Raw genomic sequence first — 44,284 nt, forward strand, 5'->3', positions numbered from 1 at the left:
CTTCTTCACGGGTGAGCCTTCGGACGTATCGGCCAGCGCCGCCCCCTCGCTCGGGCACATGAGCCGCCCGGCTCATGTGCCCGAGCGAGGGGGCGATGCTGGCAGATACGTCCGAAGGCTCACCCGTGACGAAGGTCAACCAGCCGGTTGTGCATGGCCACGTCCAGGAATATGTTGAACCAAGTAGTTTAGCAAAGGCCTCTCCGGCCCTTGGAGGGAAGAAAGCCCATGTCCGCTGCGCAGAGCGTCCAGGTTCGCGTTACCCGGCAGTTCAATGCGTCGCCCGAGCGGGTGTTCGACGCCTGGCTCAATCCGGAGATGGTGGGCCAGTGGATGATAGGCGCGTCGGTCCGCGACGAAGAGGTGCTGCGGCTCGCCATCGACGCGCGCGTGGGCGGCAAGTTCTCGTTCTTCGTGCGGCGGGCCGGAGAGGAGCTCGACCACGTGGGCACGTACCTGGAAATCGACCGGCCTCGGCGGCTCGTCTTCACCTGGCACATCGACAAGGAGGAGGACGCGCTCAGCCGAGTGACGGTGGAAATCTCCCCGCGCGCCACCGGCTGCGAGCTGACGCTGACGCATGAAATGGACGCGAAGTGGGCGGAGTACACGCGTCAGACGGAGCAGGGCTGGGCCACCATGCTTGACGTCCTCATCCGCGTGATGGCGCCAGGGCAGGTGCCGGCCGCGCCTTGACCGTTCAGTCGGATACCTCTGGAGGCAGCATCTCCTGGCAGCGCCGGATGCCCCGCTGGGCCTCCACGAGGTGCGGATGGTCGCGCCTCAGGGCGCGGTAGAGCGCGATGGCCGGCTCGCAGTTGCCGTCGTTCTCCAGGGCGCGGGCGCGGGCCATGCGCTTCGAGGCGTCCTCCACCTTGCTCGCGAGCGTCGCCAGCTCGGGCTCCACGGCTTCCAGCCCCAGGCTCCGTGCCTGTGCCAGCCGCTTCATCGCGCTGTCCAGCCGGCCCTCGTTGAAGTCATTGTTGATGTCGATGGCCTGTCCCGCCGCGAGCACCTTGAGCTGCCGGGTCGCGACGTCGTCTGGGGGCGCCTCCGCCGCTCCCGTCGCGCCGTGAGGTGACGCGCCCGTGTCCGCGGCGGGCGGGGCCTCGGGAGGCGTGGGCCGCGCGGGGACGTTGACGGGGACCAGGGTTCCAGCCTTCACGTCGTCACCGCTTCCGCCCCGGAAGGCTACGACGCCCACGCCGCCCAGGAGCAGGACGCCCGCGATGCCCAGCCCCAGCACCGCGCCGGACTTCGAGCGCTTCGGCTCCGCGTAGGGAGAGGCCGCGTGCGCTGTCTTGTTGAAGCCCTCCGGCCCCACCCGGAGCCCGGTGCCCGAGACGGGCTGGGTCAGGGGAATGGGCGAGGTGCCCGTCACGGGCGCGGCCTCCGCCGGGGCGGCGCGCACCAGCGTGGCCTCGGAGCCCTCCGCGCCGAAGAGGAGCGTCGCCGGGCGCGCTGGCTCCGGGCCGCCCGTGACGGCGGGGTTGACTCCACTGACGGCGCGGCGGCTGGTGAGCGTGGGCAGCGCGTTGACCAGGTCCGACGCGAAGGCCTCCATGGTGGCGTGGCGCTCCTCGCGGCGCTTCGCGGTGGCCTTCTGGATGACGGCGTCGACGGCCGGGTGCTGGAGGTCCGCCACCGCCTGCGCCAGTCGCGGCATGGGCTGGTGGACCTGCTTCTGCATGATTTCGGAGATGCTGGTGCCGTCGAAGGGCTGCCGGCCGGTGAGCAGCTCGAAGAGGACGATGCCCACCGCGTACACGTCCGCGCGGGCGTCCACGTCCAGGCCCATGGCCTGCTCGGGGGACATGTAGCGCGGCGTGCCGGCCACCGAGCCCTGGAGGGTGAGCCGCGTCGCGCCGTCGGTGATTCGCGCGATGCCGAAGTCCAGCACCTTCACATGCCAGCCGCGCATGCCCTGCCGGACCATGATGTTCTCCGGCTTGAGGTCGCGGTGGATGACCTGCCGGGCGTGGGCATGGGCGAGCACGTCCGCCACCTGGAGGACGATGTCCACGGCCTCGTCGAGCGCGAGCCGGCCACCCGTGGCGAGCAGGCTCTTGAGGTCATTCCCCTCCACGTACTCCATGGAGATGTAGAGGCTGCCTTCCTCGTCCTGCCCGAAGTCGTGCAGCGTCACCGCGTTGGGGTGGGCCACCCGCGCGTAGCTCTTGGCCTCGTTGAGGAAGCGGCGGGCCACGTCCGGGTCCATGGACAGGCCGCTGTTGAGGAACTTCATCGCCACCTGCTGGCCAATGCCCACCTGCTCGGCCAGGTACACCGAACCCATGCCGCCCTGGCCCAGCCGCCGGAGGATGCGGAAGCGGCCCGCCACGACGCGGCCGAGCATCCGGTCCACGGCCGGCGCCACCGTCAGCAGGTCGGTGCCACCACAGGCCGGACAGGCGCCGTCCCACTTCTCATGTTGGACCTCGCACCGCTGGCAGATGAAGAGCGACATGGTGTCCTCGCAGGGCCGGAGGGGAGGGGGCCGCCGTCAGCGCGTGGCCGGGGCGTAGCGCTGGAAGAGGAGGCGCTCCAGCTCGCGAGCCCCCGCCTCGGGGGACTTCCGCCAGGCGGAGGCCGCGCGGAGGACGTCCGTGCGCGCATCTTGCGGCAGGTCCGACGTCATCACCGTCAGCGCGCCGTCCAGGTCTCCCGCGCGCTGGAGCGCGGCGGCGCGCCACACGCGGTACTCGGTGCGCTTGGGCTCCGCGGCGGCGGCCTGGGCGAACAGGCGCTGCGCTCCGGCGAAGTCTCCCTCCTGGAGCGCCGCGAGCCCTTCCAGGAAAGGCGCCTGGGCCGCGGCCGTGGCGGACGGCTCCCCCGTGTCGCGCGCCAGGTCGAAGAGCGCGCCGGACTCCCGCAGGCGCGCCGTGGGGAGCGCCTCTCCGGCCAGGGCCCGCTGGTGCACGTCATCGGTGGTGGCCTGGGAGGCCACGCTCAGCCTCGCGGCCATGTCTCCCAGGTCCGTGCCCAGGTAGCCCTCGGAAACCAGCGTGCGCAGCGTCTCGCCCGCGGCGCCGGGGCCCACCAGCCGGCCTTCCTCCAGCGCGGCGAAGAAGCCGGCCTTCAGCTCCACGTGCCGGGCCGTCATGTCGGGCGGCACCTTGTTGCGCTTCTTGCGGCGCGCGGCCTTCAGCTTGCGCTCGCACAGGGCCAGCTCGCGCTGGGCCTTGGCTCGGTCCCGGATGTCCGGCGCGCTGCGGACGTAGGCGCGGTAGGCGGCGCAGGCACCGGGGACGTCCTTCGCCCCCATGCGCGCGCGGGCCAGGCCCAGGTAGGCGGGCAGCAGGGACGGGTTGGCGCGCGTGGCCTGGAGCAACACCTCCGCCGCGTCCTTGTGCTTGCGCTTGTTGTAGAGGCGGGTGCCTTCGGCCAGCAGCGCGTCACCCCGGCCGACGGAGGGCCCCACCAGGGGCTCTGCCAGGCAGAGGCCACACGTCAGCAGCACACAGGCCCACGTCAGGCGCCGCAGGTCAGAACGCATAGCCCAGCCCTCCGCGAATGTTGCTCGTTCCGGCAATCTTCTTCAGCAGCGTGAAGCTGTGCTGGTACGCGACGGAGGCGTACAGGCCTTCGTACACGTAGATGCGCGCGGTGGCCTGTCCGGACGCGTGCAGGTCCAGCGCATAGAGGCCGTCCTTGAAGACGGCCGCGTCACCCGCGCGTTCCTTCACCAGGAGCCCTCTGCCCTCCAGGCCCGCTTGGAGGGCGAAGGACACGGGCCCGAGCACGTAGCGCAGCTGCGGCTGGAGCGCGCGCAGCGACACCGCCTGCACCTGCGTGTCCAGCGACGAGATGCCGTCCGGCCCCACGCCGCCCACGCCAGGCGGCACGTCGATGCCCAGCGTCCACGTGTCGCCGGTGGAGGCGTAGGTGGCGCCCACCAACATGACGCCGAAGAACTGGCCATAGCGGCCGTATTCGATGCCCACGCCGCGCAGGTTGCGTGAGCCCGGCGCGCGCACGTCCTGGGTGCGCAGCCCCTCCAGCTCCTCCGAGGTGCTCAGCGGCTGGGACGAAAGCGACGTGCCGGTGAGGCGCTGCAGCTCGAACGAGGCCTCCAGGTAGCTCTGCCGCGCCATGGTGGCTTCCTCGCGGCGGCGCATGGCCAGCTTGAAGGACTGCATGGACGTGGGCGTCAGCGCGTGCTCCAGCGTGTACGTCCCGCCGGGGGCAATCTCCGCCGTCACCTCGTGGGGCTCGTAGCCGTCCAGCGTCAGCGACACCACGCGGGTGCCGGGCTGGATGCCCTGGTCCACCGCGGTGGTCCCCACCGGCTGGCCGTCCACGCGAATCTCCGCGCCCTCCGGCTGCGCCTTCACCACCAGCCGCGCGGGCACCTTCTCCAGCGCGGCGTCCAGCTTCACCTGCTGGCGCGAGCGCATCACCCGCGTCTCTTCCTTCGGGAGGTGCGAGGCCAGCTCGAAGCGGAAGGTGTGCTCTCCGGGCAGCACCTCCGTGGTGAAGGGCGTGGTGCCCACCTTCACGCCGTCCAGGAAGACGGTGGCCCCCGCGGGCGTCGTCTCCGCCACCACCGTGGCGTTGAGCGACAGGAACTTCACCAGCACGCCGGCCAGGGCCTTCTCGAACGCCGGGTTCGCCGTCTCCGCCTGGCCGCGGGCGCCGGTGCCGGGCCGGACGCTGACGGCGCGGAAGCGGTAGCCCGCGTCGTCCTGGCCCACCTGCACCAGCACCACGCGCTCCAGGCCCAGTGACTCCAGGTACGCCTCCAGCGGCTCCCGGCAGCGCGCCTCGCCGGACACGCAGCGCAGGTCTCCGCCCTGGCCCTTCAGGTGCGTGGCCAGGGCGTCCCGGCCGATGAGCTGCCGCGCCTGCACGTCCTGCGGTATCAGCGCGGCAATCCCTGCCTCGGTGCGTTGCAGCAGCGCGTCCTGTCCTGGGTACAGGGCCTGGACGAGCCACAGCGTGTGCGAAGGAGTGGGTGCCTGGGGGCCCGGGGGCATTCCGGGTGCGGCGCCGGCGCTCAGCGCCAGGCTGACACTCAGGAGACAGGAGACAAACATGGCGTCCTCGGGGGAGGGGGCCGCGGCGGAACCGACCGGCGGCCCCCTCCCATGGTGTACGCCAATGAACGCTCTCCTGCCTAGGGGGGTGGCCTGAGAACGGGGGGATTTCTGGGAAAGCCTCTCCCAGGTCGTTTCTGCTCGCCTGCCCTGCGGGCGCATGCAGGGAAGCTGGGGGCTGGAGGTCGCCTGGGGTGTGGGGAATGCGCATCGTTCCCCCGGTCGCAACACCTCCGAGGAGGCGGAATGGTTCTCCCTGGCAAGGGAATGAGCTGGAAGAAGTTCTTTCTGGCGCTGAAGGACGAGTGGACCCGCGATGAGGTGGGGGACGTCGCCGGCGCGCTCACCTTCCGGGTGATCCTGGCGCTGTTCCCGTTCCTGCTGTTCCTGGTGTCGCTGGCGGGCCTCCTCATCGAGCCCGCCCAGGCCCAGGTGCTCATCCAGGAGCTGGCGCGGGTGGCGCCCCAGGAAGTGACGTCCATCCTGAGCGAGCGCATCGAGGCGCTCGCGGACAGCCGGCCGGTGGGGCTGCTGACGGTGGGCGGCGTCGGTGCCGTCTGGGCGGCCTCCGCGGGCGTGGTGGCGCTGATGACGGCGCTCAACAAGGTCTACGGCGTGACGGAGTCGCGTCCCATCTGGAAGCTGCGCGGCGTCGCGCTGCTGGTGACCTTGGGCGGCGCGGCAGTGGCCATCCTCGCGGCGTTCGCGGTCGTCGTCACCCCCGTCATCGCCGGCAAGCTCCCCGGCGGGCTGGGCACCGCGCTCATGTGGCTGCGGCTCCCGGTGGCGGGCCTGATGATGATGTTCCTGTGGGCGGTGCTGTACTTCGTGCTGCCGGACGTGAAGCAGCGGTTCCGCTTCATCACCCCGGGCTCGGTGGTGGGCGTGCTCATCTGGGTGCTGGCGTCGTGGGGCTTCTCCCAGTACGTGGCCAACTTCGGCAGCTATGACGTCAACTACGGCGCCATCGGTGGTGTCATCGTCATGCTGCTGTGGATGTGGATCTCCGCGCAGGTCGTCCTGCTGGGCGCGGAAATCAACGCCATCCTCGAGCACCGCTCCCCGGACGGAAAGGCGCCGGGCCAGAAGGATGCCGCGCAGGGCAAGGCGTTGTCCGCCACCAAGACGGAGCTGGAGGCGGGGGGCGCATCGCTTCCGGGCGCTCCGGGCTTCCAGCCCGCGGTGGATCCGGTGACGGGCCGGCCGCTGGCGAGTCCGCCGTCCCCGCCGCCCAGGCTGCGAGACACGCCGCTCGCGGCGGCCATCAAGTGGACCGTGGGCCTGGGCCTGGGGTTGTTCCTGCTGCGTAAGTCGGCCCCCCGGTAGGCCGACTTTCTCTTCCCAGCGAAGAATGGGCAGTCACGCCCCGCTTCCCTCCGCGCCACCTGCCGCGGAGGGGAGCGGGGCGTTCGCGCGTGACGACGGGTGGCGTTTGACTCGCGGCGCCCTGTCGGTGGGACGGGCTGCTGGGGCAGGGGGCTTGCGGAGCGCCCGCCCCCAGTGCGAGCGTGCGCGCCCCGTTGACTGGACGACAGTGCCTGACGTCGTCCACTGGCAGTCCCCCTCGGACATTCTCCCTCGCACCCTGCTTGCCCCGGCGCACAGATGACGTGCGCCCTGGAGTTCCGATGTCTCAGATTCCCTCCTGGCCCCTGCGTCGCGTCGTGGTGCTCCTCACGGCACAACTCGTCGTCGCGTGTGGCGGCGGCGAGCCGAAGCCTCCCCCTGCCACCGACCTCACGCCGCCCACGACGCGCGCCACGCCCGCGGGAGGGGACTTCACCACCTCCGTGGTGGTGACGCTGGCCTGTGACGACGGCGGCGGCAGTGGCTGCGCGGCCACGTACTACACGGTGGATGGCACCACGCCGGGCACCGGCTCCACGCAGTACCGCGAGCCCTTCACGCTGGGGAGCACCACCACGGTGCGCTTCTACTCGCTGGACGCGGCGGGCAACGCGGAGGCGCCAGGGGCGGCGACATACACGCTGGTGGGCGGGGCGGACACGGAGCCGCCCAGCACGGTGGCCAGCCCGGCGGGCGGCGCGTTCAACAGTCCCCGGAGCGTGACGCTGACGTGTGACGACGGCGAGGGCAGCGGCTGCGAGGCCACGCACTACACGCTGGATGGCAGCGTGCCCACGCAGGCCGCGCCGCGCTACACGGCGCCCCTGGCCATCACCACGTCCGTCACGCTGCGTTTCCTCTCCGTGGACCGGGTGGGCAACCTGGAGGCGGCGCAGCAGGCCCGCTACGTCGTGGACACGCAGGCGCCCCAGGTCGCCGCGACGCCCACGGGCGGCAGCTTCACCACGTCGCGGGCCGTCACGCTGACGTGCGACGACGGCGAGGGCAGCGGCTGCGCCGCGATTCACTACACCACCAACGGCAGCCTCCCCTCGCTGGAGTCCCCCGTCTACGCGGAGCCGCTGCTGCTGACGGCCACCACCCGCGTGCGGTTCCTCGCGGTGGACTGGGTGGGCAACACCTCCGACGTGGCGTCGGAGCAGTACACGCGAGACACCTCCGTGGAGGACCGCACCGCGCCCACGACGACGGCCTCTCCCGCGGGCGGTGACTTCTGGAGCCCGCTGTCCGTCGTCCTGTCCTGCACGGACGACGCCGAGGGAAGTGGCTGCGCGGGCACGTACTACACAGTCGACGGCAGCGCGCCGACGACGTCCAGCACCCGCTACGCGGGCCCCATCTCCGTGGCGGCCACCACCACGCTGCGCTTCTTCTCCCTGGACCTCGTGGGCAATGTCGAGCTGGCGAAGACCGAGCAGTACACGATGGACACGACGCCTCCAACGACGACCGCCACGCCCGTGGGCGGCGTCTACCAGGACGCCGTCACCGTGACGCTGGCGTGCAGTGACAGCGGCTCGGGCTGCGCCCAGACGCGCTACACGCTGGATGGCTCCGCGCCGGGCGCGGGCTCGCCGCTGTACACGGGGCCCCTCACGCTCACGCGCAGCCTGATGGTGCGCTTCGCCTCCACGGATGTGGCGGGCAACGTGGAGCAGGCCAAGCAGGAGTCCTACGTCCTGCCCGACCTGGACCGGCAGGCGTCCGACCAGATTCAAGCGGTGCGCGACGCGCCGAGCGGCCCGGTGAACCTCGTCATCAGCGGCGCCTCGATTACCTATCTCAAGCCTGGCGTGGGCAACCTGACGAACGACCCGGCGGGCTTCTTCCTCCAGGCGGAGCGGGCCGGTCCGGCCCTCTTCGTGCCGGTGGACCCGTCGACGTTGTCTCCGGTGCCGCAAGTGGGGGACCGTGTGCGCGTCACGGTGAACGGGAAGAGCGTCGTCAATGGCCAGACGCGCGCGACCCTCTCCAGCTTCAGCGTGCTCGGCAGTGGCACGCCGGTGACGGAGCTCGTCCAGGACGTGAGCGAGGTGGACGTCACCATCGGCGGGACGCTGCCCGCCTACGAGTCCGAGTACATCTCCATCACCGGCACCATCGGCTCGCCTGGGTTCTCCGCCGCTGGGCCGGGGCATCTCCAGGCGCCCTTCACGACGGTGGGGGTGCCCGCGGGTTCGTCGTCCGCGTCCGTGCTGCGGCTGCGGCTGGTGGAGCCCCTCCGTGACAGCCTGTTCCTCACGTCGGGCTGCACGCTGACGGTGACGTCGCCGCTGTGGGTGTTCATGAACGGGGTGCAGACGCGGCCCACCATCCAGCCGTCCGTGTGGACGGCGAGCGATGTCTCGGGGCTCGTGTGCCCCGCGCCCCGCGTCATCAACGCGTGGGCCACGGGCCGCGACACGGTGATGGTGCGGTTCGGCCGGCCGCTCGACCCGACATCGCTGCTGGCCAACGGCAGTCAGTTCTCCGTCCCGGGGCTGAATGTCACGCAGGCCCGGATGGAGGACGACACCGTGGTCGCGCTGACCACCGGCGACCAGACGCCCCGCCAGCCGTACACAATCACCGTGGCGACCACGATTCGGGACATGCGCGGCCTCTTCCTCGATCCGGCGGCCACCCAGACGAGCTTCCCTGGCTACATGCTGGCGGCCCGGCTGCGCCTGAGCGAGGTGGCGCCCAACGTCCCCAATGGCAGGGACCTGGTGGAGCTCATCGTCCGGGAGGGTGGCTCCACCGCTGGCGCCACGCTGATGGATGGCAACTCGACGCTGGCGACGTTGCCGGACGTACAGGTCGCGGCGGGGGACATCATCGTGGTCCACCTCAACCCGGACCGGGTGACGCCGGGGACGGACGCGCCGGCCGCCGAGACGCTCAGCAAGACGCAGTATCCCGCGTCGAGCTACAGCTCGAACTTCGACAACGCCTGGGACTTCCAGGGCGGAACGTTTGGCGTGGGGACCGGCAACCGGACCCTGCGCATCCGGGATGCCTTCGACGTCACCCAGGACGGCGTGGCGGTCGTCGTGACGGGCAACACCTTCGCGGGCTACCCGGCGCTGCTCCAGGCGCTTCAGGGCGAAGGGCAGTGGTCTCCGGCAAACTGCGGCGGCGTGCCGTGTACGTATGAATCCATCCCTTCGGCCATGGATGTCTCGTTCGCCTGGGAGGATGCGTTCATCTACCCGGGCCGCGATTACACGCTTCAGCGCAATGGCAACATGGACAACGGCACACGGGGCGACTGGCGGATCGACTTCGCCACGCTGGGCGCGCCCAACCCCAATTAAGCGCCGCGAAGCGGACTGAAACGCCAATCGCCGCCTCGTCCCGGGAGCGCATCCCCGGGCCGGGCGGCGATTCGTGGTTCCGCCTGTGTCTGACGGCCTACCGGCGGCGCGCGGCGACGTCGGAGTGCTTCTCCACGAACTCCGAGTAGGGCCCGTTGAAGTCGAGCACCTCCTGGCCCGCCTGGAGCGACCAGATGCGGGTGGCCACCTCGGAGATGAGCTCCTGGTCGTGCGTGACGACGATGACGGTGCCCTCGTACTTCTGGAGCCCTTCGGCCAGCGCGGCGATGGACTCCAGGTCCAGGTGGTTGGTGGGCTCGTCGAGCACCAGCACGTTGTCCTGCATGATCATCAGCTTGGACAGGAGCAGCCGCACCGTCTCACCACCGGAGAGGGTGTCGGTGTTCTTCATCCGCTCCTCACCGGAGAAGAGCATCCGGCCCAGCACGCCGGAGATCTCCTCGTTGGTGAGCTTGTCGTGCAAATCTCGCAGCCAGCCGAAGCAGGTGGTGCCCTTGCGCACGACGCCGTGGTGGTCCTGCGGCAGGTAGCCCACGGTGGCCTGGTGGCCCCAGCCAATCTTCCCGCCATCCGGCTCCAACTGGCCGGCGATCATCTTCACCAGCGTGGACTTGCCCACGCCGTTGCGGCCGATGACGCAGACCTTCTCACCCTTGCAGACCAGGCCGTTGAAGGGCTTGATGACCTCCTGGCCGTCGAAGGACTTGTGGATGCCTTCAACCATCAGCGTCTGCTTGCCGCTGACCACCTTCTGGTCGAAGCGGATGAACGGGCGCGCGATGTTGGAGCGCTTGAGGTCGTCCGACTTCAGCTTGTCGATCTGCTTGATGCGGCTCTGCACCTGCGAGGCGCGGGTACCGGCGTGGAAGCGCGCGACGAAGTCCTGGAGCTGGGCAATCTTCTTCTTCTTCTCCGCCGTCTCGGACTCGACGCGGGTGCGCACCTGCGCCTTCTGCCGGACCATGTCGTCATACCCGCCCGGGTAGTTGATGATGGCCTCGTAGTCGATGTCCGCGATGTGCGTGCAGATGGCGTTGAGGAAGTGCCGGTCGTGGCTGATGGTGATGAGCACGCCCTCGTAGTCGTGGAGGAAGCTCTCCAGCCAACGGATGGAGTCGATGTCGAGGTTGTTCGTGGGCTCGTCGAGCAGCAGGCCCTCCGGCTTGCCGAACAGCGCCTGCGCGAGCAGCACGCGGAGCTTGAGGCCGCCGGTGAGCTGCTTCATGGGCTCTTCGTGGAAGGCCTGGTCGATGCCAAGGCCCGCCAGCAGGGTGGCCGCGTCGCTCTCCGCCGAGTAGCCGTCCTCCTCGGCGATGACGCCCTCCAGGTCCCCCAGCCGGTTGCCGTCCTCCTCGGTGATGTCGGACTTGGCCAGCAGCTCGTTCTTCTCGGTCATGGCCGCCCACAGGGCATGGTTGCCCATGAGCACCACGTCGAGGACGCGGTTGTCCTCGTAGCGGAAGTGGTCCTGACGGAGGATGCCCAGCTTGCGAGGCCGGACGATGTTGCCCATGTCCGCTTCCTCGTCCCCGGCGAGGATCTTCATGAACGTGGACTTCCCGGCGCCGTTCGGGCCGGTCAGGCCGTAGCGACGGCCCGGCGAGAACGTGACGTTGACGTCCTCGAAAAGCTTCTTGGGCCCGTAGGCCTTGGAGACGTTGATGACGTTGAACATGGCGGCGGCGTTGTAGCGGAAATGGTGCGGTGGGCCAAAGCGGTGAGGTGTTTCGCGTTCTGCAGGTGACCGCGAGGACTCCCTGTAACCGCTGGGGAGGCGGGAGAATGCCGGGCGGCCGGCGGCGTTCCGCCTCGGACGGAATGCCAGGAGGCCTGTACGGTTGTCCAGGAGGGGAGCGGGCGGGGCAGATGGATGCGGTGCCTGCCGGGCGTGACGGGTATAAGGGCCGGCCCATGGCCGTTCGCTTCGAGCTCCTCACCACCGACCCCACGGGCGCCCGTGCAGGCCTCCTGCACACCCGCCGGGGTTCCTTCAAGACCCCCATGTTCATGCCGGTGGCCACCCACGCGGGCTTCCGGCACCTGGCCATGGAGGAGGTGAAGGAGGCGGGCGCCAGCATCCTGCTGGCCAACACCTACCACCTGATGCTCCGGCCCGGCGCCGAGGTCTTCCAGCGCTTCGGTGGCATCCACCCCTTCATGCAGTGGGACGGGGGCGTGCTCACCGATTCGGGCGGCTTCCAAATCTTCTCCCTGCCGGAGGACCGGCTCATCACGGAGAAGGGCGCCCACTTCCGCAGCTTCTACGACAACAGCCGGCAGCTCCTCAGCCCCGAGTCGAGCATCGCCATGCAGCAGGCCATCAACTCGGAAATCATGATGGTGCTGGACGTGTGCATCGACTCGCGGACCGACGAGGCGGGCACGCGCGAGGCCATGGAGCGCACCCACCGCTGGGCGGTGCGCAGCCTGGAGGCGAAGGCGGCGCGGGACACCGGGCAGGCGATGTTCGGCATCGTCCAGGGCGGCGTCTTCCCGCACCTGCGTGACGAGAGCGCGGCCTTCCTGACGAAGCTCCCCTTCGACGGCTTCGCCATTGGCGGCCTGGCCGTGGGCGAGACGAAGGTGGAGCGCGAGTCCATGACGTTGCGCGCCGCCGCGTCCCTGCCCGCCGACAAGCCGCGCTACCTGATGGGCGTGGGCACGCCCACGGACCTGGTGGAGGCCGTGCTGCGCGGCGTGGACATGTTCGACTGCATCATCCCCACGAAGATGGCGCAGCAGGGGTATGCGTACACGTTCAGCGGGCTCGTCCGTGTCTCCCGCAGCGTGTTCCGCCTCTCCGACGAGCCGCTGGACGCGGAGTGCGACTGCTACGTGTGCAAGCGCTACACGCGCGGCTACCTGCAGCACCTGATGCGGGGCAAGCACCACCTGGGCTCGCGCTTCCTGTCCGTGCACAACGTCCGGCACTACCAGAAGCTGATGGGCCGCATCCGCGAGGGCATCCTGGGAGGCACGTACGCGCAGGTGTACCGCGAGCTGAAGGCGGCCATCGCCACGCCCAAGGACTTGAAGGACGAGGCCAACGCGCGCGAGGTGACGTTGAAGGAGGTCGGGTGAGCACCGCGCCCGACGCCAACCCGCGCGACGGCGACTTCGAGCTCATCACCCTGCGCAATGGCGCTCGCGCCGTGCGGCACCTGGGCCATGGCGAGGTGATGCACCCCGCCGTGGGGCCGTGGCAGGAGGCGCTGCGCCTCTATGTGGAGCAGGCGCGGCTGGCGGACCGGCTGCGCCAGCCCGGCCCTCCGCTGGTGATTCATGACGTGGGGCTGGGCGCCGCCACCAACGCGGTGGCCGCGCTCACCTGTGCCAGGAGCCTGGGCGTGGAGCAGCGCCGGCTGTTGGAGGTGGTCAGCTTCGAGGTGGACCTGGCGCCGCTGCGGTTGGCGCTGGCGGACGCGGCGGGCTTTCCCTTCCTCCAGCCGTTTCGCGAGGCTGCGGAGACGCTGATGCGCGACGGGGTGTGGGAGGCGGAGGGCCTCCGCTGGCGGCTGCTGCTGGGGGACGCGGTGCCGCACCTGGACGGCGCGCTGCCCGTGGCCGACCTCGTCTACTTCGACCCGTTCTCCCCGGCGTCCAATCCGGACATGTGGACCGAGGCGGTGCTGGCCCGCGTGCGCCGGCACTGCCGCGAGGACGGGGAGGGGACGTTGCTGCTCACGTACAGCGCGGCCACGCCCACGCGGGTGACGCTGCTGCTGGCCGGGTTCTTCGTGGGCGCGGGCGTGTCGACGGGGACGAAGGGCGAGACGACGGTGGGCGCCACGCGGCGTGAGTCGCTGGCGGCGCCGCTGGGTGAGCGGTGGCTGGCGCGATGGAAGCGCTCGTCCTCCCGGGCGCCTCATGGCGGGCAGCTCACGCCCGACCTCGAGGCGCGCGTGCTGGCGCACCCGCAGTGGCGGTCCGCCTCCGAGTGACGGAAGACATCCGCCGCGGTCCGGGGTAATCGGCAGGTCATGCGCGAAGCACTTCAGATGGAGGACTGGGGCGGCACCGGTCCCGTGCTGCACCTGGCCCACGCCAATGGCTTTCCTCCGGGCTGCTACCGGAAGCTCATCGAGCACCTGAAGCCGCGTTACCACGTCTTCACGCTTCGCACGCGGTGCCTCGTGCCGGGCTCCGACCCGCTGGAGCTGCGGACCTGGGATGACATGGCCGATGACCTGATTCACGCCCTGCGTGCTCAGGGCGTGCAGGGCATCGTGGGAGTGGGGCACAGCATGGGCGGCGTGGCGACGCTGCTCGCCTCCGCGAAGGCGCCCGCGCTCTTCCGGGCCGTGGTGGCGTTGGACCCGGTGTTGTTCACGGGGGCGCGGGAATGGGCGCTCCGTGCCTTGACGCTGCTCGGGCTGCGAAGCCGGGTGCCTCCCGCGAGTCTGGCGAGGCGGCGGCGGGAGGCCTGGGGCGCTCGCGAGGACGCTGCCCGGAGCTACGCCAAGAAGGCGTTGTTCGCGCGCTTCGACCCGGAGTGCTTCCAGGACTACATTACCCACGGCCTCACCGAGGCCCCGGGCGGTGGCTTCCGGCTGACCATCCCCAAGGCCTGGGAGGCGCGTGTCTTCGAGACGTCTCCCAAGGATGTCTGGCGGGAGCTGGGCACCGTGAGCGTCCCGTCCCTGGTGATTCGCGGCGGCGAGTCCGACACGCTGACAGGCGATGCGCTGGAGCGGGCCCGCCTCACACTGAATGACACCCAGACGGAGGCGCTCTCCGGCACGGGACATCTCTTGCCGCTGGAGCAGCCGGAGCGCTGCGCGCAGCGCATCCTCGCGTTCCTCGATGGCCTGGAGTCAGTCCGCGCGGTGGCCAGGGCCGCGCGTTGAACCGCCGGAGCGGGTGCTGACGCCTTGCCTTGGGGACACCTCCGGCAGTGACTCGCACGACGTGCGCTGGCCGCACCCCTCCGGAGCAACCTTGAGAGGTCGCTGTTCGGAAATGTCGGGGGTTTTGGCGCCACAAAAGTCCCGACATTTCCGAACAGCGAGCTCCGAGTGCGCGACCGGCCCCCGTCGGGTCGTGGGGACACTTCGGGCGAGGCGGCCCTGCTCGCGAATGCCCATGCGTCGGCTTCGGCGCTTCCGGGAAGCCGGTTAAAGGCCTTCAATCTCCGGATGGCCGGCGACCTGGTGGAGAAAAGGCGCTTCCTGGCGCCGCGCCCGTGCCTCCTCGCGTGCGAGGAAGGCCTGTCTCGCGCGTTGGATGTCGTGGCCTCGCCGTGCTTCAAGGACGTCGAGATAGGGGCCGACACTCTTCGTGACGCGGCAGATTTCCGAGAAGCGCCGGACCTCGTCCGAGGTGGTGAGCCCTGAGAGGAGGGCGTCGCGAAGTGCTCGCACGGCGATGGGGAATCCCAGCTTGTTGCGATACTTGAAGAGGTCCGCGACGGTCTTCGCGACGCCGTAGACGGTGACGGGCAGTCCCCAGAACAGCCGGTGCTCGACGCCTTCGGTCTGCGCGCGCCCCGAGAAGCGGACCACCTGGAGCGTTGGCTGGTCCCAGCGGGGTTTACGTGCGTGCTCGCCGATGGCCATCCAGACCTCGGCGGAGGACTCAGGCAACAGTCCGTGGACCCACAGCGCGGACTTGAGGCAGAGCACGCCCCGGGGGACGCGCTTCGTGGCAATGGCCTCCGCCGTCACCATGGCGCCCGAGCGCGCCCAGATGCCGGGCGCGACTTCTCGCAAGGCTCTGACGTTGCACAGCAGGTTGAGCTGGCTGCGTGGGGCACCGTGTGCCTCCAGGTCTCGCGACCGCAGCAGCCCCAGTGACTCCGCCAACGTGGCCACGGAAGGCCGGGTCTTGTAACCAGGCCTCCGACGCATTCTGCTCCCCATTCCCCGTCCCTCCCCAGCGCCCGGCGTTCCCGGGACGCATTCCGGGAGCAGCGTACCGGGGTGGCCCGACAGCCTCCCGGTGGCTCAGCGCGTGGCTCGCTCCGCCGAGGAGAAGGAGAACTCCGCGCGGCGGTTCTTGCGGAACGCCTCTTCTGTGTGGGCCTCGGACAGCGGCCGCTCCTCGCCGTAGGAGACGATGGAGAGCTGCTTGGGCTCCACGCCCAGGTCGCGCAGGTAGTCGCGCACCACGGCCGCGCGCCGGTGGCCCAGCGCGACGTTGTACTCCGTGGTCCCCAACTCGCACGTGTGGCCCGACACCGTCACCCGCGTCAGGGGCCGCTCCCGCAGGCCGGTGGCGAGCTGCGCGAGCATGTCGCGGGACTCGGGCCGCAGCGTGGCGGAGTCGAGCTCGAAGTACACCGGCCCGGCGGACAGCGGGCCCGTGGCCCGGCGGGCCGCGTCCGCGTCTTCATCAACGGTCCGGTTGGACGTCGCCGCCGTGGCGGTGGGGCCGCGCTGCCGGTCCGGCAGGTGGTCCGCGACGGAGGTCGTCTTGGGCTTGGAGGCGCAACCCACCAGGCTGAGCGCGGCGAGGAGAGACAAGAGGGTTCGGTTCATGCCCCGTGTCATCTACAAGGCCCATGCCGCGCTCCCGTCCCTCTGAGATACCTCCACAATGGACCGCGCACCGTTGCAGCGTGCCCAGGTCAGCGTTGCGGATTGCCCTCCGCGCGCTCGCGCCGGTGGATGGTGGAGACGTCGATGCCGAGCAGCTCCGCCGCCTTCGTCTTGTTTCCCCCGCAGCGGGCCACGGCCCAGGCGATGTACTCCGTCTCCAGCTGCCGCAGGGGGACGATGGTGCGCTGCGCCGCGGCCAGCGGGTGGTTCTCCTGTCGGGTGTCGGAGGGCAGGTGGGGACGCAGCTGCGGCAGGTCCACCACCTCCGTCGAGCCGAGCACGACCAGCCGCTGCACCAGGTTCTCCAGCTCGCGCACGTTGCCCTCCCATGGCAGGGCCCCCAGCGCGGCCAGGGTCTCCGGGGAGAAGCGCTGCACCACGGAGCGCGGGTTGCGTGCCCTGGCCTGCTGGAGGAAGTGCTCGATGAGCGCGGGGATGTCCTCGCGGCGCTCGCGCAGGGGCGGCAGCCGCAGGGTGACGACGTTGAGTCGGTAGAAGACGTCCGCGCGGAAGCGGCCTTCCCTGACGCGTGCCTCCAGGTCCTGGTGCGTCGCGGCCACGACCCGCACGTCCACCGTGCGCGAGCCATCCGCGCCCACGGCTCGCACCTCTCCGTCTTCGAGTACGCGGAGCAGCCGGGCCTGGAGCTCCGGGGCCATGTCGCCAATCTCGTCCAGGAACAGCGTGCCGCCGTCCGCCTCCACGAAGAGGCCACGCCGGGCCGTGGTGGCGCCGGTGAAGGCGCCCTTGACGTGGCCGAACAGCTCGCTCTCCAGCAGGGCGTGGGGCAGCGCGGTGCAGTTGACGGCCACGAAGGGCCCCGCGCGCCGGGTGCCCTCGAAGTGCAGCGCCCGGGCGACCAGCTCCTTGCCGCTGCCGCTCTCGCCACGCACCAGCACCGGGGCGCTGGACCAGGCCACCCGCTCAATCAACGTGTAGAGGTCCCGCATCGCGGTGCTGCTGCCCACCAGGGCGCCCAGGCCCGCGCGGTCGGCGGCCTGCTGCTTGAGGGCGCGGTGCTCGGTGCGCAGGCGGCGCTGCTCCAGCGCGCGCTCCAGGGACAGGCGCACCTCGTCCAGCCGGAAGGGCTTGGTGAAGTAGTGGAACGCGCCGCGCTTCATCGCCTCCACGGCGCTCTCCACGCCGCCGAAGGCCGTCATCATCACCACGGGCAGGTCCGGGTCGAGCTTGCGCGCGGCGTCCAGCACGTCGAAGCCGTCCACGTCCTGCATGCGCAAGTCACACAGCACCGCGTCGTAGACGCGCGCGCGCAGCTGGGCGATGGCATCCGCGCCGCCGGTGGCGATGTCGACCGTGTAGCCGTCGTCCGTCAGCGGCTCCTTCAACATCTGCCCCATCTCGACGTGGTCGTCGACGACGAGGACCCTGGCTCTAGATGACATGTCGCTCCTCTCCGGCGGGCGCCGCGGCGGGCCAGCGCACGGTGACGCGAGTGCCTCGCTCCGACGCGCTGTCCAGTTCGATACGGCCTCCATGGTTGCGCACGATGTGCGCCACCATCGTCAGGCCCAGGCCGGTGCCCTGGCCGCGCTTCTTGGTGGTGAAGAAAGGGTCGAAGACCTGGTGGACGTGGCGGGGGGCGATGCCGCAGCCGTTGTCCTCGACGTCCACGCGCACCATGCCCCAGGCGCCCGGTGCGTCTCCGGTGTCCATGCTCGCGCTCAGCCGGACGCGCCCGCCGGCCTCGCACGCGTCACACGCGTTGAGCACCAGGTTGATGAGCACCTGCTGGAACTGGTCTGGGTCGGCCGCGACCGCGGGCATGGCTGAGGCGACCGTCACCTCCAGCTTCAGGCGCCGCCGCTCGGCCTCCATCCACAGCAGCTCCCGCACGCTGTGCACCAGCGGCTCCAGCGGCACCGCCTGCGCGTCCGCGGGCTGGAGCCGGGAGAAGTCGAGCAGCTGCCGCAGCGTCCGGCTCACCCTGTCAATCTGCTCGACGATGGTGCCCAGGCCCGCCGCCTGCGGGTGCTCGCGCCCCAGCTTCTCCTGCACGTACTCGGCCCGGCCGCGGACGATGCCCAGCGGCGTGCCAATCTCATGGGCGATGCCCGCCGCCAGCACGCCCACCGTGGCCAGCTTCTCCGCGCGCAGCAGCTGTCCTTCCAGCGCCCGCAGGCTGCTCAGGTCCTCGATGACGACCAGCGTGTGGACCTCCGGCGTGTTCGGCTCCAGCGGCACCGCGTGGACGTTGTACTGGCCCGGCTCCTCGAAGAGGCAGAGGGGTTCGCCGTGGAGGCTGCGCACGCGGCCGTCGCTCGTGGCCGCGTGGACCAGGTCCTCCAGGCGCTGGATGACGGGGGCCTGGGCCTGGGGAAAGGCCGCCATCAGGGGCTGGCCCACGGCGTCCGCCGGCATGCGGAGGCTCAGCGCGCGGTTGGCGGCGGAGATGTGCCGGGTGGAGGAGAGCGCGAGGACGCCAGTGGGGATGTTGTCGAGAATCTTCTGCGTCTTGTCGTGCAGGTGCGCCAGCCGCTGCGCATGGCGCAGGCTCTCCCGCAGGGCCTCCGCCCGGCTGCGCGCGAGCACCACGTACACGCCAAAGGCGATGAGGAACGCGGAGACGAGCACCGCGGCCAGCGACAGGCGCAGCACCAGGCCGCGCTCATGGGTCCGGAGCACGCGCGTCGAAGCGAGCGTCGCCACCGGCCACGCCGCGCCATTCTTGAACCGAACCGGGCTGAAGGTGACCACCACCTCCGAGTCGCCCAGGCCGAGCCGGGCGGCTTCCTCGCGCTCGATGATGCGCGTGCCCGACTCACCGTCGCGAAAGGCCTGCGCCAGCGCCGCGAGGCCGGGCGTCTGATGGCCGTCGGTGTCCAGCCGCCGGTACCCGTCCGCCAGGCTCGGGTGCGTCAACGCCGTCGGCGTGCCATGGGCCCCCAGCACCAGCAGCCGCGTCTCCGAGTCCGACGCGAGCAGCTTCAGCGGAGCGAAGAGCGGCTCGGCGTCCACCAGCACGACGACGACGGCGCCGCTGTCCTGCGCGTCCTCCGGCAGCGCGGTGGCGAAGGCGCGCAGCCAGCCCGACTGGGCCCGGGGGAGGGGCGGGGATGAGACGACATGGCCCGGCGGATGACCGCGGGCCTGCGCCACGGTGAGGGCCAGGTCCTCCGCGGTGAACTGGTGCGTCATCGCCGCCGCGCTGCGCCGGTCCACCAGCCGGAGCCGCTCCTGTCCATCCGTCCCGAAGACGAGGATGGCCTTGTACTGACCCACCGCCTCCAGCAGGGCGCGCATCTCCCGCCGGTGCTCCTCGGCGGTGCCCGGCTGGGCCAGCAGCTCGCCCGCGAAGCGCAGGTCCTCCTCCGCGCTCTCCAGCGCGGCGGACACGCCGCGAACGGCCTCCAGCAACTGCGCCTGCCGCTCGCGGGCCATCTGGTCCACCAGCGCCTGCCGGTCGCGCTGCATGAAGTGCAGGACACCCGCGATGATGCCGGAGAGCATCAGACACAGCAGCAGCACGGGGAGGACAGGCAGGCGCATGAACACCGGACCCAGGGGCGACACCGGTGCGGGGGCTCCGGCGCTTGCCGGGTCTCCACGCCGCCAGGCGGCGCTTCGTCCCGAGAGGAAAGACTCCTCCCGTAGCAACGCCCATGCCCCCGGCCTGTCCCTCTGCGCGGCGACGGCGCACCCTGGCGAAGCGCCGCAATCTGCGTGGCCCCCGTTGCATCCTGCCAGAGCCAGCGCGGGTGACGCGCGCTGGCGAAGGCAGGCGGGGCTTGTTTCAGCGGCGGGACGCCTGCCGGGTGAGCTGCTGGGACGCCTCGCGCACCTTGTCCTGGATGCGGCGGAGGTTCCGCGGCCCCATCCGCAGCAGGTGCTTCTGCGCGGCCGTCAGCCCTTCGAGCTGCGGGTCGGCGTAGACGAACACCGCCCCCTTGGGGACGACCTCCACGTCACCGTCGATGACGGGGACGGCGAGCACCTGCTCGAAGGCGAGGTGGAGCGTGGCGTCGAAGGTGCTTCCGGGGCGGGCCGTCTCCTTGTGGAGGCGCTCGGCCAGGTGACGCACCTCGCGGTAGGTGGACACCAGCACGCCCATCTCGAGCGAGCCCACCACCTGGCCGATGACGTCGTAGCGCGCGTGGCTCTGCTTTCCGATGACGAGCTTGCCGGCCTTGCGGCGTGCTTCGAAGGTTCCGGCCGGAGCGAGGAAGCGCACCGCCTCGCGGGGGCTGTCACCGTTGGCCACGTTGCCCACGACGGTGACGAAGCGGCGCAGCAGGTCCCGCTCCTTCAACCCCGCGGCGAACTCCGGCATGAGCGAGGCCCGCGCGAGCCGCGTGCGCAGCAGCGCGTCCAGCTCCGCGGCGGAGGGCAGCGGCGGCTCCGCGCGCGGCGGCGCCACTCCGGGGTGGGACGGCTTGGGGATGACCGCCAGGGACGGCCGCGGCAGCGCCGGCGCCGACTGGCGCAGCACCCGCCATGCGCCCACGCCCGCGGACAACATCACCAGCGCCGCCACGCCCACGCCCCAGTGCATCCGGCGCTGGGACTTCGTCACCACTTCAGGGTTGCTCATGCGTCCATCCTCCAAGGGATGCCGCATGGGATTGCAGCCGCGATGCCAGCAGGTCCGCGCCGCCGTGAAGCCGCGCGTTTCCCTCTGAGACGCGGGCCGCCGTGTGGCCCCGCGGCCACGCTCGCCTGCCTCGCGAGCGTGGCGGGCTGCGCGGCATCCCGTGGCGAAGCGCCACGAGGCGCGCGGGGGGAACGCTACGCGCGAGGCCGGGACGCGCCCGAGTCGCCGTCCGTGGCGGCGAGGGCGGCCTCGGCCGGGGCCTCGGCCCAGCGGATGTGGAAGGTGGCCGCGGTGCCGTCGAACTCCTCGGGGATGCTCACCACCCGCCACCCACCGCACAGCTCCACCGCGCGCGCCAGCAGGCCCGCGGAGAAGGTAGGCAGGTCCGCCAGCACGTCATTCATCCGCAGCTCCACCGAAGTGGGGCTCCGCTCGACGATTTCAACCACACTGAAGTTGTTGCCGGCGCGAAAGCCCATGCCCGCGCGCAGCAGCATCCGCCGGGGCCCTGCCAGCCGGACGACGCCCAGCAGGGCCCGGCCGAAGAAGGTGCCGAAGTACGCGTCCATGAAGCGCTCGCCCAGCGAGTAGTAGGCCGCCTCGGCCGGGACGCCACCGTAGACATGACCGGCGGCGATTCGGAGGAACTCCTTCCACTGCTCCAGGGTGTAGGTCCGCTCCAGCTTCTGGTCGAGCGCCAGCCCCGCCCGGCGCAGGTGCTCTCGGCACGCCGGGGTGAGGCGGTTCTCGAGGGCGCGCACGAAGAGCGCCTCGACGGTCTGGGTGAAAACAAGCTTCTCGGAAGGAGTCATAGAGGCGCTCCGTATACACCGAGCGGGCCGTGGGATGCTTGCCTACTGGTGAATGTTCGTTCAGTGAAACTGTCCGCGAGTGTCAGAACGGCCCGCGTCACGTACTGGCTGTCAGAGCGACATGTGGGTGACGTGCGCAGGGTGCGCCTCGGGTTTTCCGTGCAGGGAGTGCAGTTATTCCTGTTCTAGCCCATTCACGCGAGGACCTGGGAGGGGGGGGCGCTCACGGGCAGGCACGAGAAGGCGATTGCGCCCTGGCGAGCCCGGCCGCAATGACGGAGGCCATGGACCCGCGCGCCCCTGGCTCCTCGAAGACGGACCCGTCCTACAACGTGCTCCACCAGCAGCGGACGCGGCTGCCGCTGGACGTCCTCTTCGCGCCGCGCAGCGTGGCCGTCGTCGGCGCCACCGAGCGGCCCGGCAGCGTGGGGCGCACGGTGCTGTGGAACCTCATCAGCAACCCCTTTGGCGGCACCGTCTACCCCATCAACCCGAAGCGGCCCAACGTGCTGGGCATCAGGGCGTGGCCGTCCCTGGGGGCCTTGCCGGAGCGGGTGGACCTGGCCATCGTCGTCACGCCCGCGCAGGCGGTGCCCGGCGTCATCGAGGAGTGCGCGGCGCTGGGCATCCGGGGCGCCATCATCCTCTCCGCGGGCTTCAAGGAGATTGGGGCGGAGGGGGAGCGGCTGGAGCGGGAGATCCTCCGCATCGCTCAGGCGGCCCAGGTGCGCATCATCGGCCCCAACTGCCTGGGGGTGATGCGCCCGCCCGGCGGCTTCAACGCGACGTTCGCTGGCGCCATGGCCCGGCCGGGCAACGTGGCCTTCATCAGCCAGAGCGGCGCGCTGCTGACGTCCATCCTCGACTGGAGCCTGCGCGAGGCGGTGGGCTTCAGCGCCTTCGTGTCGGTGGGCTCGATGCTGGACGTGGGCTGGGGCGACCTCATCGACTTCCTGGCCGATGACGCGATGACGCGCTCCATCCTGCTGTACATGGAGTCCATCGGCGACGCGCGGGCCTTCCTCTCCGCGGCGCGCGAGGTGGCGCTCACCAAGCCCATCATCGTCATCAAGGCGGGGCGCACGGCGCAGGCCGCGCAGGCCGCGGCGTCCCACACGGGCGCGCTGACGGGCAGCGATGAGGTGCTCAGCGCCGCCTTCCGCCGCACCGGCGTGCTGCGCGTGGACTCCATCGCGGACCTCTTCTACATGGCGGAGACGCTGGCCCGGCAGCCGCGCCCGGCGGGGCGGCGCCTCACGGTGCTCACCAACGCGGGCGGCCCCGGGGTGCTGGCCACGGACGCGCTGGTGTCGGGGGGCGGCGAGCTGGCCACGCTCAGCCCGTCCACGCTCGAGGCCCTGGACGGCTTCCTGCCGCCGCCGTGGAGCCACGGCAATCCGGTGGACATCCTGGGAGACGCGGACCCGGAGCGCTTCGCGAAGGCGCTGGAAGTCACCGGAAAGGACGAAGGCAGCGACGGGCTGCTCGTCATCCTCACGCCGCAGGACATGACAGCGCCCACGCAGACGGCGGACCGCCTCAAGCCCTACGCGAAGCTGCACGGCAAGCCGGTGCTGGCCAGTTGGATGGGCGGCTCGGAGGTGGCGGCGGGGGAGCGCATCCTCAACGACGCGGGCATCCCCACCTTCGGCTATCCGGACACGGCCGCGCGCATCTTCAATTACATGTGGCGCTACGCGTACAACCTGGAGGGCTTGTATGAGACGCCCGCGCTGGCGCAGGCGGCGGGCAGCGCCCGGGACGAGGTGCGCCGGTGGGTGGAGGCGGCGCGCGTGGAGGGGCGGACGCTGCTGTCGGAGTACGAGTCCAAGAAGCTGCTGGCCGCCTATGGCATCCCCACGGTGGAGACGCGGCTGGCGGTGACGGAGGACGCCGCGGTGGCGGAGGCGGCGGCCCTGGGCTACCCGGTGGTGGTGAAGCTCCACTCGCTCACGGTGACGCACAAGTCGGACGTGGGCGGTGTGCGGCTGAACCTCCCGGACGCGGAGGCCGTGCGCGGCGCCTTCCGGGACATCCGGACGCGGCTGGAGGCGACGGGGCAGGGGAGCGCGTTCGACGGCGTCACCGTGCAGCCCATGGTGCGGCTGGACGGCTATGAACTCATCGTGGGCAGCAGCGTGGACGCGCAGTTCGGGCCGGTGCTGCTCTTCGGCGCGGGCGGGACGCTGGTGGAGGTGTTCAAGGACAGGGCGCTGGGGCTGCCGCCGCTGACCACCACGCTGGCGCGGCGGCTGATGGAGCAGACGCGCATCTACGAGGCGCTCAAGGGCGTCCGGGGCCGCCCGCCGGTGGACCTGAAGGCGCTGGAGCAGCTCATGGTGCGCTTCAGCCAGTTGGTGGCGGAGCAGCGCTTCGTGAAGGAGGTGGACATCAACCCGCTGCTGGCCTCGCCCGAGCGGCTGCTGGCCCTGGACGCGCGCGTGGTGCTGCACCCGGCCTCGGTGACGGAGGCGGAGCTGCCGAGGCTGGCCATTGAGCCGTACCCGAACCAGTACGTGGCGCCCTTCCGGCTGCGAAGCGGCGAGGAGGTCCTGCTGCGGCCCATCCGCCCGGAGGACGAGCCGAAGATGGCGGAGTTCCACCGCACGCTGTCGGAGCAGACGGTGTTCCTGCGCTACGCGGGGCTGATGCAGTTGAGCACGCGCGTGGCGCACGCGCGGCTGTCCCGCATCTGCTTCAACGACTACTCGCGGGAGCTGGCGCTGGTGGCGGAGCGAAAGGACGGAGCGCTGCTCGGCGTGGGCCGGCTCACGCGGCTTCGAGGCACGCGCGACGCGGAGTTCGCCATCCTCATCAGTGATTCGGTGCAGCGGCAGGGGCTGGGCGCGGAGATGCTGAAGCGGCTGGTGGACATCGGCCGGGACTGGGGCATGGAGCGCATCGTCGCGGACATCCTCGCGGGCAACCGCGCCATGCAGACCATCAGCCGGAAGCTGGGCTTCGCCATCCTCCAGCACGAGGAGCTGTCGCCGGACATGGTGAAGGCCGTGAAGGTGCTCTGAGGGGGGCCTTGGCCGCTGCGAATCAGGGCCTCCGTCCGGGAGGGGGTGCCCACCCCGGACGGAGGCCTCGCCGCGGCTACGGCTGCCAGGCGTTGTAGAGAGTGGTCTGGATGTTCGAGGCCTCCTGGAGGTGGGCCTGGACCGTCTTCCGAATCGCCATCAGCTCTTCCTTGAGCGCCGGGTTCTGCACTTGCGGCGCGAGCAGCGAATCCCCCAACAGGGCGGTGCCGGCGTGGGCGGAGACCTGCGCATCCATCACCGACACGTCGAAGTAAGGGGCCTGCGTGGCGCTCAGGAGGTCCACGGTCTTCTGCACCGTCTGCTGGAGGTGCTGCGTCACCGGGCTCTCCGCGGGCGCGATGCCCTGGGCCGTGGCCACCTGCTCCAGGCGCTGGATGACCTCTGTGTGCATGGTGACCATGCGCGCGTTGTAGTCACGCGCCGTCGGGTCGGTGGCCTGCGCCTGGCCCACCTGGCTCAGCATCACCTCACCCGCGTTGGCCACCAGGAGCACGCCCAGTATCTGACTGTCCGTGAGCGTCACCGCCTGGCCCGCGGCCGCCTGTTGGGGGCCCAGCGTGTTCTCACTGGCGCTGCTCTCTCCGCAGCCGGCGAACATCACGGCCGCCCCCATCATCGCCACCCCCACCATCGCTCGTGTGATTCGCATGACTGTCGTCCCCCTCATCTGCTGTTCAGCTGAAGGTTGAGCAGTTGAAAAGCACACCGCCATGGCCGGGAAGCACGAGCCAGATGTGCGCGCGACAACGCTTCGGTGGACAGGAGGGAGGCGACGGCCGCTACTTGAAGTCGGCGGGGGACAGCCCGTGGCGGCGCAGGAGTTCGTAGAAGTCCGTGCGGTTGCGGCTGGCCATGCGCGCGGCGGCGGCCACGTTGCCCTTGGAGCGCCGCAGCACCTCGCACAGGTAGCGCCGCTCGAAGCGGTCTCTCGCCTCGCGCAGCGTCGGCAGCTCACCGGAGGCGCGCAGCAGCTCCGGCTCCTCTTCGCGCGCGGCGTCGGGCGGCGTTCGCGCGGAGGTGGGTGGGTCGAACATGCGGGCCAGGTGCTCGGAGCGCACGTCGTCCTCGGGCGCCAGCAGCACCACCGCTTCCATGGTGTTCACCAGCTCGCGCACGTTGCCCGGCCATGAGTGGGCCTGCAGCAGCGCCAGGGCATCCGGCGCCAGCCGCGGCAGCCGCAGGCCATTGCGCGCGGCGGCCTGCTCCAGGAACCGCGTGGCCAGAATCGGGATGTCCTCGATGCGCTCGCGCAGCGGCGGCATCACGATGGGCAGCACGGCCAACCGGTAGTAGAGGTCCTCGCGGAAGCGCCGCTCCTCGACCTCTTCGCGCAGGTCTCGGTTGGTGGCCGCCACCACGCGCACATCGGCCTCTTCCTCCGTGGCGCTGCCCACCCGCGCGAAGCGCCGCTCCTGGAGCACGCGCAGCAGCTTCACCTGCACCCGCGGCGAGGCCTCGCCCACCTCGTCCAGGAAGAGGGTGCCGCCGCGCGCCGCGCCGAACAGGCCTTCGCGCGTCTGCGTGGCGCCGGTGAAGGCGCCCCGGACATGGCCGAACAGCTCGCTCTCCAGCAGCTCCGGTGGCAGCGCGCCGCAGTTGACGGCGATGAAGGGACCGCTGGCCCTGCGGGACAGCGCATGCACCTGCCGCGCCGCCAGCTCCTTGCCCGTGCCGGACTCGCCCAGGACCAGCACGGTGGCCTCCGACGGGGCCACCCGGGCGATGCGGTCTCTCACCTCGGCGATGGCGGGGCTGGCGCCCAGCAGCCGCTCCGGCGTGGTGCCCGCGACGATGCGGCGCAGGTCGGCGAGCTCGCGGTGCAGGTCGCTGCGCTCCGTCGCGTGCAGCAGCTTCTGGAAGAGCTCGTGGTCCTGGAAGGGCTTGGTGAGGAAGCCATACGCGCCGCGCTGCATGGCCTCCACGGCCGTCTCAATGGTGCCATGGGCGGTGAGGATGACCACCGGCAGGTCCGGCGAGCGCGCGCGCATCTGGGCCAGCACCTCCAGCCCGTCCACGCCCTCCAGCCGCAGGTCGAGCACCACCGCGTCTATCTTCTCGGACTCCAGCAGCGCCAGGCCGCGCGCCGCCGTGAGGGCGGTGGTGACCTGCATGCCCTTCGCCTCCAGGCGCAGGGAGATGAGCTCGCAGAGCTCCGCGTCGTCGTCCACCACCAACACATGTCCGCCGCGGGCCTTCATCCGTCGCTCCTCTTCGTCCCCGCTTCGGGGGCGGTGCTGGCCGGAACACCCCGGCCCAGCGGCAACACCAGCGCGAAGCGCGCGCCGGGGTTCGCGTTCTCCAGCAACAACACATCCCCGCCCAGCGCCCGCATCATCCGCTGCGCCAGGGGCAGGCCCAGGCCCAGCCCGTCCGCGTTCGCCGCGCCCACCGCCCGGGTGAAGAAGGGCTCGAAGACGCGCGGGCGCGCGTCCTCCGGGACACCGGGGCCTTCGTCCCGCACCTCCACCCGGGCCCACGTCCCGGGCTGGCCGTCCGGACCCTGGGGCGCGAGCGTGCGGGTGACATAGATGCGCTGCCCAGGGGCGGAGACGCGCACGGCGTTCGTCATCAAGCTCACCAGCGAGCGCTCCACCAGCGCGGCATCCAGGGACGCGGGCGGCGTCGTGCCCTGGGCGATGACCACCAGCTCCGTGCCACGCTCCTCCGCCAGCTCGGACACCTCCTCGACGGCCCGTTCAATGAGGTCGTCCAGGCGGCAGCCCTCGTCCCGTCGCACGGCCTTGCCGGCCTGTACGCGCGTCAAATCCAACAGCGCGGTGACCAGCCGGATTTCCCGCTCGCAGGCCACGCGCGCCAGCTCCACCACGCGGTGCTGCTGCGTCGTCAAGGGGCCGGCGGTGCCATCCGCGAGCAGGCCAATGGCTGTCCGGAGCCGGGCCAGCGGCGTGCGCAGGTCGTGGGATGCCGACGCCACGAAGGCGTCCTTGAGCTGGTCCAGCTCGGACAGGCGGCCTCGCATGCGGTCCAGGTCCGCCCATAGATTCCGAATTTCCCGGGGGCCTGACACTTCCGGGAGCGGCGCGAAGTTGCCGTCGCCCACCCGGTGCGCCAGCGCGGACAGCTGGCCCAGCGGCCGCGTCACGCCCCGCGCGACCCAGAGGGCAACGGCCCAGGCGGCGACGACTGCCAGCGCGCCCAGGGTGAGGCCCACCGCGATGGCGGACGAGCCGATGTCGTGCGCGCGCATCTCCCGTTGGCGGATGGCCGAGTGGAGCGCGAGCGTGGTGCTGATCCACGCGTCGGTGAGCTGCTCGGCCAGGAAGAGGCGCTCGCTGCGCAGGGCCGTGTTCTGCAGCCGTTCGCAGGTGTCACCCGCGAGGATGTGTCTTGCGTATGTTTGATAGCCCTGGGCGGCGCGCAGCAGCAGCGGCTGGGTGGAAGCGCCGTGGAGGGCGAGGCGGGCGTCCAGGCGGGTCAGCCGTTCCCTGAGCGTGTCGGCCGCGGCCGGCACCTCGCGGGCGCTGTGCTCACAGGCGAACAGTCCATGCCTCGCGGCGACCTCGACGCCCCAGGCCGCCTGGTGGACCGCTTCCTCCTTGATGACGCCGCCAAGCTGCTCCTCGCGGACCTCGGTGAGCAGGGACGTCATCCGCACGATGGCGACCACCGAGAAGGCGGCGGCCCCCAGCAGTGCGGCGGTGAGGAGGGCATGAGAGATGAGCAGTCGGTGTGCGAGTCGCATGGGCCGGATGCACGTTGCGCGTGGGGGCGCACTCGTTCCGGGGTACACCTCTACTGAGCTTGCGAACCGCGCGCAGCATTTTCGAGCGAATGTTCGTGTTTGAAATTCCGCGTGTCGGCTTGGGCAGACAGGTGTCGGTCCGGGCGCGGCGAAGGGGCGTCGGGAGAGGCCGACAGGTGAATCAGGCTTCAGAGTGGGAAGCCGTTCGGCACGTTCCATGAAAACAGCCCGGGCATGGTCGAGACACCTACGCTCAAGACTCCCCGGGGATGGACAGACCGTCCGAGGCAGCTGTGGACGGAGTGGAAGCAGATGGTGTCCCCCCGGACGCTACCGGGTGATGCGGGCGCCGCGCTGACGGTGGCCTGTGTCGCGCTTCCGCTCAACCTCGCGCTGGCGGTGGCCTCCGGGCTTCCGCCGGAAGTGGGACTGGTGACTGGCGCGCTGGCCGGTGTGGTGGCCGCGTTGCTTGGAGGCGGCCGGCTCCAGGTGACGGGGCCGGAGGCCGCGCTCGTTCCCACCGTCCTGCTCATCGCCACCAGGCACGGCGCCGCGGGCGTTGTCGCCGCGACGCTGATGTGCGGCGCGCTGCAGCTCGTCCTGGGGTTCGCGCGCGCGGGCCGGCTGGCGCAGTGGATGCCCGCCGAGGTGACACGAGGCTTCACCGCGGGCATCGGACTGTTGCTGCTCGACAGTCAGCTTCCCCGGCTGCTCGGTGCCTCCGGTGGCGCGTCCTCGGCGCGCTCCATGGTGCTCCCGGAGCTCTGGCCAGGCTGGTCCGTGCACGGGGCCTCCGTGGTGGTCGGCGCCCTGGTGGTGGCCTGCATGCTCGCCATCCCCAAGCTCCACCGCTCCATCCCCGCGGTGCTGGTGGGCCTGGTGCTGGCCACGGCGGCGTCGTTCGTCGGCGGTCTCTCTGATGGACTGACGCGTGTCGGCGCGCTGCCCACGGGGCTGCCCATGCCCGTGCTGCCCTCGTTCGCGGAGCTGGACTTCGCGGCCCTGTTGCCGGACGTGCTGGCCCTCACGGTGCTGGCGTCGTTGGGCTCGCTGCTCGCGTCCCGGGCGCTCGACCAAATGCCCGGGTTGACGGACCACCGCACGGATGGGGACCAGGAGCTGGTGGCCCAGGGCTTCGCCAACACGGCGTCCGCGCTGTTCGGCGGCATGCCGGTGATGGGCGCCATCGTCCGCTCGTCCGTGTCGGTGCAGGCGGGCGCGCGCACGCGGGCCGCGTCGGTGCTGCACGCAGTGATGTTGCTGGCCGCCTGCATCCTCGCCGGTGCGCTGGTGGCCCGGATTCCCATGGCCGCGCTCGCCGCCATCCTGGTGGTCGTGGGCACCCGGCTGCTGGACTTCCGCGGGCTGCACGCGCTGTGGACGGACAACGCCGGCAAGGCCATGGTGGCGGTCGCCACCGCGCTGCTCATCGCCTCGCTGGGCTTCCTGCCGGGGCTGGCCGCGGGCGTGCTGCTCTCCCTGGCGCGCAGCTTCTTCTCTCCGCCCAAGGCCCACGTGCGCAGCCACCTGCTCCGCACCGACGGGCGCCCGCTCTTCCGTCCCCTTGGCACCAATGGCGAGGGCCTGGACGTACGCCCCCCCATGCAGTTGCTGCGCGTTCGCGGCGACCTGGATGTCCGCTCCGCCGCCAACCTGAGCGCGGCGCTTCAGGGCCCGCCGTGGCCGCGGCACCTGGTGCTGGATTTGTCGGACGTGAAGTACATGGACGCCGCCGGCCTGCGCACCGTGCGCGAGCTGTCGGAGGTCCTGGCGGTCCGAGGCGGCCGGGTCATCGTGGTGGGCGCGCGCGGCGGCGTCGAGGCCATGCTCCAGGAAGCCGGGACATGGACGGGCACCGGGCCGCATGCGCTGATGTCGTCGATGAACGACGTGCTGGAGGACATCAAGCAGCAGGGTGGGCAGGCCCCCATCATCCAGACGACGCAGCCGACGACGTAGTCCGCGTCACCTGGGGTTGAGCGCGGGGGATGGGCGGCACGGGTCCGCTCATCCCGCGCGATGGCAACGCGCGTCGCGGTGCGGCGGCGTCACAGCCCCAGCATCCCACCGGACCGCGAGCCTCCCGAGTCGCTGCCATCGCCGGACGCGCTGTCGCCGCCACTGGCGCTGTCCAGCCCGCCACTTCCCGTGGCCGAGCCGCCCGCGCTGGCTCCTCCGCCGCGCGAGCCCGTGGTTCCACCCGAGCCACCGCCGCTGGAGCTGACGCCGCCGCCGTGACGGGTGCTGCTGCCGCCCCCTGTCATGCTGGTTCCGCCCGTCACGCTGTTGCCGCTCGACAGGCTGCCGCCACCGGTGGCGCTGTGGCCACCCGTGAGGCTGCCTCCGCCTCCGAAGCCACCTCGGCCAGCGCCGCTGCCACCACCGGTCCGGCTGTCGCTAGCCCTCAGGCTGCTGCTACCGCTACCAGTCCGACTGCCGCTGTCCCTCAGGCCCCTGCCGAGTGTGTCTCCGCGCGCGCCGGGAGGCGCGCTCTGGCTGGCTGTCTCGCCGGGGGAGTCCGCGCCATCCGTGCCGGTGCCGGCATGGCCTGGTGACTGGAGCGACGCGGCGCCGTCAGGTCCGCCCTCGGCCGCGGGAATCGTGTCGGTGGGTGGACCGCCTTCCAGCCCCGCGACACTTGGGGCCTCGGCGCCGCCGGCCGCGTCCACCGTGGGGCCCCGCTGCTGCTCACAGCCACTCCAGAGACAGGGCGCGGAAGCCAGGCCCCCCAGCAGCGCCGCGCGCTTGAGGCGCGTCATCTTCTTTTTGACGGTTCCCCGCATCCCCACCCCCTGACCTTCAGTCCAGGGGCAACGGTAGGGAGGGGGCCGGGGCCCGGGTATCGCGCTCCCGGCCCTTGCGCCCTGGGACTCGCGGACACCCTCCACGGGGCCTTCTTTCACGCCCCGTGCCTCCGATTGCGATTTTCCCGGTGGGGGACGGGCGCGCCGCCTATTGTCGGCGGGTGATGGCCACCCCTGAAACCCAAGCTCCGCTCGCCGCGCTGCTCCCCAAGAAGGGCGAACCGCCCCTGGACGCGGACGAAATCCTCAACCGCTTCGTCGGCTACGTTGAGGCCAATGGCTTGAGCCTCTATTCGGCGCAGGAGGAGGCCATCCTGGAGCTGCTGGCGGGCAAGCACCTGTTCCTCAAGACGCCCACCGGCTCCGGCAAGTCGCTGGTGGCCACGGCGCTCCACTTCAAGGCCATGGCGGAGGGGAAGGTCTCCTTCTACACCTGCCCCATCAAGGCCCTGGTGAACGAGAAGTTCTTCGCCCTCTGCGACGCCTTCGGCGCAGAGAACGTGGGCATGCTCACCGGCGACGCGAGCATCAACCGCGACGCGCCCATCATCTGCTGCACCGCCGAAATCCTCGCCAACCTGGCCCTGCGCGACGCGAGCGCCCGCGTGGACTACGTCGTCATGGACGAGTTCCACTACTACTCGGACCGCGAGCGCGGCGTGGCCTGGCAGCTTCCGCTCATCGCGCTGCCGGACACCACCTTCCTGTTGATGTCCGCCACGCTGGGCCCCACGCACGTCATCGAGGAGAGCCTGGCGAAGCTCACCGGCCGGGAGGTGGCCACCGTGCGCAGCGCCGAGCGCCCCGTGCCGCTGGACTTCGACTACCGCGAGTCGCCGCTGCACGAGACGATTGAAGACCTCATCGCGCGCGGGAAGTACCCCATCTACCTGGTCAACTTCACCCAGCGCACCGCCGCCGAGCAGGCGCAAAACCTGATGAGCGTGGACTTCTCCACCAAGGAGGAGAAGGAGGCCATCCGGCTGGCGCTCCAGGACGCGCCCTTCGACACGCCCTACGGCAAGGAATTCCAGCGCTTCCTGCGCCACGGCATCGGCATGCACCACGCCGGCCTGCTGCCCAAGTACCGCCTGCTGGTGGAGAAGCTGGCCCAGCACGGGCACCTCAAGGTCATCAGCGGCACGGACACGCTGGGCGTGGGCGTCAACATCCCCATCCGCACGGTGCTCTTCACGCAGCTCTTCAAGTTCAACGGCGAGAAGCTGACCACGCTGAGCGTGCGTGACTTCCAGCAGATCGCCGGCCGCGCGGGCCGCAAGGGCTTCGACACGCAGGGCAGCGTGGTGGCCCAGGCGCCCGAGTACGTCATCGAGAACATCAAGCTGGCCGCCAAGGAGGCCGCGGGCAAGAAGAAGACGCCCAAGGCCAAGCCGCCGCAGAAGAACTTCGTGCAGTACGACCGGAGCACCTTCGAGCGGCTCCAGAGCGGCATGCCGGAGCCGCTGGAGTCCCGCTTCGCGGTGTCGCACGGCATGATCCTCAACCTGCTCCAGAGCGACCACCAGACGGAAGGCAACGGCGGGTACAAGCGGCTGGTGACGCTGGTGCAGCGCAGCCACGACTCGGACTACCTCAAGCGCCGGCACCTCAAGGAGGCCGCGCGCGACTTCCGCACGCTGCGCGAGGCGGAAATCCTGGAGGTGGAGAAGGGGCACGGCGGCTCGGGCGCCACGGTGAAGGTGGCGGGGGAGATGCAGCACGACTTCAGCCTCAACCACACGCTGTCGCTGTACCTGCTCGACACGTTGGAGCTGTTGGATCCAACCACGGACACGTATGCGCTCGACGTGGTGTCGCTGGTGGAGGCCATCCTGGAGAACCCGGACGTGGTGCTCTACGCGCAGCTCCACCAGCTCAAGGGCGAGAAGATCAACGAGCTGAAGGCGCAGGGCGTGGAGTACGACGACCGCATGGCGGAGCTCGAGAAGCTCGAGTGGCCCAAGCCCAACCGCGACTTCATCTACGGCACCTTCAACAAGTTCGCGCAGAAGCACCCGTGGGTGGGCGAGGAGAACATCCGGCCCAAGTCCATTGTCCGCGACATGTTCGAGCGGTTCATGTCCTTCCCGGACTACATCCGCGAGTACGGCCTCCAGCGCAGCGAGGGCGTGCTGCTGCGGTATGTGAATGACACATACAAGACGCTGGTGCAGACGGTGCCGGAGCGCTTCCGCACGGAGGAGGTGGAGGACTTCATCGACCACCTGCGCGCCACGCTCCGGCAGGTGGACTCCAGCCTGCTGGATGAGTGGGAGCGCATGCGCAACCCGGAGGCCGCCGTCGAGGCGAAGCCGGTGGTGGAGCTCAAGCCGAAGGAGCTCACCGACGACCCGAAGGCCTTCGCCGCGCGTGTGCGCGAGGAGCTGCACCGGCTGCTCAAGGCGCTGGGCCAGAAGCGCTATCTGGACGCGCTGTCCATGCTGGACAACGCGCTGGGCGAATGGACGGCCCCCAAGCTGGAGCAGGCCATGGCGCCGTACTTTGAGGAGCACAAGGTCGTGGTGCTCACGCCTCAGGCGCGCAAGCCCGCCAACACCTTCCTGAAGGAGGCGGGCACGCGGCTGTGGGAGACCCAGCAGCGCATCATCGACCCGGAAGGGCACGGCGACTGGATGATCGACTGCGAGATAGACTTGCGGGACAGGCGCCTGGATGAGGGCCCCATCCTGATGCTCCGCCGCATCAGCGTGTAGCCCGGGCTCAGCCCTCGGAGGCCGGCGCTTCCAAGGGACGCGCCGCCGACAGCGACTCGGGCTCCGGCGGCGTCAGCTCACGCACCTCCAGCTCGCCGCCCGCGTCGGGCGTGAGCACCATCCGCCAGTCGCCCGCGGCCAGCACCACGCGGTCCGTCTCGCAGCGCACCTCCAGGCCCGCGTCCTCGACGGTCCACGCGCCCGCCCACACGGTCGTGAGCGGCGCGCAGCCAGCGTCGTCGCACGTCTGCGTCTGGGCCACCCAAACCCGGCCCTCCGGCGCGGCGGGGCAGGACACCGGCTCCGCGTAGCGGAGCACGGGGCCGTCCAGCTCGTCTGGGCCCGCGTCGGGGAACAGCGGCTCGGAGGGGAGCAGCTCCACGCCACGCGCGGCCCTCGCCTCTCGTGGCACCCCGTCGAGCATCGCCGTCTCGGCCAAGGCCACCGGCGCGGCCAGCCAGCCACACAGCAACGTCACCTTCCATCCCCGCATCGTCCACATGGCGACAAGCTCCTTGGCCGCGGTGTCGTTCGCGGCCCACGGGAGTCGGGTTGTGCAAGGCCTGGACCGGGCGGGTGTGTGGCTCTGGAGCCACGGGGTGGGCCGTGGCGCGTGCAGGCGTGTTTCGGGGCCATGCCTGTCGGGAATGGCAGACACCTTGCCGTGCTTCGCGGGCGCTCGTCGCTTTCTCGCGCGGAAATGCGGGCCAGCCCGCCGCGCAGCGGCTACCGTCGGACCATATGGCCCGACTGCGTGCCGTGGATCAGCCGCTTCGCCGGGATGTCCGCCTGCTTGGTCGGCTCCTGGGAGAAGTCCTCGTCGAACAGGAAGGGCAGGCGCTCTTCGACCTGGAAGAAGAAGTGCGCCGCCTCGCCATCCAGCGTCGCCGGGGCCCCGTGGCCGGGCGGCGCGCGGTGGCGGCCGAGCTGGCGGAGGTGCTCCAACGTCTGCCGCTTGAGCAGGCCGAGCCGGTGCTGCGCGCCTTCTCCGTGTACTTCCAGTTGGTGAACCTGGCGGAGCAGCACCACCGCATCCGCCGCGCCCGCACCCACGCGGAGGCCGCGTCCGCCAGGCCCCAGCGCGGCTCGTTGGAGGCCACGCTGCTCCTGCTCAAGGACGCGGGCATCCCCGCGGAGCGCGTGCGCGAGGCCGTGCGCACCCTGCGCGTGACGCTGACGCTCACCGCGCACCCCACGCAGGCCGTGCGCCGCACGCTGCTGGAGAAGCTCTATCGCATGGCGGGCCTGCTGGAGGAGCGGGACCGCTGCGAGCTGACGCCGCGCGAGTCCTCGGTGAACCTGGCGCTGCTGCGCGAGGAAATCACCCTGCTGTGGCAGACGGACGAGCTGCGCCGCGAGCGCCCCACCGTGGGCGACGAGGTGAAGAACGTCCTCTGGTACGTGGAGGAGGTGCTCGCCGACGAGCTGTCCCTGCTGCCGGAGCTGCTGGACTGGGCCTTCGAGCGCGCCTACGGCGAGCCGCTGGGGCCGGTGGACACGCCCGTGCGCATCCATTCGTGGGTGGGCGGGGACATGGATGGCAACCCGCTGGTGACGCCCGACGTGTTCGCGGACACGCTGCGCGCGCACCGGGCCCGAGGACTGCGGCGGCTGCTCCAAGACCTGGAGCGGCTGGGCGGGCGGCTGTCCCAGTCGGAGCGTCACGCGAAGCCGTCCGAGGAGCTGCTGCGCTCGGTGGCGAAGGACGCGGAGGAGCTGCCCGACGCCGAGCGCCGCTACGGCCCCCGCACCCCGGGCGAGCCGCTGCGGCACAAGCTGCGCTTCATGGAGGAGCGGCTGCACCGCGCGCTCCACTACGTGACGCAGCAGCGCGCCGGGGCGAGCGTCCCCATGCCGCCGGGCGCCTACCGCACGCCGGAGGCCATGCTGGCGGACCTGGACGTGCTGGGCCGCGCGCTGGAGGCGTCGAAGGGCACGCACGCGGGACTTCGGGACGTGCGGCAGGTCCGGGAGCGGCTGCTCGCGCTGGGACTGTCGCTGGCGGAGCTGGAGGTGCGCGCGCCCGCGGAGGACGCGGTGAGCGCGGCGGGCTCGTTCAACGGGGGCCCGGCGCCGACGGAAGGTGGGGCGCGGCTCCTGGAGGTGCTGGCGCGGCTGAAGGAGGCCCAGTCGGAGTCGGGTGAGCCCGCGTGCCGCACGCTCATCCTGAGCATGGCCAGCACCGCCGAGGACGTGCTCGCGGCCTTCCGCTGCTTGAAGCACGCGGGCCTGTGGGACGCGCGGCGGGGCTGCGCCACGGTGGACGTGGTGCCGCTGTTCGAGCAGCTGGGCGCGCTGGACTCGGGCCCGGACGTGCTGCGCACGCTCTTCGCGGACGCGGAGTACCGCAAGCACCTGGACGTGCGCGGTGGCCAGGAGGTGATGGTGGGCTACAGCGACTCCGGCAAGGAGGTGGGACTCCTGGCGGCCAGCGCGGCGCTGTACCGCGCGCAGGTGGCGCTCACGGAGGTGTCGCGCGAAGCGGGCGTCCCGCTGCGGCTGTTCCACGGCCGCGGAGAGTCCGTGGCGCGTGGCGGTGGCCCCGCGCAGGAGGCGATTCTCGCGCTGCCGCCCGGCGCGGTGGCGGGTGGCTACAAGGCGACAGAGCAGGGCGAGGCGCTGGACCACAAGTACGCGCGCCCGGAGCTGGCGCGGCGCACGCTGGAGCTCATCCTGGGCGGCGTGTTGCTGCACACGCTGGACGCGCAGCCGCGTCCGGAGCCCGAGGCCGAGCGCACCTTCCGCGCCGCGTTCGACACGCTGGCGGAGACGGGGCGCAAGGCGTACCGCGCCCTGGTGTGGGAGGACCCTCAGTTCCTGGCGTTCTTCACCGCCGCGACGCCGGTGGAGGAGATTGCGTCGCTGCCCATCGGGTCGCGCCCCAGCAAGCGCAAGGCGGGAGGGCTGGACACGCTGCGCGCGATTCCGTGGGTGTTCGGCTGGACGCAGAACCGGGCCATCCTCCCGGGCTGGTACGGCGTGGGCTCGGCGCTGGAGGCCTTCTCGAAGGAGGACGGTGGGGCGGCGCAGCTCAAGCGCATGTACCGGGAGTGGCCCTTCTTCCGCGCCGTCATCGACAACGTCACCATGGTGCTGGCGAAGTCGGACATGGCCATCGCGGGGCGCTACGCGTCGCTGGCGCCTCCCGCCACCCGGTCGCTGTGGCGGCGCATCCAACAGGAGCACCGGCGCACGCGCAGGCAGGTGAAGCGGCTGACGGGCGAGTCGAAGCTGCTCGACAACAACCCGCAGCTCCAGCGCAGCATCTCCCTGCGCAACCCCTACGTGGACCCCATGTCCTTCCTCCAGGTGGAGCTGCTCAAGCGCAAGCGCGAGGGCCAGGCGGAGGTCAATCGTCCACTGTTGCTCACGCTCAACGGCATCGCCGCAGGCATGCGCAACACCGGGTAGGCTCCGCGACGTCGGACACCCGAGGAGGCGGCGATGGCCAGGGAGACGTTCAGCGTGGTGGAGGTCAACCCGGCGCACCGCTTCGCGCGGCTGCGGCCCGAAGCGGGCGGGCCCCTTCTGCACGCGGGGCTGTACCCGGAAGAGGAGGCCCCGGAGCCCCCGCTCCAGCTGCGTGAAGGGGACCGGGTGGAAGGCCAGCGGCGCGGGCAGTCGGTGGCGGACTGGGGCTGGGTGTCCCGGGCCGAGCCGCCCGCGGACCTGGTGGAGCGGATGGGCGAGCTGCTCACGAAGCTGGAGAAGTACGAACTGCGCGTGCCCGCCACGGCCTATGACCTGGCTGAGCACCACTGGCGGCACAGCCGCGCCAACCCGCTTCACCAGGAGCTGCTCGCGCAGCTGCCCACCTTCTTCGACTGGGAGCTGTCCCACCCCTACGAGGACGGCGCGCTGCTGGAGCGGCTCCAGGCCGCCATGCAGCCGTACCTGCCCGGCTTCGAGGTGACGCCCCAGCCAGGCCGCGCCGCCTTCCGGCTGGAGCCCGGCGGCCACGACGTGTCGGCACCGGAGGGGAGCCGCGAGGCCCCCGCCTCCACCTTCGAGCCGCTGCTCCTCCAGGTGAACAGCCTGCTGGAGGGCGCCGGGGCCCCGGTGCGCTGGGTGCCCACGGAGGACGACTGGATGCTGGCGCCGCCGGGGCTCGCGGAGCTGCTGGTGCTCCACGGCGTGCTCGGCGCGCGCCAGGGCTGAGCGCGGCGGCGCGGCTAGAGGCCGCCCTCGTCGCGCAGCACGCGCGCGACCTCGTCCGCCATCACCCGGTGGCCTTCGACGCTGGGGTGGATGCCGTCCACCTCCAGCCCGTCGAGGAACAGGTGCACGTCCGCCGGCTGGCGCGTCACCGCCTCCAGGTCGATGATGTCCGGGCCGGTGCCACCGCCGCGGACCCACGTGTTGAACTCCAGCCGCTGGGTCTTCACCGTTTCGTAGGGCGCGTGGTTCGACTTCTCCTTGGGCAGCAGGGTGCTGACCCAGGTACGGCAGAAGGGCGCGAGCCGGCTCAGCAGCGTGTTCATCCGGGCCTGGATGACGGACAGGGAGTCCTTGTCGCCCAGGTCGTTGGTGCCCAGCAGGACGATGCAGTCGGTGATGCCCTGGAGCGCCAGCACCTCGCCGTCGAGCAGCGCCAGCGCGTCGTAGAAGCCCTGGCCACTCACGCCCGCGTTCACCACGGGCACGCCCAGCGCGGCCTCCACCTTCGCGGGCCAGGCGTTGCGCGTGTCGTTCTTCGTGTCGACGTAGCCCTCGGTGATGCTGTCGCCAAGGGCCACGAAGGCTCGGCCCGTGGGGCCCTCCACGTCCACGGTGGCCACGCCGACGGCGCGGTCGAACAGGGTGCCGCCCAGCGCGCCCGTCACCAGCGCATGGTTCCCCGCGCGCGCGAAGCTGCCCGGGAAGGCGCTGATGGCGCTGGCCGCCAGCGCGCCACGGGCCTCGAAGGTGATGGCCAGCTCGTCCCGGAACGCCACCGGGAAGTCCACCGGATCCGACGTCTTCCGCGAGCGCGCGGCGACGGTGAAGCCCTCCGCGCCGTCGAAGGTAAGCGTCACCGGCGGGGACCCCAGCGCTCCATTGGCGCCCGCGTGGGCCACGGTGGCACGCACGAGCGTCATGTTCCCGTCGCCCGCGCGGAACGTCACGCGGAGGCGCCCGCCGTCACGCGCCACCGGCACGCGCATGCGGAAGGTCGTCACGCTCCCCGCTGAGTGGGACGCGCGGAGCGCTTGGTGGAAGCCCGGTTGGAACGAAGTCGCCGGCGGCGCGAAGGGCGGCGCGGCCTGCACCTGCCTCCCGTCGTTCAGCACCAGCACGGGCGCGACTTCCAGTGACGCGTCCGGCGCGTTCTGCTCCACCGTGGAAGTGTGGCGGTCGTCATCTGGCGGCAGGTCCCCGTCGGCTGAGTCCGCCACGCCGCCAGCACACGCCAGCAGCGCGCTGCTCGCGCACACGACGACCCATCGCCACCCTGGCTTCATTCCCATTCCCATCCCTCCCGGCTTTGCAGGATGCACACCACACCGTGCCCTGCCAGCCGGCCGTCTGGGAACCCTCTGCCTCCGAAGCCTCGCCTGTCTGGCCGCCCTCCACAGCGGCCGGCCTGGTGCCTAGGGGACGCAAGCCCCCACGCCTGGGTTGCCATCCAACGCCCGGCAGCTGCCCGCCGGGCAGGCGGGCGTGCCTCCAGGCTGACAGAGCGGGCGGCAGGTGAGGCCGCCTCCCGCATTCACACACGCGCTCCCCGGCGCGCACTGATTGCTGAAGTCACACGACTGCCCCTCCGTCCGATTGCCGCTGCCCGCGCACAGCGGGCCGGACGTGGACGGGTAGCAGCTGAGTGGGGCCTCGCAGTCATCACCCAAGGGGTCGCACGCCGTGGACAGCGGGCCGCAGACCAGCGGCAGCTCGTCGGTGCCTTCCAGGCGGAGCACGGTGTTGCACTCGCTCGTGTTCCCACAGTGGGTCGTGGCATGGCACAGGCGCTGGCAGGTGAAGCCACTTCCCGCGCCGTCAGGTGCCTCGCGGCAGAACAAGCCTTGCCGGCAGGTGTCGTAGGCCACGCCTCCGTCGGTGGGGGCCAGCGTGCAGGGCGCGCCTTCGTCCGCGGTGCCCGGGGCGACGCAGCGCCGCTGGGTGACGCCGCGCTCCGCCGCGTACGTGCAGCGCTGGCCCTGGGCGCAGTCCTGGGCCACCACGTCGCACTCCGCATCGAAGCAGCGGCTGCCGGTGCCGCCGTCCGCCAGGTCCGCGAAGTAGCAGTCCTGGCCGTCGGCACAGCCCTCCTGCCGCGCCACGTTGCAGGCGAAGTCCCGCGCGCCGCCGCCCGCGTCCGTTCCACCGCCGTCCCCCGTGGGTGTCCCGCCTCCATCAATGCCCGCGTCCCCCTGGCCGTCGGGGCCCGGCCCGTTACCGCCGTTGCAGGCCGCGGCCCAGAGGGCCAAAGCCAGGGTTCCAGTCAACACACCGAGGCGGTCCACACGCATTCCAGAGCTCTCCCAGGGAAGTCTCCGAGGACATAGGCACCCGAATTCGATAGAGGGGGCCCCTTGAATCAGGCGTGGAAAGCAGCGGACACTTGGCGGACGCTCGGGGCCTCGAGGTTGGCCCGGCGCGTCACCCTGTGGGACTGTGGGTGTGGAAAGCAGCGTGGTGTTCGCCAGCAGCGTCGAACGTGGGGGCTATCGGGTGCGTATGACAACCAAGGCGGCGGATGACATGGAGAACGGGGATCCAGCCGCATACGCGAACCGGCGGGCGGATGAGCGTGTGGCGGCGCGGTTCGAGGTTCGCTTCAACCAGACGCAGGACGCGGCGCGGGCGCTGCGCGCGTACTCCATCAACATCTCCGCGGGCGGCCTGTGCCTGCTGACGCGGAAGTCCTATGACGTGGGCGCCCACGTCCGGCTGTCCATGGCGATTGAAGGTGAGGAGTTCCACATCACCGGCGTCATCGCCTGGGTGCGCGACGAGGCCGAGGCCATTGGCGTGCGCTTCACGGACCTGAGCGACGAGGACCGGGCCCGGCTTCAGCGCGTGGTGGACAGCATCAAGCGGTAGCGGCCGGGGGCGGGCCCCGGCGCTTCCCTAGCGCTGGGATTCCGTATCGACGTGGCGGAACACGCCCGAGTCGATTTCGGAGAAGCCACACGCCGTGTAGAAGTTGCGCGTCTCCGGCGTCGTCGTCATGGGCGAGACGAGCTGGAGCTGCTTCGCGCTCAGCACCTTGCAGCGCTCCAGAATCTGCCGGATGAGCGCGCGGCCCACGCCGCGGCGGCGCCAGGTCTCCGTCACCACCAGCTCGTCGATGGTGGCCACGCGTCCGCGCAGCCGGAGCTGGGGCCGGTGGGAGAAGGACACCATGCCCACGGGCCGGTCCTGCGGGTCGCCGGCCACGAAGATTTCAATCTCCGGATGGCTGACGACCCAGTGGACCGTCTGCTGGTCCGTCCCCAGGGGGTAGCCCAGCTCCTTGAGGAGCGACGCCATGGCTTCGGCGTCACCCCGGCGGGCGCGACGGATACGGAAGGCCGGCGCATCGGCACCAGCGACGGGAGTGACTGTCCGGACGATTGGTTGTGACAAAGCCCCCGGAGTCTAACGAATGGGCCGCCATCCCTCCAAAGAGGAACGGCGGCCCAGGGTGCTTCTCCCGTGCGACAAGGGACTCACGAGCAGGGGATTGTGGGTGTCGCGCTTACGGCTGCTCGCCCGCGAGCGAGCGGATGGCGGTGGTGATGTCCGCCAGCTGGGGCACCGACGCCATCTCCAGCGCGTCCGACAGGCCAATGCCCGGCAGGAACTTGCCGGCCAGCAGCCGGGGCGGCGCGAGCAGCGAGTAGAACAGCTCCTCCACCGTGCGGCGCACCAGGTGCTCGCCGAAGTTCGTCACCTCGGTGTCCTCGTTGACGAAGAGGACGCGGCCCGTCTTCTGGACGGAGGCCTTGATGAGCTCCCAGTCGTACGGCCACAGCGAGCGCAGGTCGATGACCTCCGCGCTGATGCCGTCCGCGGCCAGCGTCTCCGCGGCCTTCGCGCACAGGGGCAGGGTGCGGCCGTAGCTCACCACGGTGAGCTGCGTGCCCTCGCGGACAACCTTGCCCTTGCCGAAGGGCACCGCGTACGCCTCCAGGCCCGCGGGCCACTGCGGCTTCCACTGGGAGCGGTCTCCCAGGGGCGCGTCGATGAGCTTCGACAGCGCGCGGTCGTCATCCGGCTCGCCCGGAATCCGCTCCTCGCCCTTCACGCGCAAGAGCGCCTTGGGCTCCAGGAACATGACGGGGTTCTTCTCCTGGCACGCGGTGATGAGCAGCCCGTACGCGTCCAGCGGCGTGGAGGGCATGACCACCTTCCACCCGGCGATGTGGGTCATCGTCGCGTCGAACGAGTGCGAGTGGTAGATGGACCCGCGGATGCCGCTGCCCACCGGCGTGCGCACCACCATGGGCAGGTGCCAGTCACCAAAGGTGGACCAGCTGGTGTTGCCCGCCAGCTTCAGCAGGTCGATGGTGTTGTAGACGTAGTCGCAGAACTGGATCTCCGCCACCGGCCGACCGCCCGCCATGGCGATGCCCATGGCCGCGCCGATGATGCCGCGCTCGTCCAGGGGAGAGTTCCACGTCGTCTTCAGTCCCTGCGTGCAGGTGAAGACGCCGCCCAGCGGGGCGCCCACGTCCTCGCCGAAGATGTCGGTGACGCCCAGGTGCTCCTCGGCGTAGTGCAGGGCCATGCGGATGGCCTGTGCCATGTTCGCCATGGGTTACTTGTCCTCCGCGTAGATGTGCTTCCAGATGGATTCCGGGTCGGGCTGTGGCTCGTCGCGCACCAGCCGGGCGGCGGCGGCCATCTCCTCGGTGTAGCCGTTGCGCAGCGCGTCCATCTGCTCTCGCGTCAGGACGCCGTCCTTCTCCAGCTTCGCCTCGAAGTCCTTGAGGCAGTCGACCTCGTTGCCCACGTAGTTGGCACCGGAGGCGGACGAATGGCCGTAGAGGCGCGACACGTTGGCCTCCAGGAGGAAGGGCTTGCGCTCCGTGCGCACGTAGGCCATGGCCTCGCGCAGCTCGGTGTAGGCCTCCACGGCGTCGTTGCCGTTGATGGTCTTGCTGCGGATGCCAAAGGCCTTGCCGCGGTCGCTGATGCGCTGCTCGCCGTGCTGGCCCTCCGCCGACGTGGAGATGCCCCACTTGTTGTTGGTGACGATGATGAGGATGGGCAGCGGGTTGGCGGGGCGGCTGCTCCACACCAGGCACGAGGCGAAGTCACCCTCGGCCGTGCCGGCGTCGCCACCGGTGACGATGGTGATGCCCTCACCGCCGTGGCGCTTCTGCACCATGGCCGTGCCCGGGGCGATGGCGTACTGGACCTCGATGGGCGAGGACACCGGCGCCACGTTGAGCCGCCGGGCGGAGTAGTGGCCCGCGAAGTTGCGGCCGCCCGAGTACGGGTCCGTGGCCGTGTTCTTCATCTGCCGCAGGGAGCCGATGGGCTCCTCACCCATCGCGAGCAGGGTGCCGGACTGCCGGTAGTGCGCATGCAGGTAGTCGAAGTCGGGGCCCTGGCCCTTCTTCATGAGCATGCCCAGGGAGACGTTGAACGCCTCCTCGCCGGGGCCACCAATCCAGAAGTACCCGTGGCCCTGCTTGTACATCTGGATGAGGCGCTCCTCGAGGACGCGCGTCTTCACCATGAGGTCATGGAGGCGGACCAGCAGCTCCCGCTCGAGCGGCGCGGACGCTTCTGAGGATTCTTTGATGAGTCGGGGACGAGACACGCGCGACCTTCCTCTGGCTGGAGGGGACGCCCCTATAACCCGGATGGGTGCCTCCCGCTCAAGGCAGTTGATGGGTTGTCTGTCGGGACGTCAGGCGGAGAGCACCTTCTGGCGCGGCGCGGCAATCAGCGGGGCTCATCCGTGGCAGGAGTCCGCCCGTGCCGCAGCGCGGTAATCCGCTCGGTGAGTGTGGCCTCCGTGGTCGTCCCGGCGTGCTCGGCGATGAGGGCCAGGGTGTCCTCGGACAGTTGCCGGGCGTGCGAGCTGTCCAGCAGCGAGGCCAGCTCCGGGAGCCGCCCGGTGCGCAGCAGCGCCAGCACCAGGGCATGGCCGGTGCGTGGCAGGGGCGCCTGGGTGAAGGCGGACTGGAGCGAGCCCACGGCCAGCTCCGGCAGACCGCTGTCCAGGAGCAGCTCGCCCACCAGGGCCGGGTCGTGAGGGCCCTCCAGTTCATCCTCCGCGTCGGTCGCGTCCGGGGGGAGCGGCGCTCCCCGGAGCTCGTCCATCAGCCGCTCGATGGAGACGGCGCCCGCCGGTACCGCTCGGGGCTTGCGGACCCCGCGGGGGAGGGTGAGCCGCGGCTCGGCGGGGGGCGCCTTCGGCGTGCGGCGGAGCTGCTCGACGTTCATCATCCCCATCATCATCGCCATCAGCCCCAGCCACAGCTGCTT

The 44,284-nt window shown here is 71.0% G+C and carries 32 protein-coding genes and 1 pseudogene; 12 read left to right on the top strand and 21 right to left on the bottom strand.

Annotated features, from left to right (window positions below; all coding sequences use genetic code 11):
* Window positions 1-228: 228 nt before the first annotated feature.
* The gene (locus HV824_RS17915; RefSeq protein ID WP_176423847.1) at window positions 229-696 is read left to right on the top strand and encodes an SRPBCC domain-containing protein; all 468 of its coding nucleotides are present in this window, start codon (window positions 229-231) and stop codon (window positions 694-696) included.
* A 4-nt stretch (window positions 697-700) separates the two neighbouring features.
* Here the strand turns inward: HV824_RS17915 and HV824_RS17920 are convergent, their stop codons facing one another.
* Genes HV824_RS17920 through HV824_RS17930 form a run of 3 tightly spaced genes read right to left on the bottom strand, consistent with a single transcriptional unit; the run spans window position 701 to window position 5,036 of the window.
* On the bottom strand, window positions 701-2,467 hold the full coding sequence (locus HV824_RS17920; protein WP_176423848.1) for a serine/threonine-protein kinase: 1,767 nt from the start codon (window positions 2,465-2,467) through the stop codon (window positions 701-703).
* Window positions 2,468-2,503: 36 nt separating this feature from the next.
* The gene (locus HV824_RS17925; RefSeq protein WP_176423849.1) at window positions 2,504-3,496 is read right to left on the bottom strand and encodes a tetratricopeptide repeat protein; all 993 of its coding nucleotides are present in this window, start codon (window positions 3,494-3,496) and stop codon (window positions 2,504-2,506) included.
* On the bottom strand, window positions 3,486-5,036 hold the full coding sequence (locus tag HV824_RS17930) for a PEGA domain-containing protein (protein ID WP_255208127.1): 1,551 nt from the start codon (window positions 5,034-5,036) through the stop codon (window positions 3,486-3,488). Before HV824_RS17930 ends, HV824_RS17925 begins: the two co-directional genes overlap by 11 nt.
* Before the next feature lie 246 nt (window positions 5,037-5,282).
* Between HV824_RS17930 and HV824_RS17935 the strand changes: the two genes are divergently transcribed.
* On the top strand, window positions 5,283-6,362 hold the full coding sequence (locus tag HV824_RS17935; protein ID WP_176417520.1) for a YihY/virulence factor BrkB family protein: 1,080 nt from the start codon (window positions 5,283-5,285) through the stop codon (window positions 6,360-6,362).
* Window positions 6,363-6,664: 302 nt separating this feature from the next.
* Window positions 6,665-9,700, top strand: a complete 3,036-nt coding sequence (locus HV824_RS17940) for a chitobiase/beta-hexosaminidase C-terminal domain-containing protein (RefSeq protein ID WP_176417521.1) — start codon at window positions 6,665-6,667, stop codon at window positions 9,698-9,700.
* A 97-nt stretch (window positions 9,701-9,797) separates the two neighbouring features.
* Here the strand turns inward: HV824_RS17940 and HV824_RS17945 are convergent, their stop codons facing one another.
* The gene (locus tag HV824_RS17945; RefSeq protein ID WP_176417522.1) at window positions 9,798-11,396 is read right to left on the bottom strand and encodes an ABC-F family ATP-binding cassette domain-containing protein; all 1,599 of its coding nucleotides are present in this window, start codon (window positions 11,394-11,396) and stop codon (window positions 9,798-9,800) included.
* Window positions 11,397-11,632: 236 nt separating this feature from the next.
* Between HV824_RS17945 and tgt the strand changes: the two genes are divergently transcribed.
* The 3 genes from tgt to HV824_RS17960 are packed head-to-tail and all read left to right on the top strand — an operon-like array spanning window position 11,633 to window position 14,568.
* Complete coding sequence (tgt, locus tag HV824_RS17950; RefSeq protein ID WP_176417523.1) at window positions 11,633-12,802, top strand: tRNA guanosine(34) transglycosylase Tgt; 1,170 nt, start codon at window positions 11,633-11,635, stop codon at window positions 12,800-12,802.
* The gene (locus tag HV824_RS17955; RefSeq protein WP_176417524.1) at window positions 12,799-13,662 is read left to right on the top strand and encodes an MnmC family methyltransferase; all 864 of its coding nucleotides are present in this window, start codon (window positions 12,799-12,801) and stop codon (window positions 13,660-13,662) included. Before tgt ends, HV824_RS17955 begins: the two co-directional genes overlap by 4 nt.
* Before the next feature lie 39 nt (window positions 13,663-13,701).
* Complete coding sequence (locus tag HV824_RS17960) at window positions 13,702-14,568, top strand: alpha/beta fold hydrolase (RefSeq protein ID WP_176417525.1); 867 nt, start codon at window positions 13,702-13,704, stop codon at window positions 14,566-14,568.
* A 267-nt stretch (window positions 14,569-14,835) separates the two neighbouring features.
* On the opposite strand, the gene HV824_RS17965 is transcribed toward HV824_RS17960, so the two are convergent.
* The 6 genes from HV824_RS17965 to HV824_RS17990 form a co-directional block, all read right to left on the bottom strand.
* Window positions 14,836-15,531 carry a hypothetical protein gene (locus HV824_RS17965; protein WP_368670918.1) on the bottom strand — a complete coding sequence of 232 codons (696 nt, stop codon included), beginning with the start codon at window positions 15,529-15,531 and terminating at the stop codon, window positions 14,836-14,838.
* 132 nt (window positions 15,532-15,663) lie between these two features.
* A complete protein-coding gene (locus tag HV824_RS17970) occupies window positions 15,664-16,197 on the bottom strand; it encodes an OmpA family protein (protein ID WP_176423851.1) in 534 nt (177 codons plus the stop codon).
* Window positions 16,198-16,286: 89 nt separating this feature from the next.
* Window positions 16,287-17,660 carry a sigma-54 dependent transcriptional regulator gene (locus tag HV824_RS17975; RefSeq protein WP_176417528.1) on the bottom strand — a complete coding sequence of 458 codons (1,374 nt, stop codon included), beginning with the start codon at window positions 17,658-17,660 and terminating at the stop codon, window positions 16,287-16,289.
* Window positions 17,650-19,764 (bottom strand): ATP-binding protein, encoded by a 2,115-nt coding sequence (locus tag HV824_RS17980; RefSeq protein WP_176417529.1) that lies wholly within the window; start codon window positions 19,762-19,764, stop codon window positions 17,650-17,652. The genes HV824_RS17975 and HV824_RS17980 overlap by 11 nt, the downstream gene beginning before the upstream one ends.
* Before the next feature lie 244 nt (window positions 19,765-20,008).
* Complete coding sequence (locus HV824_RS17985; RefSeq protein ID WP_255208129.1) at window positions 20,009-20,806, bottom strand: DUF3014 domain-containing protein; 798 nt, start codon at window positions 20,804-20,806, stop codon at window positions 20,009-20,011.
* Window positions 20,807-21,000: 194 nt separating this feature from the next.
* Window positions 21,001-21,618: a DUF2378 family protein gene (locus HV824_RS17990; RefSeq protein ID WP_176417531.1), complete on the bottom strand. Its 618-nt coding sequence runs from the start codon at window positions 21,616-21,618 to the stop codon at window positions 21,001-21,003.
* A 284-nt stretch (window positions 21,619-21,902) separates the two neighbouring features.
* Here HV824_RS17990 and HV824_RS17995 point away from each other — a divergent pair, with 284 nt between their 5' ends.
* Complete coding sequence (locus HV824_RS17995) at window positions 21,903-24,641, top strand: bifunctional acetate--CoA ligase family protein/GNAT family N-acetyltransferase (protein ID WP_176423852.1); 2,739 nt, start codon at window positions 21,903-21,905, stop codon at window positions 24,639-24,641.
* Between the two features lie 76 nt (window positions 24,642-24,717).
* Here the strand turns inward: HV824_RS17995 and HV824_RS18000 are convergent, their stop codons facing one another.
* The 3 genes from HV824_RS18000 to HV824_RS18010 all read right to left on the bottom strand — a co-directional run bounded on the left by HV824_RS18000 (window position 24,718) and on the right by HV824_RS18010 (window position 28,365).
* On the bottom strand, window positions 24,718-25,311 hold the full coding sequence (locus HV824_RS18000; protein WP_255208130.1) for a DUF4142 domain-containing protein: 594 nt from the start codon (window positions 25,309-25,311) through the stop codon (window positions 24,718-24,720).
* 130 nt (window positions 25,312-25,441) lie between these two features.
* Window positions 25,442-26,860 (bottom strand): sigma-54 dependent transcriptional regulator, encoded by a 1,419-nt coding sequence (locus tag HV824_RS18005; RefSeq protein ID WP_176423853.1) that lies wholly within the window; start codon window positions 26,858-26,860, stop codon window positions 25,442-25,444.
* Window positions 26,857-28,365, bottom strand: a complete 1,509-nt coding sequence (locus HV824_RS18010) for a HAMP domain-containing sensor histidine kinase (protein WP_176417534.1) — start codon at window positions 28,363-28,365, stop codon at window positions 26,857-26,859. The genes HV824_RS18005 and HV824_RS18010 overlap by 4 nt, the downstream gene beginning before the upstream one ends.
* A 312-nt stretch (window positions 28,366-28,677) precedes the next feature.
* On the opposite strand from HV824_RS18010, the gene HV824_RS18015 reads away from it, so the two are divergent.
* Window positions 28,678-30,324: a SulP family inorganic anion transporter gene (locus tag HV824_RS18015; RefSeq protein ID WP_255208131.1), complete on the top strand. Its 1,647-nt coding sequence runs from the start codon at window positions 28,678-28,680 to the stop codon at window positions 30,322-30,324.
* 89 nt (window positions 30,325-30,413) lie between these two features.
* Here the strand turns inward: HV824_RS18015 and HV824_RS18020 are convergent, their stop codons facing one another.
* On the bottom strand, window positions 30,414-31,148 hold the full coding sequence (locus HV824_RS18020; protein WP_176423855.1) for a hypothetical protein: 735 nt from the start codon (window positions 31,146-31,148) through the stop codon (window positions 30,414-30,416).
* 185 nt (window positions 31,149-31,333) lie between these two features.
* Here HV824_RS18020 and HV824_RS18025 point away from each other — a divergent pair, with 185 nt between their 5' ends.
* On the top strand, window positions 31,334-33,883 hold the full coding sequence (locus HV824_RS18025) for an RNA helicase (protein WP_176423856.1): 2,550 nt from the start codon (window positions 31,334-31,336) through the stop codon (window positions 33,881-33,883).
* Window positions 33,884-33,890: 7 nt separating this feature from the next.
* Here HV824_RS18025 and HV824_RS18030 read toward each other — a convergent pair whose 3' ends face one another.
* A complete protein-coding gene (locus tag HV824_RS18030; protein ID WP_176417538.1) occupies window positions 33,891-34,385 on the bottom strand; it encodes a hypothetical protein in 495 nt (164 codons plus the stop codon).
* A 239-nt stretch (window positions 34,386-34,624) separates the two neighbouring features.
* Between HV824_RS18030 and HV824_RS18035 the strand changes: the two genes are divergently transcribed.
* Together HV824_RS18035 and HV824_RS18040 are read left to right on the top strand one after the other, a co-directional pair.
* Window positions 34,625-37,294: a phosphoenolpyruvate carboxylase gene (locus HV824_RS18035; RefSeq protein ID WP_176417539.1), complete on the top strand. Its 2,670-nt coding sequence runs from the start codon at window positions 34,625-34,627 to the stop codon at window positions 37,292-37,294.
* A 33-nt stretch (window positions 37,295-37,327) separates the two neighbouring features.
* Window positions 37,328-38,041, top strand: coding sequence for a hypothetical protein (locus HV824_RS18040; protein WP_176417540.1), 714 nt, complete (start codon window positions 37,328-37,330; stop codon window positions 38,039-38,041).
* A gap of 14 nt (window positions 38,042-38,055) precedes the next feature.
* Here HV824_RS18040 and HV824_RS18045 read toward each other — a convergent pair whose 3' ends face one another.
* A complete protein-coding gene (locus tag HV824_RS18045) occupies window positions 38,056-39,330 on the bottom strand; it encodes a GDSL-type esterase/lipase family protein (RefSeq protein ID WP_176417541.1) in 1,275 nt (424 codons plus the stop codon).
* 123 nt (window positions 39,331-39,453) lie between these two features.
* Entirely contained in the window at window positions 39,454-40,329 is an 876-nt protein-coding gene (locus HV824_RS18050) for a hypothetical protein (RefSeq protein ID WP_176423857.1), read from the bottom strand.
* Between the two features lie 208 nt (window positions 40,330-40,537).
* Between HV824_RS18050 and HV824_RS18055 the strand changes: the two genes are divergently transcribed.
* A complete protein-coding gene (locus HV824_RS18055; protein WP_217917514.1) occupies window positions 40,538-40,903 on the top strand; it encodes a TIGR02266 family protein in 366 nt (121 codons plus the stop codon).
* Between the two features lie 27 nt (window positions 40,904-40,930).
* On the opposite strand, the gene HV824_RS18060 is transcribed toward HV824_RS18055, so the two are convergent.
* From HV824_RS18060 to HV824_RS18075, 4 genes and pseudogenes are all read right to left on the bottom strand, one after another.
* Complete coding sequence (locus HV824_RS18060; protein ID WP_240358132.1) at window positions 40,931-41,332, bottom strand: GNAT family N-acetyltransferase; 402 nt, start codon at window positions 41,330-41,332, stop codon at window positions 40,931-40,933.
* Window positions 41,333-41,540: 208 nt separating this feature from the next.
* Window positions 41,541-42,599 (bottom strand): alpha-ketoacid dehydrogenase subunit beta, encoded by a 1,059-nt coding sequence (locus HV824_RS18065; RefSeq protein WP_176417544.1) that lies wholly within the window; start codon window positions 42,597-42,599, stop codon window positions 41,541-41,543.
* A 3-nt stretch (window positions 42,600-42,602) separates the two neighbouring features.
* Complete coding sequence (locus HV824_RS18070; protein WP_176417545.1) at window positions 42,603-43,613, bottom strand: thiamine pyrophosphate-dependent dehydrogenase E1 component subunit alpha; 1,011 nt, start codon at window positions 43,611-43,613, stop codon at window positions 42,603-42,605.
* Between the two features lie 125 nt (window positions 43,614-43,738).
* Window positions 43,739-44,284: pseudogene (locus HV824_RS18075) on the bottom strand (hypothetical protein); the annotation flags it as partial.

This window comes from Myxococcus sp. AM009 (assembly GCF_013372605.1).
Taxonomy (GTDB): Bacteria; Myxococcota; Myxococcia; order Myxococcales; family Myxococcaceae; genus Myxococcus; species Myxococcus vastator.

Coding starts and splice junctions, on each gene's coding strand:
- HV824_RS17915 (WP_176423847.1), top strand. CDS start 229: ATGTCCGCTGCGCAGAGCGTCCAGGTTCGCGTTACCCGGCAGTTCAAT.
- HV824_RS17920 (WP_176423848.1), bottom strand. CDS start 2,467: ATGTCGCTCTTCATCTGCCAGCGGTGCGAGGTCCAACATGAGAAGTGG.
- HV824_RS17925 (WP_176423849.1), bottom strand. CDS start 3,496: ATGCGTTCTGACCTGCGGCGCCTGACGTGGGCCTGTGTGCTGCTGACG.
- HV824_RS17930 (WP_255208127.1), bottom strand. CDS start 5,036: ATGTTTGTCTCCTGTCTCCTGAGTGTCAGCCTGGCGCTGAGCGCCGGC.
- HV824_RS17935 (WP_176417520.1), top strand. CDS start 5,283: ATGGTTCTCCCTGGCAAGGGAATGAGCTGGAAGAAGTTCTTTCTGGCG.
- HV824_RS17940 (WP_176417521.1), top strand. CDS start 6,665: ATGTCTCAGATTCCCTCCTGGCCCCTGCGTCGCGTCGTGGTGCTCCTC.
- HV824_RS17945 (WP_176417522.1), bottom strand. CDS start 11,396: ATGTTCAACGTCATCAACGTCTCCAAGGCCTACGGGCCCAAGAAGCTT.
- tgt (WP_176417523.1), top strand. CDS start 11,633: ATGGCCGTTCGCTTCGAGCTCCTCACCACCGACCCCACGGGCGCCCGT.
- HV824_RS17960 (WP_176417525.1), top strand. CDS start 13,702: ATGCGCGAAGCACTTCAGATGGAGGACTGGGGCGGCACCGGTCCCGTG.
- HV824_RS17970 (WP_176423851.1), bottom strand. CDS start 16,197: ATGAACCGAACCCTCTTGTCTCTCCTCGCCGCGCTCAGCCTGGTGGGT.
- HV824_RS17975 (WP_176417528.1), bottom strand. CDS start 17,660: ATGTCATCTAGAGCCAGGGTCCTCGTCGTCGACGACCACGTCGAGATG.
- HV824_RS17980 (WP_176417529.1), bottom strand. CDS start 19,764: ATGCGCCTGCCTGTCCTCCCCGTGCTGCTGCTGTGTCTGATGCTCTCC.
- HV824_RS17985 (WP_255208129.1), bottom strand. CDS start 20,806: ATGAGCAACCCTGAAGTGGTGACGAAGTCCCAGCGCCGGATGCACTGG.
- HV824_RS17990 (WP_176417531.1), bottom strand. CDS start 21,618: ATGACTCCTTCCGAGAAGCTTGTTTTCACCCAGACCGTCGAGGCGCTC.
- HV824_RS17995 (WP_176423852.1), top strand. CDS start 21,903: ATGGACCCGCGCGCCCCTGGCTCCTCGAAGACGGACCCGTCCTACAAC.
- HV824_RS18000 (WP_255208130.1), bottom strand. CDS start 25,311: ATGCGAATCACACGAGCGATGGTGGGGGTGGCGATGATGGGGGCGGCC.
- HV824_RS18005 (WP_176423853.1), bottom strand. CDS start 26,860: ATGAAGGCCCGCGGCGGACATGTGTTGGTGGTGGACGACGACGCGGAG.
- HV824_RS18010 (WP_176417534.1), bottom strand. CDS start 28,365: ATGCGACTCGCACACCGACTGCTCATCTCTCATGCCCTCCTCACCGCC.
- HV824_RS18015 (WP_255208131.1), top strand. CDS start 28,678: ATGGTGTCCCCCCGGACGCTACCGGGTGATGCGGGCGCCGCGCTGACG.
- HV824_RS18020 (WP_176423855.1), bottom strand. CDS start 31,148: ATGCGGGGAACCGTCAAAAAGAAGATGACGCGCCTCAAGCGCGCGGCG.
- HV824_RS18025 (WP_176423856.1), top strand. CDS start 31,334: ATGGCCACCCCTGAAACCCAAGCTCCGCTCGCCGCGCTGCTCCCCAAG.
- HV824_RS18030 (WP_176417538.1), bottom strand. CDS start 34,385: ATGTGGACGATGCGGGGATGGAAGGTGACGTTGCTGTGTGGCTGGCTG.
- HV824_RS18035 (WP_176417539.1), top strand. CDS start 34,625: ATGGCCCGACTGCGTGCCGTGGATCAGCCGCTTCGCCGGGATGTCCGC.
- HV824_RS18040 (WP_176417540.1), top strand. CDS start 37,328: ATGGCCAGGGAGACGTTCAGCGTGGTGGAGGTCAACCCGGCGCACCGC.
- HV824_RS18045 (WP_176417541.1), bottom strand. CDS start 39,330: ATGGGAATGAAGCCAGGGTGGCGATGGGTCGTCGTGTGCGCGAGCAGC.
- HV824_RS18050 (WP_176423857.1), bottom strand. CDS start 40,329: ATGCGTGTGGACCGCCTCGGTGTGTTGACTGGAACCCTGGCTTTGGCC.
- HV824_RS18055 (WP_217917514.1), top strand. CDS start 40,538: ATGACAACCAAGGCGGCGGATGACATGGAGAACGGGGATCCAGCCGCA.
- HV824_RS18060 (WP_240358132.1), bottom strand. CDS start 41,332: ATGGCGTCGCTCCTCAAGGAGCTGGGCTACCCCCTGGGGACGGACCAG.
- HV824_RS18065 (WP_176417544.1), bottom strand. CDS start 42,599: ATGGCGAACATGGCACAGGCCATCCGCATGGCCCTGCACTACGCCGAG.